This is a genomic window from Paenibacillus sp. cl123, from assembly GCF_900101595.1.
Classification (GTDB): Bacteria; Bacillota; Bacilli; order Paenibacillales; family NBRC-103111; genus Paenibacillus_G.
Window position 1 is genome coordinate 57,672 of record NZ_FMYY01000021.1, and the last position, 57,671, is coordinate 115,342.

Annotated in this window: 39 protein-coding genes (2 of these 39 cut by a window edge); 4 read left to right on the forward strand and 35 right to left on the reverse strand. The window is 53.4% G+C overall.

All coding sequences use genetic code 11. The features are described 5' to 3' along the window. Positions 1–769, forward strand: the final stretch of a protein-coding gene (locus tag BLR08_RS24285; RefSeq protein ID WP_072336361.1) for an S-layer homology domain-containing protein. Its footprint begins 4,148 nt before the window's first position; 769 of the gene's 4,917 nt are visible here — the last part of the coding sequence; the start codon falls outside the window, past its left edge; the stop codon is at positions 767–769. 300 nt (positions 770–1,069) lie between these two features. Here the strand turns inward: BLR08_RS24285 and BLR08_RS24295 are convergent, their stop codons facing one another. After that, entirely contained in the window at positions 1,070–1,276 is a 207-nt protein-coding gene (locus BLR08_RS24295; RefSeq protein WP_072336355.1) for a hypothetical protein, read from the reverse strand. Between the two features lie 564 nt (positions 1,277–1,840). Here BLR08_RS24295 and BLR08_RS24300 point away from each other — a divergent pair. Beyond that, a complete protein-coding gene (locus tag BLR08_RS24300; RefSeq protein ID WP_072336352.1) occupies positions 1,841–2,803 on the forward strand; it encodes a hypothetical protein in 963 nt (320 codons plus the stop codon). Positions 2,804–3,631: 828 nt separating this feature from the next. Here the strand turns inward: BLR08_RS24300 and BLR08_RS24305 are convergent. From BLR08_RS24305 to BLR08_RS24395, 19 genes are all read right to left on the reverse strand, one after another. Further along, positions 3,632–5,248 (reverse strand): response regulator, encoded by a 1,617-nt coding sequence (locus BLR08_RS24305; protein WP_072336348.1) that lies wholly within the window; start codon positions 5,246–5,248, stop codon positions 3,632–3,634. A 1-nt stretch (position 5,249) separates the two neighbouring features. Further along, positions 5,250–7,013: a cache domain-containing sensor histidine kinase gene (locus tag BLR08_RS24310; protein WP_072336345.1), complete on the reverse strand. Its 1,764-nt coding sequence runs from the start codon at positions 7,011–7,013 to the stop codon at positions 5,250–5,252. A gap of 160 nt (positions 7,014–7,173) precedes the next feature. Continuing rightward, the gene (locus BLR08_RS24315) at positions 7,174–8,538 is read right to left on the reverse strand and encodes an FAD-dependent oxidoreductase (RefSeq protein WP_072336342.1); all 1,365 of its coding nucleotides are present in this window, start codon (positions 8,536–8,538) and stop codon (positions 7,174–7,176) included. A 165-nt stretch (positions 8,539–8,703) separates the two neighbouring features. After that, positions 8,704–9,714 (reverse strand): glycoside hydrolase family 130 protein, encoded by a 1,011-nt coding sequence (locus BLR08_RS24320; RefSeq protein ID WP_072336339.1) that lies wholly within the window; start codon positions 9,712–9,714, stop codon positions 8,704–8,706. Between the two features lie 98 nt (positions 9,715–9,812). Then, positions 9,813–10,685 (reverse strand): carbohydrate ABC transporter permease, encoded by an 873-nt coding sequence (locus tag BLR08_RS24325; protein WP_072336336.1) that lies wholly within the window; start codon positions 10,683–10,685, stop codon positions 9,813–9,815. Between the two features lie 14 nt (positions 10,686–10,699). Then, the gene (locus BLR08_RS24330; RefSeq protein WP_072336333.1) at positions 10,700–11,596 is read right to left on the reverse strand and encodes a carbohydrate ABC transporter permease; all 897 of its coding nucleotides are present in this window, start codon (positions 11,594–11,596) and stop codon (positions 10,700–10,702) included. Between the two features lie 118 nt (positions 11,597–11,714). Continuing rightward, positions 11,715–13,091: an ABC transporter substrate-binding protein gene (locus BLR08_RS24335; RefSeq protein WP_072336330.1), complete on the reverse strand. Its 1,377-nt coding sequence runs from the start codon at positions 13,089–13,091 to the stop codon at positions 11,715–11,717. A 351-nt stretch (positions 13,092–13,442) separates the two neighbouring features. Beyond that, positions 13,443–13,919, reverse strand: a complete 477-nt coding sequence (locus BLR08_RS24340; RefSeq protein ID WP_072336327.1) for a hypothetical protein — start codon at positions 13,917–13,919, stop codon at positions 13,443–13,445. A 3-nt stretch (positions 13,920–13,922) separates the two neighbouring features. Then, positions 13,923–18,587: an RHS repeat-associated core domain-containing protein gene (locus BLR08_RS24345; RefSeq protein WP_072336324.1), complete on the reverse strand. Its 4,665-nt coding sequence runs from the start codon at positions 18,585–18,587 to the stop codon at positions 13,923–13,925. A gap of 24 nt (positions 18,588–18,611) precedes the next feature. Further along, a complete protein-coding gene (locus tag BLR08_RS24350; protein WP_072336321.1) occupies positions 18,612–20,522 on the reverse strand; it encodes a glycoside hydrolase family 78 protein in 1,911 nt (636 codons plus the stop codon). A 72-nt stretch (positions 20,523–20,594) separates the two neighbouring features. Further along, positions 20,595–23,009, reverse strand: a complete 2,415-nt coding sequence (locus BLR08_RS24355; RefSeq protein WP_072336318.1) for a fibronectin type III domain-containing protein — start codon at positions 23,007–23,009, stop codon at positions 20,595–20,597. Between the two features lie 500 nt (positions 23,010–23,509). Next, complete coding sequence (locus BLR08_RS24360; RefSeq protein ID WP_072336316.1) at positions 23,510–24,496, reverse strand: helix-turn-helix domain-containing protein; 987 nt, start codon at positions 24,494–24,496, stop codon at positions 23,510–23,512. 116 nt (positions 24,497–24,612) lie between these two features. Further along, positions 24,613–25,971, reverse strand: a complete 1,359-nt coding sequence (locus tag BLR08_RS24365) for a hypothetical protein (protein WP_072336313.1) — start codon at positions 25,969–25,971, stop codon at positions 24,613–24,615. Between the two features lie 176 nt (positions 25,972–26,147). Then, on the reverse strand, positions 26,148–26,807 hold the full coding sequence (locus tag BLR08_RS24370) for an Ig-like domain-containing protein (protein WP_072336310.1): 660 nt from the start codon (positions 26,805–26,807) through the stop codon (positions 26,148–26,150). Continuing rightward, positions 26,795–28,477 carry an Ig-like domain-containing protein gene (locus BLR08_RS24375; protein ID WP_072336307.1) on the reverse strand — a complete coding sequence of 561 codons (1,683 nt, stop codon included), beginning with the start codon at positions 28,475–28,477 and terminating at the stop codon, positions 26,795–26,797. The genes BLR08_RS24370 and BLR08_RS24375 overlap by 13 nt, the downstream gene beginning before the upstream one ends. 273 nt (positions 28,478–28,750) lie before the next feature. Then, positions 28,751–30,907 carry an alpha-L-fucosidase gene (locus BLR08_RS24380; protein ID WP_072336305.1) on the reverse strand — a complete coding sequence of 719 codons (2,157 nt, stop codon included), beginning with the start codon at positions 30,905–30,907 and terminating at the stop codon, positions 28,751–28,753. Positions 30,908–31,052: 145 nt separating this feature from the next. After that, positions 31,053–32,393, reverse strand: coding sequence for an MFS transporter (locus BLR08_RS24385; RefSeq protein ID WP_072336302.1), 1,341 nt, complete (start codon positions 32,391–32,393; stop codon positions 31,053–31,055). Then, positions 32,383–33,042 carry a TetR/AcrR family transcriptional regulator gene (locus BLR08_RS24390; protein ID WP_072336299.1) on the reverse strand — a complete coding sequence of 220 codons (660 nt, stop codon included), beginning with the start codon at positions 33,040–33,042 and terminating at the stop codon, positions 32,383–32,385. The genes BLR08_RS24385 and BLR08_RS24390 overlap by 11 nt, the downstream gene beginning before the upstream one ends. A 197-nt stretch (positions 33,043–33,239) precedes the next feature. After that, entirely contained in the window at positions 33,240–37,292 is a 4,053-nt protein-coding gene (locus tag BLR08_RS24395) for an FIMAH domain-containing protein (RefSeq protein WP_072336296.1), read from the reverse strand. Positions 37,293–38,348: 1,056 nt separating this feature from the next. Here BLR08_RS24395 and BLR08_RS31285 point away from each other — a divergent pair. Beyond that, positions 38,349–38,513: a hypothetical protein gene (locus tag BLR08_RS31285; protein WP_176835597.1), complete on the forward strand. Its 165-nt coding sequence runs from the start codon at positions 38,349–38,351 to the stop codon at positions 38,511–38,513. Between the two features lie 133 nt (positions 38,514–38,646). Here the strand turns inward: BLR08_RS31285 and BLR08_RS24400 are convergent, their stop codons facing one another. The 3 genes from BLR08_RS24400 to dgoD all read right to left on the reverse strand — a co-directional run bounded on the left by BLR08_RS24400 (position 38,647) and on the right by dgoD (position 41,629). Then, the gene (locus BLR08_RS24400) at positions 38,647–39,030 is read right to left on the reverse strand and encodes an NIPSNAP family protein (RefSeq protein ID WP_072336293.1); all 384 of its coding nucleotides are present in this window, start codon (positions 39,028–39,030) and stop codon (positions 38,647–38,649) included. A 51-nt stretch (positions 39,031–39,081) separates the two neighbouring features. Next, positions 39,082–39,855: a DeoR/GlpR family DNA-binding transcription regulator gene (locus BLR08_RS24405; RefSeq protein WP_072336465.1), complete on the reverse strand. Its 774-nt coding sequence runs from the start codon at positions 39,853–39,855 to the stop codon at positions 39,082–39,084. A gap of 625 nt (positions 39,856–40,480) precedes the next feature. After that, the gene (dgoD, locus tag BLR08_RS24410) at positions 40,481–41,629 is read right to left on the reverse strand and encodes a galactonate dehydratase (protein WP_072336290.1); all 1,149 of its coding nucleotides are present in this window, start codon (positions 41,627–41,629) and stop codon (positions 40,481–40,483) included. A 171-nt stretch (positions 41,630–41,800) separates the two neighbouring features. Here dgoD and BLR08_RS24415 point away from each other — a divergent pair, with 171 nt between their 5' ends. Beyond that, entirely contained in the window at positions 41,801–42,478 is a 678-nt protein-coding gene (locus BLR08_RS24415; protein WP_072336287.1) for a FadR/GntR family transcriptional regulator, read from the forward strand. A 215-nt stretch (positions 42,479–42,693) separates the two neighbouring features. On the opposite strand, the gene BLR08_RS24420 is transcribed toward BLR08_RS24415, so the two are convergent. From BLR08_RS24420 to BLR08_RS24475, 12 genes are all read right to left on the reverse strand, one after another. Further along, a complete protein-coding gene (locus BLR08_RS24420) occupies positions 42,694–43,722 on the reverse strand; it encodes a formylglycine-generating enzyme family protein (RefSeq protein ID WP_072336284.1) in 1,029 nt (342 codons plus the stop codon). Between the two features lie 21 nt (positions 43,723–43,743). Further along, on the reverse strand, positions 43,744–44,283 hold the full coding sequence (locus BLR08_RS24425; protein ID WP_072336280.1) for a chromate transporter: 540 nt from the start codon (positions 44,281–44,283) through the stop codon (positions 43,744–43,746). A 16-nt stretch (positions 44,284–44,299) separates the two neighbouring features. Then, positions 44,300–44,935 carry a chromate transporter gene (locus BLR08_RS24430; protein ID WP_072336277.1) on the reverse strand — a complete coding sequence of 212 codons (636 nt, stop codon included), beginning with the start codon at positions 44,933–44,935 and terminating at the stop codon, positions 44,300–44,302. 21 nt (positions 44,936–44,956) lie between these two features. Beyond that, on the reverse strand, positions 44,957–46,417 hold the full coding sequence (locus tag BLR08_RS24435) for a sulfatase family protein (protein WP_072336274.1): 1,461 nt from the start codon (positions 46,415–46,417) through the stop codon (positions 44,957–44,959). Continuing rightward, a complete protein-coding gene (locus tag BLR08_RS24440; protein WP_072336271.1) occupies positions 46,414–48,696 on the reverse strand; it encodes a glycoside hydrolase family 3 protein in 2,283 nt (760 codons plus the stop codon). The genes BLR08_RS24435 and BLR08_RS24440 overlap by 4 nt, the downstream gene beginning before the upstream one ends. A 110-nt stretch (positions 48,697–48,806) precedes the next feature. Then, complete coding sequence (locus BLR08_RS24445; RefSeq protein WP_072336268.1) at positions 48,807–50,297, reverse strand: sulfatase family protein; 1,491 nt, start codon at positions 50,295–50,297, stop codon at positions 48,807–48,809. Between the two features lie 7 nt (positions 50,298–50,304). Continuing rightward, positions 50,305–51,849: a sulfatase family protein gene (locus BLR08_RS24450; RefSeq protein WP_072336265.1), complete on the reverse strand. Its 1,545-nt coding sequence runs from the start codon at positions 51,847–51,849 to the stop codon at positions 50,305–50,307. Positions 51,850–51,892: 43 nt separating this feature from the next. Continuing rightward, positions 51,893–52,762 (reverse strand): carbohydrate ABC transporter permease, encoded by an 870-nt coding sequence (locus BLR08_RS24455; RefSeq protein WP_072336262.1) that lies wholly within the window; start codon positions 52,760–52,762, stop codon positions 51,893–51,895. Between the two features lies 1 nt (position 52,763). After that, on the reverse strand, positions 52,764–53,720 hold the full coding sequence (locus BLR08_RS24460) for an ABC transporter permease (protein WP_072336259.1): 957 nt from the start codon (positions 53,718–53,720) through the stop codon (positions 52,764–52,766). A gap of 23 nt (positions 53,721–53,743) precedes the next feature. Further along, complete coding sequence (locus BLR08_RS24465) at positions 53,744–55,255, reverse strand: extracellular solute-binding protein (RefSeq protein ID WP_072336256.1); 1,512 nt, start codon at positions 55,253–55,255, stop codon at positions 53,744–53,746. Positions 55,256–55,349: 94 nt separating this feature from the next. Continuing rightward, positions 55,350–57,167 (reverse strand): cache domain-containing sensor histidine kinase, encoded by a 1,818-nt coding sequence (locus BLR08_RS24470; RefSeq protein WP_072336253.1) that lies wholly within the window; start codon positions 57,165–57,167, stop codon positions 55,350–55,352. Beyond that, positions 57,164–57,671: the final stretch of a response regulator transcription factor gene (locus BLR08_RS24475; protein WP_072336250.1), read on the reverse strand. 509 nt of this gene lie beyond the right edge of the window; only the last 508 of its 1,017 coding nucleotides appear in the window; its start codon lies off the right edge, out of view — the gene reads right to left on this strand; its stop codon occupies positions 57,164–57,166. The genes BLR08_RS24470 and BLR08_RS24475 overlap by 4 nt, the downstream gene beginning before the upstream one ends.

Consider the following 57,671-nt stretch of genomic DNA (forward strand, 5'->3'; position numbering starts at 1 on the left):
CAAGCTAGGCAGCTATGCGAAGCGGATGCTCAAGCTGCCGGGGCAAGCGACAGATGCCGCCCCAACAGCCGTCGTCAAGGCCGTTGCGGATTCCGGCCGACTCCTCTTCGTACCGGCCCGTTTTGAAAGCGGAGCCCGCGGGGAGGGCTGGAAGGCGGCCATCCTCGATCGGAGCGGAGGTATGTATGCGGCCGTTGTCTCCGATGTCCGGTTCGCGGACTTGGCCGGGCATTGGTCCAGGCAGGATGTGGAGGCGCTGGCATCCAAGGGGATTGTAGAGGGAACCTCCGAAGATTCCTTCTCGCCTGAATCGAAGCTGACCCGGGCCGGATTTGTGACCCTGTTGACGAGGGCTCTCGGGCTGGAGCCTACGGCTGCCGCTGCGGAGTTCACGGACGTCCCTGCCGATGCGTGGTACGCGTCTGCCGTCGGGGCAGCCGTACAGGCGGGACTTGTCGACGGCTTCCGGAACGGCGAGTTTCGTCCGGATGACGCGATCACCCGCGAGCAATTGAGCGTGTTGGCGATGCGCGCTCTGAAGTGGACGGGAGCATCGATGCCGGAGCATTCGTCTACGGCTGTCTTGGAGGGCTTTGCCGACAGCGGCAGTCTGTCCGAGTGGGCCCGGGAATCGGCGGCTCAAGCGCTGGCGACCGGACTGCTGCAAGGCCGGGAAGAGGGAGCATTCGTACCAGCGGGCACCGTTACCCGTGCGGAAGGTACGGTCGTATTGCGGCGGTTGCTGCAGAAGGCCGGGTTTATCAATTAGAGCGCGGGTTCGCCGCTAGACGAAAAGAGGGTAGTCCGGGATGCAGACGCACCGGACTACCCTTTTTTTACATGGCTAAGGAGACATATCGCGCATGGGACCAGGGTGCTGCCGCCTGCATGGCCGGAATGTGCCTGGCCGGACGAGCCGCCCCCGATGCGCAGCGGGTACGCATTGGCCCTGAGCGAGATGACAGGAAGCATCTTCATCTCGTCCGGTATTGCCCCCTTACCGAGCTGGCCCATCAAGTGAACAACCGGCTTCCGGGACGGCCTCTTGCTTATCGCGGACGCGCCCCGTTCAGCCCGCCCCGCCTGTCAATCCCAATCGCTCATACTGCTCTGCCGGCGCATCGTGCTCCCGCATGAGCTGCGCCATATGTTCGATCATCCGCGTCGGCGCCAGATCGATGAGCTGCGTCAGCCTTTGCCGGTAATGGTAAAACGACCGCCCGGCCTTCTTCGGACCGGCATCCGTTTGCCGCGGCAGCTTGGTCGCCTGCTCCATGGATTGTCCCCCTTCTCGTCTTAGCCTTATTGTAATCGCCTTCATAACCGGGCAAAAGAATTGTGTTTTTACAATGATGTGTATTTTTCTTACTTTTCATCTCAGCCTCTGACCAATCGGCAGCCTGAATGCCGCCATTAGAGCATTGATTATTTTTGTCGTTTGTTTACGTTTCGTGTAATTCCGAAAATAACTTCCCTTCCGATGATGATGTTCGACGCCTTGATTAGCACTTTTTAATTTCATTTTCTAAATTTTTATTCACAAACGATTATAAACAACAATATTCATTTACATATTTCCGTTAATTTGTTAATATTTAATTGCGGTTTTCGCCGCATCAACAAAAATCGAAGAGAAAAGGAGGCGACAACTATTATGGGATATGGGTAGCGCCGCACAAACGATTGAAAGCGTTTTACTAATAGTGGAGCTTCACAGCCGGATTTATGAACATAGCAGCCGCTTAGCTGAACGAGGAGGACGAATAATTTAGACAAAACGATCTGGCCGAAGATATCGAGGACATGGATGAAGAAATCCAATTTAAAGGAGGAAATTTTTATGTTATATCGTTTCTCCACCTGGAAACTTCAGCAGCGCTTGATCTTGCTTCTAGTTGCGCTGCTTGGCGCCGCCAGTATAGCGCCGGGCACGGCGGACGCAGCGTATTACAACACCTATTCGACGGTCGCTACGCTCGGTAACGCCAATGGCTGCAACGCCGCTCAAGGCTTTGCCGTCGGGTCCACCTACGTTTATTCCGTCAAAATAAACGGCGATGAAAGCAAGGCCGTCATTTACCGGACCAAAATGAGCGACGGCACGACGACGCTTATGACCAACGGAGATAATGGAACCAATTATGCCACCTACCTCGGCCATGCCAACGACGTGGCGCTCAGTACGATCAACGGAGAATATTATATGTTCGTCGTTACGATGAAAGCCGGCAGCATGAGTCTCGTGAAGCTCAAGTATGTAGGAACGACCTATTACAAAGTCGGCAACTATACGATCAAATACAACGGCGCGGAAAAAGCCATGTCCGGCGTCAAAATTATGAGCAAAGACGCGAACAACATCCACTTTCTCCTCAAAACCGGGCGAACCTATTATAAAGGCTCACTCCCTCTGACCGCCAACAGTGGCACCATCAACGTAATCGACGGTTTTTACCTCAATATTGAAGATGCGCTGGTCAACGGCAGCAAAGTATCCAATATCACCTCGTTTGTCTTCCAAGGCTTCGGTTATCACAACAACACGCTTTACGTCCCGCTAACGTATCAGAATGTCAGCATCGTGCTTGTGTACCGCAATATATCCACAGCCTCGGGCACCATACAGGCCGACAATAATCTGTCATTCCGCGTGACGTCTGCCGCCTACCCCGATCTATTTGAAATCGAAGGCGTCGGAATCGCCAACGGAGATAAGCTGTGGTTCAGCACCAACCGACGAACTCAGCCGGGCGACACCGCTCATGACGGTGTGCATTATTTCAATAATTTCAGCGCCTCCTGACATGTCCATTAGCTTCCTTGCAGATTCAGCGCGTCTTCCAGCAGCGGCTGCCCCAAAAGGCCGTCCCAGAAGCAGGTTTTCACTTGATGGGACAATTCGGCTGGAAGTTGTGCGAAAATACGTATAAAACGATCTTGTGCGGCGGTCGGAGTTCAGGAGTTGTATGGAAAAACGTATAAAACCCTCTCCTGTGGCGGTCGAAGTCGAGGCGTTGTGCGGAAAAACGTATAAAACCCTCTCCTGCGGCGATCGAACTTGAGGCGTTGTGCGAAAAAACGTATAAAACTCTCTCCTGTGGCCGTCGAAGTCGAGGCGTTGTGCGAAAAAACGTATAAGCCCTCCCCAGTGGCCGTCGAAGTCGAGGCGTTGTGCGAAAATACGTATATAACCCTCCCCTGTGGCCGTCGAAGCCGAGGCGTTGTGCGAAAAAACGTATATAACCCTCCCCTGTGGCGGTCGAAGTCGAGGCGTTGTACGGAAAAACGTATAAAACTCTCTCCTGTGACCGTCGAAGCCGAGAGTTGTGCGAAAATACGTATATAACCCTCCCCTGTGGCCGTCGAAGTAAGAGGGTCCCGGGAGTAGCTGTTACTACTTAAGACTTCAAGTAAACAAAAAACTTAGCAATAACACCTAATCGCGTCTTCCTTTCAAACAAGTCCCGTCTCCAAAGCGTTTACCTGCCTGAAAAAGTTCCAAATTTCAAGTAAAGGAAGCTCCGACTCCACTTAGAACAGTGGCGTCGGAGCTTCTTTTTACAAAGGACATCTAGCTCTGATGAGACAGCCTCTTCCCCACTCAAAGCCCCTTGCCCGGCTAATTCTCCGCTCACGCCTCCGGATGGTAGCTTTCCCGAAACTCCGACGGCGTCATCCCTGTCGTGCGCTTGAACGTTTCGCTGAAATATCTGCGCTCCTCATATCCGACCGCCGCGGCCACATCCTGAACGGGCATGCCGCCGATCAGCAGCGATTTCGCCTTCTGCATGCGCTCCGACGTGACGTATTGCGTCAGCGTCATCCCCATCACCTTCTTGAACAAGCTGGAATAATAGCTGACGCTCAAGTGAACGGAGGCTGCGCATTCGCCGACCGTCAAATCCTGCTCCAGCCTGCCGCTCACATACTCCAGCGATTTGTAGATGATCCGCTGCCCCTCGGACAACGTATTTCGCCGCACCAGCTCTCCGCCTTCCCGGCATAAGGCCGCAAGCATATGCTCCAGCCCCGAAGTGGCTGCGCCCGAGCCGCCTACTGCTTCTTTGTACGCTTGGATGAGCGGCTGCAGCTCGCCCAGCGCCACAAGCTCGTACAAGGTGCGGATGATGGAAGCGGCCAGCTCCTCGAAATGGCTGAGCAAATAATCCGGATGCGGACGCGGCTCTTGCTTGTGCAGCTCCGCGGACATCTGCATGAGCAGCTCCGCCGCGCGCTCGCCGTTGCCCGCACGGAGAGCCAGCAGCACCTCTTCCTTGCCTTCCAGCGCGACCGGCGACTGTTTGTCCGAGCGGGGGAGCTCATCATAACCGATCGCACCGTTGCCCTCCGTAAACAAATGATAGGCCAAAGCGCGGTCCGCCTGCCTGTACGAGTCCGGCAGCTCGGCGACCGATTCCGCTCTGCCGCCGACCCCGACAGACACCGTAAACTTGGTGAACGCCTCAATGTTTCGGCAGCAGTTCTCCGCGATCCGCGTTGCCGTAAGCTCGGCCGGCACGTTCAATATGGCGACGAAGCGGTTCTCCTTCGAGCGAAAAAACACGCACCGGGCATGCTGCCGGATCGTCTCCTCGGCAATATTTTGCAGGGAGAAGCGGATCAGCTCGATCTCATGGATGGACAGCTCGGCGACCCGCTCGTGAAATCCGTCGATCTCCAGCAGCATGACGATAAGATCATGGGGGTCGATGTCCATCTTCAGAAACGCCCAGCGCTGGGAAGCTTGCTCCCAAGGCGTGCGATGATGTACAAGCAGCGACATGTATTCCTGCCGGAGCAGAGGCATGCTCTCCCGCAGCTTGATCTCCATCCCTTGAATGTTCAGCAGCTCGGCCTGCTCCTGCTTGATTTGCAGCATGGCCTTGCGCACCGCCTCCACGATGTCCTCTTCGGTAAACGGCTTCACGACGTAATCGAACGCCCCGAGCTGAACCGCCTGCTTCGCATAATCGAAGTCGGTGTAGCTGCTGATAAGAATAACCTTGCAGGCGTGGCTGAGCTCCAGCAGCTTGCGAAGCATCGTCAGCCCGTCCATCCGCGGCATCCGGATATCCGTAATGACGATGTCGGGCTTCACCCTCGCCACCAGCTCAAGCCCGTCCTCTCCATTCGAAGCGGTGCCGGCCACCTCAATGCCCTCGCTGGCCCAATCTATAGCCGTCAAGCCGTCAACGACACTGCGGATATCGTCGATGACGCATACTGTAATCTTGTCTTGCCCGAGCATCCTAGAGCACCTCCTCCAACGGTATCGTAATCGTGGCCGTTACACCCTCTCCCTCGGCCCCTTCCAGGCTCAGTCCGGCCCGGTCGCCGTAATACAGCTCCAGCCGTCTCCTCAGATTGCCGATCGCATACCCGCTTCCCGCGCCGCGCCGCTCTCCCGTCGCTTTAGCGTCTGCCTGAGCCGACGGGGCCTTTGGCATACCCGCCCCGTTATCGATGACCTGAATGCAGCAGCTCTGCCCTTCCGGCGACTTGAAGGCGCGAATCCTGATGACGCCTCCGCCGTCCATCTGATCGAAGCCATGCACAATGCTGTTCTCGACGAGCGGCTGCAGCATAATGCGGGGAACGGCAAGCTCCCGCAGCTCATCGTCAGCCTCGATAGCATACGTAAACAACTGCTCGTAGCAGAATGTTTGCAGCTCCAGATATTGGCGGACATGCTGCAGCTCCTTGTCCAGCGTCGTCATCTCCTGTCCTTTATTAAGTCCAAGCTGAAACAGTCTGGATAAGGCGACGACCATCTTCTGCGAAGGCTCCACCTGATGCAGCTTCAGCTTCCAGTAGATCGTATTGAGCGTATTGTACAGAAAATGCGGGTCCATCTGCGCCGACAGCGCTTTGATTTCCGTCGCCCGCTTATTCGTCTCGGCTTCCTTCACCTCATCGATCAGCTTCACAATCTGCTCCAGCATCCGGTTGAACCGGAAGCCTACCTGCGCCAGCTCGTCATTGCTTTTGCTCTCGAAGCGGGCCGCCAGGTCGTTCAGCTCAACGCGCTTCATGACCTGCTGAAGCCCTCTGAGCGGCAAAAGCAAATAGCGGGTAAACGCGCCCGACACCAGGACCGTGAGCAAAAAACAGCCGGCGGTAATCGCGGCGATGATCCATTTGACATAGATCAGCTCCTTCAGCACATGATCCTTGGACTGAATGGCGACGACGGACCAATCGTTTAGGCCCAGACGCGCATAATTGAACAAATAAGCTTTCCCGTTCAGCTTATCGGGCGTATAGCCTGTCGGGCGCTCGTCCACAATCGAACCGAGCGCCCCGCTGGCAACGGCTTGGCCGATCAGCGCACTCGTCTCGCGCGCGACCGGCTTCCCGTCCCCGGCCAGCAGGAAACGCGCCGCCCCTCCGTCCGCGCCCGTGCTCAGCAGCTGGCGCAGCCCTTCCTCCCGAATATTCACGACGACGTATACATCCTTCACCGGGTCCTCGGAGATCGGCTGCAGGATGAGCGACACGACGCGATTTTTCCCGAGAAACAGCGTATCCTCATGCCCCTCGATCCAGATATTGCGCTTCTCCCGGGCGATTCGTGCGTACAGCGGCGTGTCTTCGAAGGAGACCTGGCGATTGCGGTTCATCGACAACGGGTAAAATTCGCCGATCGGCGTCGCCACATAAATGGAGTGAATGAGCGGCTCGGCGATGCGCGCCTGCGAGAACATATTGTCCAGCTCCGTCAACCGGGTAAAATAACGGCTCGCATCCCCGGCGTTCACATCCTTCAGCATGACGCGGAACGGCTGGCTGATCATAAATGTCATCATGACAAGCATCAGCTTGTTCAGCTTCTCGTCGACGATTTGCGCCGACTGCGAAACCGAATCCTGCGTCAGCTTCATCGCGTGGTTCTCTATTATCGAGGAAGTAATCGAATAGGACAGTCCTCCGGTCAGCAGGACGGACAATATCGTGACGACCAGAAAGGCCAGTCTCAGCTTGCTGCGGAACGAAAGCTTGCTGCGATCGAGCATTGGGAATTCCCTCCGTCCGTAAGGTAAAATGGCAGCTTGCTTTGCATATGGCGGCCATACGTCGATTATGTCACGGCTGCCCGGCCAATACAACGGGAACGGAACAGGGCGCAGCGACTTTTGCCGTCGCCCCGCCCTGTTCCTGTTAGTTGCTCAAGCCCTACCCGCCCGCAGCAGCGGATGCATAGTTGTCGCCCAGCCAGGCTCCCTGCTCCAGAAGCCGCTGCTGCAGCTCCGGCACGGAGACGTCGCGCGAGCTGCCGTTAACGCCCATTGCCATGGCCGCAGCCGTACCTGCCGCCTGACCCATGGCGAAGCAATTGGGCATGACGCGCAGCGAGCCTTGCACCGCCCGGTCCGAAGAAGCGGCCCGGCCCGGCACCCACAAATTGTCCACCCCTTCGGGGAGAAGCACCCGGTAAGGCACGCCGTGAGACTGGCCCGGCGCCAGATGCGTAAACGTCATGCTGCCTTTGCTGTTCGCCAGGTGAATATCGATATAATAAGCATTGCGGGCGATGTCGTCGGGGAAGGTCCGCGCCTCCATGAAATCCTCCGCCGTAAGCACATAATCGCCCCGGATGCGCCGGGTTTCCCGAATTCCTACCTGCTCGCCGCTGGCGATCAGATGAGCCTGCTCGAAACCCGGTACATAGTCACGGAAAAACTTCGTCTGACGCTCGGCCAGCTTCCGGCCTTCGATCGCTCCGCGCGTCAGGTCCTCCGCTTTCGTCCCGTCGATGCCGAAGACATGGCCGAAGTTTACGCCGACCAAATAGTCGTTAACCCAGGCAAGCCCCGAGATCGACTTGCGTCCTTCCGGCAGCGCGCCTTCCGCGATGGCGCGCTCCACCGTCTTGTGCAGCTGGCCCGTATCGCCGGTTTCCTCCAGAAAGCGCAGGAACCGCTGACGGTCGACATTCGCCAGCATGTAGCACATGCTGCCGGGCTGCAGTTCCCCCTGCTCCCCGCCTTTTTGGAAGGATACCCCAGCCAGCGCGGCAATATCCGCATCCCCGGTAGCGTCGATCACATAACGGCAACGGACGAAGGAACGACCCGTTTTGTTCACAATCACGATGCCCTCGATCGTTCTCCCATTCTCCGAGAGCACGACATCGTATACGAACGTATGGTACAGCAGCGACACGCCATGCTCGGCGGCCGCATCGTCGTATACCCGCTTCAGCACCTCCGGATCGATCGGCACCCAGTCCAGCGTATGCTCGTATTCGCGGCGGTAATCGGGGTTACAGGCCGCTTTCATCCGTTCCATCAATTCAAGCCCGATACCACGAATGATCGTCTTGCGCTTGTCCGTGAACGGGCAAAATGCCGGCACCAACGACACCGTACCCATTCCCCCGAGAAAGCCGCGCTGCTCGATAAGCAGCGTTTTCGCTCCGTTTTTCGCCGCGCTGATGGCCGCCGCTATGCCGGATGCCCCGCCGCCGACGACGACCACATCGACCTCCCGGGATACCGGCACCTTTTGCTCCGGCAGCGTGATTTGACCATTGCTCATCGTCTGTCTCCTCCATCCGTTCTGGGCAAGGAACGATCGTTCCCCGCCGCGGTTGCTTGTCTGCTTGCTTGACTGTTGTCTGCTTGCTTGACTGTTTGCTTCTTCATTTGCTTTTCAGCCGGTTTTCTGCCGGGCGTCACTTGCCCGATCCCGGTCTTGGTCTGTTTATTTTCCTTCCAAGCAGAGCTTCACCAAATCATCTACATGAGCGGTTGCCAGGCATTCCACCGTATCCGCCGCTCCGTAATAAATTTTGACCTCGCCCGACTCCTCCAGAATCATCCCGCCGGGAAAAATAACATGATTGCGGAAGCCGCCCGCTACCTCATACTCCGCTTCAGGCGCCAGCAGCGGCGTCCTCGACATTCCGACGATGCGGCTCGGGTCCTCGAGATCCAGCAGCATAATGCCGGCCGTATAGCGCTTCTTCCACGTAGGCTCCCAGCCGTTTTTGCCCCGCGACGGGTCCAGATCTACGGCATGGAAGGCGGTCAGCCAGCCCTTGTCGGTTTTCACAGGCGGAGCGCCCGGGCCTACCTTGTCATTGGCGAACGGCACGTGCTCCACGCCGAGCACCAGCTTGGAATTCCCCCAATATGCGAGGTCGGGAGAATCGCTCATCCACATATCGAAACGGTCGATGCCGCCGCGGCTGTACACCGGGAACGGGCGCTCCAGACGCACGAACTTCCCGCCGACACGCTCCGGAAACAGAACCATATTGCGGTTATCCGGTACAGATAAGCTCAGCACCTCGAAGCTGCTGAAATCCTCCGTTACGGCGATGCCGCCGCGCAGTCCATGCTTCGTGTCCACCGCAAAGCACATATAACACCGGCCGTCGATGACCGTCAATCTCGGGTCGTATACCCGAATGACCTCTTCGTCTCCCCAGCTCCAGCATGGCGTAGGCTGGACTTCCCAGCGCACGCCGTCGTCGCTGTACGCTAGGCCAAGATTCGTTGTGCTATGGGGCTCGATCGTCTCCTGCTCGGCATTTCCGTAGTCGTTGCGGAACACCATCACGTATTTGCCTTGGTACTTCGTTACTCCCGCATTAAACACCATGGCCGGTCCGTAAGGAACATCCTGAGGCGTAAGAAGCGGGTTATTCGGATGCCTGCGGATGATCGAACTCGATTGCAGCGGACCAATCTGTGCAGATAGATTCGTCATGGAAATATCTCCTTTGTCTTTTAACTTTAACTATATTGTACTTGCCTGCTCACACTCGCGGCCCCACCTGCAGCCCCGTCTCGCCTGTGCGCCTGCCGTCAGCCCTTGACCGAACCGGCTGTTACCTGCATGAACGATTTGTTCGCCAGAATATACACAATCAGCATCGGCAAAATCGATAGGCAAGCCCCTGCCATCATCAAGTGTACCTGCATGGCCGCAGATGAACCGTAACGAAGATTCGCCAGCCCCACGGTCAACGTCTGAAGCTTCGGATTCGTCATCGTAAACACGAGCGGCAGGATGTATTCATTCCACGCATGCCGAAAGGCGAACAGCCCCGACACGCCGAGCCCCGGCGCCAGCAGCGGCAGGATAATCGTAAAGAAGCTGCGGGTAAAGCTGGAACCATCCATCATCGCCGCTTCGTCCAGATCCCGCGGAATGGCTTTGAAGAAACCGAGCAAAATAAAGAATGTGCTTGCATGCGCGCTGATCAAAATTAGAATGACGCCCCACAGCGTCGTATTTAAATGAAGCTTCACCATCAGATCGAACTGCGGACGAAGCACAACCGCTCCGACGGAAATAAACATAGTTGACGCCTGAATGCCTACAAAAAGCGCCTTGCCCGGAAATGACCGCCGATCCACCACATACGCGGCCATAGCCGCCACCAGCAGCGTTCCGGCCGTGACCATCACGCTGAGGAACAAGCTGTTCCAGGTATATTGGGCGAAGTTCGTCTGCTTCCATGCTTCCGCGTAGTTGGCGAACCGCCATACTTCGGGCAGCAATCCGCCGCCGCTCATCAGCTCCGCGTTGCTCTTAAGCGAGCCGGAGAGCGTCATCAGCACCGGGAACAAGGTCAGCAAAGCCGTAACCAGCAGAAATGCCCACATGACGACCTGTCCTACCAGCTTCAACAAGCGGAAGGACGACGGATTCGTTTGTAATGCCTGTTCGTTCATAACCCGGACCTCCTCTAGAACACCTGGTTCATTTTCTTGCTGAGATAGTAGTAAAGCCCTGTAATCGCCCCGACAATGACCGCCGTCGCAAATCCGACCGCACTCCCGTACCCGATCTGCTGATCGACCGGAGCGCCTGTGGATACTGGGAACAGCAGCTTGTACAGGTAAAGATACATAACCTCGGTTTTGCCGATCGGCCCGCCTTCGGTCATAACCATAATGCTCTCGTAGCCCTTGAGCGAAGCGATAATCGCCAGCATAATAATCATCTGCATGACCGGTCCGAGCATCGGAATCGTAATATACCAGAACCGCTGGCGCGCGTTGGCTCCGTCGATCGCCGCGCTCTCGTACAGATCGTTCGGTATGCTCTGGAGACCGGCCAAAAACAGCAGCATATAGTTGCCGATCGCTCCCCATGCGGCCACAATAATGACCGTCAGCATCGCATACTTCGGCCCCAGCCATTCGATCGGCTGCGAGATGATGGCGTATTTCATCAGCAGTTGATTGACCATGCCGTTATAGGAATTGAAGATAACGTAGAATACGACCGATATGACCGCCGTACTTATGACCGTAGGCATGAAATAAATCGCCCTTAGCAGCCCGCGGCCGCGCAGCTTGCCGTTCAGGATGACCGCGAGCAGCAGCGAAAGCGGGATCGTCAGAATCAGCTTGCCAGCGGCATAAACGAACGTATTGACGACCGATTCCCAGAACTGCGCATCCCCGGCCAGCCTGCGGAAATTATCAAGACCGACAAACAGCTCCTGGCCGTAGCCAGGATAATCGTAAAACATGTAGCGGAGCACCCACAGCAGCGGGTAAATGCCCAAAGCAGCGGTCAATATGATGCTCGGGAAAAGAAAGAGGGTGTTTTCTCTCAGCCGTCTCCACACAACCATGTCCTATCCTCCTTCACAGCTTGCTTGCTTAAGATGTTTTTTGAGTCGCCGCAAACGGCGAAGGAGCTTTCGCGCGTATCCCTCGAAAGCTCCCTCCCGCTAAGGCTCTCTAGCCGGTTTATTTTCCTTGCAGCTTGCTAGGGTCGAACGCCGGGTCCGGTTTGATCTTCACGTCGCCCTTTTGAACCGCCTTATCCAGCGCCGCGTTGTAGCGGGTATTCAGATCCTGAACGATCTTGTCCAGATCCCCGCCGGTCAGCATATACTTGAAGAAAGCGTCGGCATAGTTTATGCCTTCCGGCGTCACATTCGGCGATACCGGCCAGAGCGAATCCAGCTTGCCTACGAGGAAGCCTTCCATGCCCGGCACCTGCGGCTGCTTAGCCTTCTCGGCGATGCTTGGCACGACCGCAATGCCGAAGCCCTTCTCATGATACGTTGTCAGCACGTCGTCGCCGTACATGAACTGAATGAATTTCCATGCCGCATCCTTATTCGGCGATTTCTCGCTCAAACCGAGCCATGTGCCCGCCGACACAATCTCCGAGGTGCCGCCCCGCTTGCCGTCCAGCGTCGGCGCGAGCGCTCCGCCCCAATTGATTTGGGTCGGGAACTGATCCTTGTACACGCCAGGCTCCGTCGAGAACGACAAGTACATCCCGATCTTCCCGGCCGCAAACTGCGCGCGCATCGGGTCGATGTCCAGCGTTTCCGCACCCGGCAGAATGCTTCCGTCCTCATACATCTGTTTGAAATACTTGATCGCCTCTCCGTACGGAGCAAAATCGAATTTGCCCGTCTTGATATCGTAGCCAAGCCCCTGATGTCCGCTTAAGGACAAAATTTCGCGGAGCGAGCGATCCATCGCGCTCTTCGGATTTTTGAAGTTAAGCGCAAAGCCGTAAACGCCGTCTTTTTTGCCGGCTTCGGTAATCTTCTTGGCCGCGTCCACCATCTCGGCAAGCGACTGCGGAGGGTTGGCGATGCCCGCCTTCGTGAACAAGTCCTTGTTGTACACCAGACGCAGCGTAAGACCCGTGTTCGGCAGCGAATACAGCTTGCCGTCGAAGCGATTGACCCCGTCGATCAGCACAGTGGCAAATTTCGTCTTGATCGCGTCGTCCAGATACGAATCAAGCGGAGCCAAGTATCCTTTTTTATAGAACGTTTCCGTATTCGCGCTCTTCAGACGAAGCACATCCGGCGCCTGATTGCTCGAAAAAGCGATATCAACGCTTTGGTTGTAATTTTCCGACATGACCGTCATTTCAACCTCAATGTTGTCCTTGTTCGAGGAGTTGAACTTGTTGATCAATTCCTTGATATATTCCTGGTCATGGCGATCGTCGGTCCAATATTTCACGACCTTCTTCTGCGCCGGCGGTGCGGCCTGCCCGCTGCCGTTATCTCCCGTCTGCGTTGCGTCTGCGCCGCCGCAGCCGGCTAAGCCAACTGTAAGCGCCACGCCTAACCCGAGCCCTGCCATTTTCTTCATATCCCATGCCCCTTTTCCTTTATATAGGATTGCTGCTTGCCTGTGTTCTTATTATAGACCGGGAGAACGCAAAAGAGAGTGGGGTGAGTCCACTCTCTTGGGTAACAAAACTATGATGGGGTGGTAAGAATAAAATCCACATGTTCAGGAATTTAGACAAAATCTTTGACAGACCTTTTCAGGAATCATCAGTATATCCATTACGCTTCAATTTTAGCTTCATGCGAGTTAGTGAAGCGCTGTTCCGCCGCGGCTCAATCGTAATTCAGCTATTTTCGCCATCTGTTGTATCGAGGCGGGCAAAAAAGAACCACAACGCGGGGGTTAATCGCATTGTGGTTTATAAAATTGCTACTTACGAAATATTCTTTTGATAAAAGATTTGTTACGAGACTTCTCAATATAATCATAAAACTGCTTATCGGGTAAACTTCTTACATCAATATCTCCATACGTTTCTAAGAATCTCTGATATTTATCCTTATAAAAATCTTTCAATCTAGTAATAAATATTTCTTTCGACAAGGGGAGTACCGTACCATCAGGTTGTGTTACTTGCATCGGAACGATTTCCCTATCAATAATTTCAAAAAATTCAAAACAACGCTCTAATCCCTTTTCAAACCAAGACAAGCAACCTTCAACACTCATTTCTACTAGGTAGCCATCTTTTTCTTGGACTCGTAAAATAAAAAACTCTCCAAGGATCAGAATGTCGTTTCTTTCTTGAACACTTATTCCATACTTACCTAGACTTTCAATAAACATATCCTTGAAGATATTTTCATGTTCTGGACGCAATTTAACAAAATAACTCTCCATTCCCATAACTCACTCAATCACCTTTACTGGTATTTTTTTCAGTCCCATTTGTCTCGCAGCTTCCCATCGGTGATGCCCGTTTATGATTTCATACGTTCCGTTTCCTAAATCTTTAACAAGAATCGGCTCCTCTATCTTGCCAGTTTCACTTATAGTTCTTTTGTGCTTGGATAACGCTTGTTGAGAAGGACCAATGTTAGGATTGCTAAACTCATCATAAGAATTAGGCTTGATCTTATCTATTTCTACATTTTTTCCGATATACTTTGCCTTAAGACCCTTAGCCCAATTCCACCCTTTCTGTGCTCCTGACTTAGCTCCGTTGTACGCGGCTGGGATACCCTCAACAATTGCAGCGCCTACAAAACCAGAGCATTGGTCATCATAAGCACATCCAATAAATGCGTCAGTAATACCAGTTGGGTCGCTTTCAATTCTAAAAGAACCTTCCGGATAATATTTGCCTTTGTACTCACCATTTTCATAAATTGGTTGACCAAAGTAATACTTATCATCGTTCCATTTCGAAGTACCAACATCGCGATTTACATCCTCTTGACCTTCGATACCTCCGTTACATCCACCAGGTCCTGACCACTTCCCATCAGCAGAAGTACACCAATGACCTGTAGGGTCAATATTCGTCAATGGATTGTTATGCACGTATGTGTATAGGTTAAGGCTCAAGGGGTTATTGATATCCCCTTCATACGTATCCTCATTAATAAAACGATGTATACTCGGATCGTACCAACGCGCACGTAAATACTGGAGCTTGGAGACAGAGTCCCATAACTCTCCGCTGTAACGGAAGGGATTCGGTACGCTTTCCTTTACATTCAGCGGATTGCCCCATATATCATAAGTATACTCATTTAATCGCGTTTGTCCCGTGCTGTCTCGCAGTTCGGTGACGTCCCCGTGCCCGTTATGAAGATAATAAGATAAGGCTTGGCCGTCGTCCATAGCCACAAGTCCTAAACCACGGATATACCTGGCTTTCCACTCCGCTTGGCCTTGAACAAGGCTTCCTTCAGCAATGACTTGATCGCCATTGTAGTAATACCTGGATGCCTCTCCCTGACTTGCCCGCTCCCATAACAGACCATCTCCGTTATAACGGTAGGTCGTCGTTTGACCATCCCTGGTAACACTCGTTAGTCGATCCCGTTTATCATACGTATACGTCGCATCAGATAATAATAAGCCTTCGCTTTCCTTACTTTTCGAAGTGGAGATTCGATTCAACTCATCATAGGTAAACGTCGCTTGTTCCCTGTTTGTTGCGATCGAAGTCTGGTTACCACCTGTATCATAACCATATGCATAACTACCCAGTACTTGACCCCCAGACTTCTTCTGGATCAAGGTGCTTAGCTGAAGTCCTTCATAGGTAAAATCTGAGATGACGCCATTGGCTTGCGAAATTTGCTTGAGCTTGTTATTTTTCCAATACGAATATTGGGCGTACGGGCTGCCAGTTGTTGTCGGCGCTACAGCTTGCAGGCGATCGCGGGAATCGTACTTGTAATAGACGTTCATATCGAACGGATCCTTGTAGTCCATTAACTTGCCGGTTTCATCGTAGTTATACTGGATCGTTTTGCCGTCCGGATAGGTAACCTTAGCCAGGCGGCCTGTCAGTTGGTCGTACGTATATAGGGTTTGCCCCGTGGCATCGTTCATCGTCAGGCGTCTGCCGCTTTGGTCGTACTGATACGAGATCGTTTCACCTTCGATGGGCTGACCGCTCGAGTTTAGCACTTCTTGCTTCTCAAGCCAATTTCGATTCGTAAAGGTTTGGCGGAACGTATCCCCATTGCGGTTCACGTAGCTTGTTCGGTTCCCATTCCCCTCATACCGGTATGTTTCCCTTTGATCTCCAGGAGTAATTAGCAGGATCGGACGACCCAACTCGTCCATTTTTTTGACACGTTCTTTTCCATCCGGGTAAATCATTTTCATTTGCGGAAAGAGATCTGCCGCAGGACTGTAGTCGTAGCGGGTCGTTTCCTGCTTCGCGTTCGTCACACTCTTCAGCCGATCCAATACATCGTAGGTATATAGCGTTTTGTAGCCCCGCGCATCCGTTGCTTCCAGCACCCGCCCTTCGTTGTCGTAAAGCAGGCTGGACAAGATTTGGGTCTGAAGGGTAGGCAGATTATTCACGATAACTTTTTTTGTTTCTTTGGTCTCGACCGGTCTGCCCAGTTTGTCCGAGGTTACCGTGATGATATAACCTTCCTGATCGGTCGTTTTCTTGGTCAGCAAAATATCATCGTATTCAACCGTACTGGAGGAAAGATCAGGGTATGTGGTTTTGTACAAACGATTCCAAGAATCATACTCGAACGTTGTGGCATTTCCCCGCGCATCTTCGGAGCGGGATAGCCTGCCGTAAGCATCATACCGGTATTTACTGGTGATCAGCCGCTCATTGATCCCCGTCATTTCTTTTAAGCCTGCAGGATTCCATTTTGTGTAGGTTTGCCCCCCTGTTTCATCTACAATAAGCAGGGAGTTGTCCATATCGTTATATTGAATGATGATTGCACTGCCATCCGGCTGGTTCGCTTGGAGCAACCGCCCTAAGCGATCATATTGGTATGTAGTCGCATTTTGGAGACTGTCCTTGCTTTTCGTTATGTTGCCGGTATGGGTATCATACTCGTATTCCTGAACGACTTGTGAGATAGTGCCATCAACCGCTGTCACTTGGGTCGTGGTTTTCGTTGGAAATTTGTTTCGGTACAGATCCGAATATTCGATATCTGTCACGGTGCTCTTTGCATTTCCTTGCTTGGTTTGAATTCGTCTGGGATTGCCGTAAGCATCAATCAGTTCGTATCGCTTCTCAAGCAAAAGCGTCCCTGTCGGGCTGCCGTCAAATACTTGCTCAACCTCAATCTTACGCTGCGCGTTACGCGTGAATACGGTATACCGTGTTTGCGTGTTGGATACAGGCTGTTTGATGCTTGTAAGCAAATGGGTTTGAGGATGATAGCCATACTCGGTTTTGACATTCATCGGGTCTATGGACCACATGACATTGCCGTGAGCATCATATTGTCTTGAGCTTGTATATACGCGAGTCTGACCTTGTGACGAATACGTCACCTGCTCCTGAGTCGGTTTAGTCAGCCGTCTCGCCCTATCATAGGTGTAATCGGTTGACACGGTTTGCTGCACACCGTTCCAGGTCGCTGTTTGCGTCATGTTAGAAGTAAAGAACACCATTGGAATTTCTTCGTTGCCGATGACTCTCTCACTATGGAACTGTGTCTGCAGCAGTCCGTTATTTACGGTAACCGAAAAATGGCTATTATTATCGCAACTCTCGGAATCCCCTACATATGAATACGTATGTTGTTGGATTTTTTGAATGGCTCCATTAGCTGCTTGCATGGAAATATATTTCTCTTTTAGCCGATATTCTTCCTCTTGGTGAGCGGGTCTACATCTTTTAACCGGGGTCTCCTCGTATACATATTCGCTTCTGGCACCAGTGGGATGAGTCACTCCGGTCAGTAAGCCAAAAGGGCGGTAGCGGTTATTCTCATAATAATTTAGCCGGTTGGCCTGTCCTATTTTGTAGTCATAGGTCGTTGTTCTCCCTTCCGCATCCCTAACTTTGCTGAGAAAACGAACGCCATCTTTGATTGTGGCTGCATATCGGACTTTTTGGTCGCCTTTGGTGAGTACTATACCCAGCGCATCGTTGTGAATGGTGATCGATTCGCCGGTATCGCTTGTAATCATGGAGGGAAACGCGCGCCCAAACGCATAACCTTGATCCTGGTAAGTAAAGCTGATCGTGTTGTTATACATATCTGTTATTTTCTCTAATCTTTTATACTCGTTAATCCCGGGTTCAAAGTGATATTTCGTCCCTGCCAGCGTGTGCACAACAAACCTGTTATTCTCTCGCTTGATGACCAAGTCACCGTAAGGATAACCCACCAAGTGGTAGTTGTCATTGCCTGTACTTTCGATTTTGTAGGCGCCGGAGCCCAGTTCTCCTTTTAAATATAAGTAGTACTGCTCATATCGATCCAAAATATAGGGGATGTCCCAGTCCCAACCGACTCCGAGTGGCTGGATACCTTCAATAGCAGACTTATTATGCCCGTAAGTGCGGGTGAGCGGGAACGAAAGCCCGTTTCTGCTTGAAATCACCATGTCGGTCGTTTCCAAGGAAAGCTCGCCAGACACGCTGGAGACCGACTCATATTTGGACGGTATGAAATAAGGAGCTTCTTCCGGCCTGGTATGAACTTCTTGTACGACATTCCGCGGAGCCATCAAAAAATCATGCTGCGTCTCCAGCGGGGCGTATACTTCACCGATGACGGTACTCTCCACTTCTTGAGAGCGATTTACATACTGCGGGCTAAGCTGGTTTAGACTCTCTATGAGATCGGCGCCCGTCTCCTTTTTTCTTTGGAACGCTGCTTTCGCTTCTTCCAGCGAGTAGCCTTGATGGAGAATGGTCTGAAGATCTTCATCGGAAACCTCGTATGCCTGCTTCCAGGAATCGAGGGCCTCTTCTTGCGCAGCCTCTCTTGCCGGAGATAAAGCTGCTGACGCACGTGCGATTTCTTCCCACGGCAGCATAGGCTGCACCAATAACCAAATCAAAATGACGCTGACGACACGAACCATCTTCTTCACCATACGTTCCTCCCGGTAAAGATCCCATTAGGGGATCAAGGTTTTGCTTTCGATATTCCCTCTGACATCGTAATGATATTGGATTCCGGTCTGATGAAAAGAAGGTTGGGTCGGTTCTGGAACCCCCGCCGGCAAAACCACCGTCCGCTGCGAAGGGAGCGACCATTCTTGCCCATCATAGGTAACGACTTTAAATGTCCACGTTCCCCCGGGGAGTGCCGTCAGTTGATGCTCCTTCAACGTTGATTTTATGATGCCCGACTGGTATCCGATTGTTTGCCAACCGTCTTTGGATCCCCAAACCCGATACGCGGCCTGTGGCTGCTGATTGGCATCGGTGTAGTTCCAGGTTAGCTTCGGGGTATTCATCGGCAACGCTTGTCCATCCGTATAGGAAGTGATGCCGGTCACAGGAAGCGGATTAACTGTAAAGGTATGCAAACCTGAGAATGGCGAGATTTCACCTTGACCGTCCTTGGTCCGAACCTTCCATGTATAAGCTTGTCCCCTTTGTAAATAACCAGCTGGCACCGTATAGGATGTGTTCCTGGATAATTGCCATCCCGAATGATGAAGAAGCGTGCCCGTAGTAGTATATACCGTTACTTCAAAAGCGGTTTGTCCATCCCCTGCATCAGGATCTTGAAAAGACCATCGTAAGGTCGGGGTGGTCGATGATGTCGTCAATCCTGTGCGAGCAGCGGTAAGATTTATGGGCATGGATGGCGTGTGCGAAACTGTAATGATCCCACGGTAAATAGCGCTGTCTGCTCCTCCTTTGCCGTCTGAAACTTGGACTTGCAAGTTTCTATACATACCTGCCGGAATATTATCCGTTGTCGTATCCCATGTTAGGGACCAGGTCGGGGTCGTATTCGTGTTAATCACATCCACCGACTTCAGTATCCCATGCAGCGTTGCGGACACGGTAACCATATCGTTATCCGAGTCGTGGACAGTTCCGCTGAGCGTGATCGTGTGACTGGCACTTCCTTTACTAACAACTTGATTCGCTTGCGTAAGGCTGATTTTCGGAAATTGATTTAATATAGCCGCATAATAAGCCTTGCCCGCCCCCCAGTCACTCATGGTAATAGCCTTCGTTTCACTTGACAAGGAGGGAAAGAGGTTGGTGACGTCTTTAATTGTAGAATTATGCTTCATTTTTACGGTGTTATCGTTGTATAACACATAATACTCGGTACGGGTGGGCCAAAAATCATCGTCAATGGCAATAGATTTGGCACCAACAAGGCTTGGAAATTTATTTGTGACATCGGTTACGTCCGTCCCATTTTTCCTTAACACTCTCTGATCGTTGTACAAAACATAATAAGAAGAATATCCGTCCACTGCTATTGACTTGGAATTTTCCAAGGGAGGAAAGTCGTTACTAAGCACACTGAAAGCAGAATCCGTTTCATTGCTTTTCATCACATGATAAACCGTATTATTTTCATAAAGAACATAATATTTATAAAAGTAGGGCGGGGAGGTGAAATTGTGATAATCAGCGGCAATTGACTTGGCGTGAGTTAAGTCAGGAAATAGATAGGATACATTGTCTTCTAGGGTGATCGTGCCATTTAACTTTACCTTTCTCGACACGACAGGTCCCATGGGGGTTGTGCTGGTGGCTTGAAGGTTGCCTCGTGTCAAATTATACACTTGCTCTGTCACGGAGCCGTATACATTATTCTGAACGGTTTCCTTCGACAGTAAAAATTTATTGCGCCCTTCATCAAGAATACGGGACTGATGAGCTAGACCAAAGCGTTGTCCCATAGCAGAACCCGCAAATTTTAAAGAACGGGGCTGAAGGGCGTCTCGATGTAAGGAACTTGCCTCCGCTTGCGGTGTGAAAGCCGTAAGCGGACTTAGTAGTATGCAGATGATTAAGATGAATCGCCATGATTTTGATTGCAATGCTTTTAACATGATCGCATCTCCTTAAATACTTGATCTGTAACTGTTGTTTCGCTTCCGCGGCGTCCTTTGTTTAATTAATACTTACGGAACAAGATCCACCCTCATCAAATTCCCATTCGCATCATAAGTATGCTTCAGCTTTTGCCCCGAGGAGAAGCGAATATAATCAACTCTGCCTCTCGCATCATACTTGTACTCGTAATTCCCAGTGTACCGGTATACAGTCTTGCTCGGCTGAGATTCATTCGCCGCTGCATCCACGGCTCTGACACTCAGACTATAAAGCTGGTTGGCACCCATATTCGAGACCACATAACTTGTAGATGCCGTCGTGCCAAGCAAAGCTGGTCCACTGTAAACGCGGTACTGCGTCACGCCAATGTTATCTGTCGAAGCGGTCCATCCCAGCGTAACTGAGTTAGCTGTTTGACTGACGATCCTCAGATTTCCCGGAGCTGTCGGAGGCTGGCTGTCTCCGCCGACAACTAATGTGTTGCTCGGCCCCGATACACTTCCGAACGAATTGCGGGCTTTGACCGTAAACGTGTAATTGCCAGTGGCAGTCAATCCATTGAAGATGTAGCTGGTGTTATTCGTAACGTCCAAGGGAGAACCATTAAGGAGAATATCGTAGCTGACCGGACCTAAAGAATCTGTTGAGGCGTCCCAAAGCAAGGTTACACTGCTGCTGGTTCTACTGCCCACACGCAAATTAGACGGCACAGCTGGAGTCGAGTTGGCACCGATATAGCTGATCACCGGGTCCCAGGCTGTGCTATCGGCATAAGTGGTTACATTCTTATTCACAATGAAATAAATACCGTCACCCGCAATCACGTTCGTAGTCAGGTCAACGTTATAGCCTACCCCATCATTAAACCCAATTAAATGCCAACCAGAACTCGGCCACAGCTGTGTTTGGTTTTTCATTATCTTAACCCTGACGCCATCTCCAAAGCTCGTATCTCCCTTTCTAACATTGCCCGTGATGCGCACTGTTCCAGGAGCAGACGCTGTCCACTTGCGGGCGGAGTCCTTGACATCCGGATGATGACCAAGTGCAAATACTAAGTTGTAGGTGCTCGTTCCCTTCCAACGATAGTTAGCGGCATCCCAAGTCATAGGAGTGAAAGCGATCCCATCCCATTCTAGGTAACTCCAATTATTCGCCCCCTGGGTAGAACTGAAGCCCGCTGAAGCGCTGCTCGGATCATCCACATTATATGTAATATACACCCAGGCAAAGTCCACATAGCTGTTGTCGTCCCACACGGCTCCTCCGTACACCACACCACTCGGGCCCAGCAGAGAACGCACCGTATCTCCTGAAATATCCACATACGCCCGGCCGCCCGTAACTGCAGTTGTCCGTCCGATCCAGTTGGCCGAGCGGCCATCGCTCCCTGGAGCCGGCGCGTTCAATCCAAAGCCATACAAATTTCCATACTCTGCGCGAGTCAAATACACATCGACATCACGTCCGCCATTTAACGCGTAGCCGCCCATATTTTCAAAACGGACATTCGTAATCTTGGAAATATCAATATTGGGCGTATCGATATAAATTTTATTGGTCCAGGTCGTTGACCGCGGATCAACTCCATGTGTGTTCGTAGTCGTCGTTGGGTCAATCAAAATCGGATAGGTTAGTCCGGTGTCGTTAAGTTCAAATTGCAGGCGAATATCTCCGTTGTTTGACACGAGATTCACCGACAGCCGATCATAACGGTATTCGGAGCTCGAGCTGTCCTGTACCCACATTTGAGGAATTGAGAATTCAAGTTGATCGTTCCCATTCAAAAAATCGACGGACCCGTCCGGATTGAGCCGGGGAGTGACATCCCTGGTATTCATTAAAAAGCTGAACGTTTTAGGGGCTTGGGGCGCTTTAAGCAGCAATTCCATTTTCAAGGAATCCTGTAGCGTAGTATATTTCAGATCCGTGCTGTCCCAAGCATCAACGAAAGTCAAACTATTGTTGATGATGATACCTTCCGTTTGGTTCGTGTGTTCCGGTTCATAAGAAACAGAATGGTTGTTAGACTCAAACTGAAGAGGCTGGTTGCTCCTATTGTTGAATTTTGCCTTGAAATTGTTTTTCCGTACTGAGTGGCTAAATTTAGCTTCCGAGCTGTCCGGTACGATGTGGGTATCTATTTCCTGCCAGAGGGAGCCTTCCTGATAGTGCAAAGAATAAGGAGAGCTGACCACGGTTTCCGTACGATCGCTGTTCAGATAGGTTTTGGTGGTACGGCTTCTTTTTTCGGGCAGTTCCTTGAGAATGACAGGTTTTGCTTGGGGAAGAAACTGCTCAAACGCTCTTGTAAAACGTGTCGGGTCGTACACTTGCTTGGTCACTCCCACCGAGTCGCTTCTGAGTTCCGAATCGGTTACCGGGTTCGTTAATAGCGGGGCAGCACGCTCGGCTTGCAGCGAAGTAGGAAAAGTAAGCAAGATAACAAAAAGCCAAAGTACAATAAAGCGACAGTTGTTCATAGCACTCACCTTTGCAAATAGACTGGTTTACTTACTCCAATTGATCGTAAATATCAATCAAGAGCGCTTACAAATGATGTTAACAAACACATATAAACACAAATTTCCACAAAAAGCATTATCCGATTTTGTAATATTTTGTCGATTCCTTTATGAATTTCCTTTTATAAAGACTTTTTTAGAATTTGTTCCCAGTTCCGGGGACATTACGGACAATCGTGTAGGCGGCTCCCCATTCGATGAGCAACTGACTTTACCCACAAGTTCATCGCCATATGCGAACAAGCGAATAGACTCATGCGCAGGCTTCAGAGGTCTATCACTGATTCTGGTTTGGCGACTTGGCTCCTCCCGCGACCGGACCTCACCGGCTGGTAGTTGCATGATTAACTGAACACGCTTAACCCCCTAAAGCCCCTGGCCGTCAGGCCAGGGGCTTCCGAACATCACGTTATTTTCTTACAAACAAGCTCAACGATCATGTCACTGCCTTCTGAGTATCAGCTTCTCCCCGACTTCCCTTTATAGTCAACGGGACTTATACCGTTATATTTCTTGAATACCTTGGAGAAATAGGTGCGATCGGAGTAACCCAGCATAGCGGCGATCATTTCAACCGACATCTCTTTGTCTTTGATCATCTCAAGCGCGATATTCATCTTGTGACGATCCACATAATCAGTGAAATTGATGCCTGTCATCTTCTTGAAATACCTTGAGAAGTAACTCGGATTGAGGTATAAATGATTCGCTATGGACACCAGAGAAATATTCTCGGAGAGATGTTCCGATATATAGCGATCAATGGCTTTTAGCTTCTGCCTATCGATACCCTCATCTTCATCAGGGATACTCTCGCGCAATATCGCGCTGATGCGCTCCAGAACACACTTCAAGGTTTCTTGCTGACGCATCGTACTTTCTAAGTTGGAGTGAAATATGTTGCATTCCTTGTCATAACCGGAATCGTATTCCAGGAGTCGTACCCATTGAGATAATTGGGCAATGAACGAGGTTGGCGATATCTTGTCGGCCGCGGACTGTTTAGCGTATTTGTCTATCATATGGGACAGGGCAGCCATATCTTTCTCATGAAAAGCGCGGAACAGCTTTTCCTTTAAACCCTCTTGCTGAGCGACTTCATGATACTCACTACGGCCATGTCTTTGTGTCATTATGCCGATCGAATCGGTGTCATAATAAAGCTCTCTATTGTACAACCGCAATTCCTCAAGGGCCCTCCCGATCTGTCCCATGCTTTGGAACTCATAGCTATACACCATATAAATTTCAATCTTTAAGTAATTCCTTACCTTGCTCTGCAGATCGGCAGTGAACAGACGGAAAAACTCATGGACATTCACGGTCAAATCTCGTCGATAATTTATTAGAAGATGCAAATCCAGCTTCTCGCCCGTGAAAACCGTAATCCCGGAAAAACTGCCGGCCAGCTCCTGTGCAATATTATATACCGCGTAATAAATCAATTGCGTATCCTTCAGATTGTAGCTTTGGATGAATGAGGAATAGTCGATATGGATCAGACCCGCCCTGAGGAAAGGCTCCCTCCACTCGATTCCGAGTTTCCTGCCGGACTTCAGCGCTATTTCCGAGTGATCGCCAGATATTTAGATAAATTGGCTGCTACGTAAGCCTTTCCGGGAATGGCGACCATCGGAAAGAAAATCGTTTCCGCTCCTTGATCCGTTATGCGGAAAGGAGTAAATTCCTCCACTTCAATCACGGTAGAATCGCCGTGCTCGGTAATCCGCTTCACTTTCAGACCATATCCCGATCCGTCGGCGAATTTCGTTTGGATTCGCTGACCGATCCATGCGTCAGGAGTTGAGAGCTTGCCTTTCACGGTAATCGTATTGCCTCTTACTACGGGATCAAGCGCCATATTAAGAGAAGCCGTTGATGCTGCAGTGATTTCCAGCAGCTGCGAGTCATAACCGAATAAAGTATGAGTTTGTTCCACTACTTGTCCTGGCCCGTATACATAGCTGAACAGGAGTTTGCCAGTTGCCGCATCGATTCTCGCAAAGGCAATAGAGCCTGCGAAGGTAATTCCATAGAGGCTGCGCTCTGTAGAGTCACCGCTTGTATAGATGATATCCTGGTATTTACCGCTGTTCACGACGGCAAAGCTCGTCATCGGAGCCGCATCATCCGGTTGATGCCACTCTACACGGGAAATCTCGCCCGTTTGATCTTGTCTGAATATTTCATGAACGGCGCCGTATTGCGTAATTTCGGTACTGTCGGAGACAATTTTTCTTCTGACGAGATGAGGCGTCATATACTTGGATTCATCAGCTTTCGTTTCAATCCTTCTTGCTGTTGGAATACTCGATACAAATACGTCGGAGCCGCTAACCCCGCTCAGGAATGTACGGACGGATGCCCCCGTTTGTTGTCCTGTCCAGGTCATGGAGAAGCTGTTGTCGCCGGCGCCAGCCTTCGGATTCCTCAATTGATTCCTATCTGTGGACAAACCTTCCGTACTGTTAATGCTGACCAAATAGTCCTGCAGGCTGGCTTTTCCCGTATCCGTAAGCTGGATTCCTTCCACCTGAACATCCATGTTTTCCAATTCTGCGCCACGTTGATAAATTTCATGCGCCTGACCGCCCTGCATCCACGTCAAATCAAAGGTACAGTTGCGGTTTCCGTCCAGATTGATCATCATAAGCAATCTCCGATTCATGGTCGCGCCTTTGCCTTCCGGTCCCGGATTCGAGCCTTCCACCAGCTGCACCTTTTTACCGTTTGCCGCTCCCGAATCGTAAGCCAATAACGCAGGCTTTGTCCATGCATCTGCCGATCCTGTATTTGCTCCGTCTTCCCTCCATATCCACGGCATATTTCTCCAATACGGCCGCATCGACGGATAGCGCACGGTAGAGCCGCTGCCATCGCCGTAGCTGGTCCTATTTACATACCCGGTATGCGGCAGCATCTCGACTCCGGCCCCTCACAGATCAAGGGCTAAAAAGTTCGTATGGGTATGGCCGCCTGAAAAACCAAGATCCGTAGGCTGGAACAACAGTCCGGCATGCGTAGCTTCGTTTTTATCTCCTTGAAAAAGACCGTAATACCCCAATCCAGGCAGCTCGATGTTTTTTAATCCCTTATCTACAAGCGGGAGCGGCTGCGGATCGCCGGTTTTGCCGTAAGCATCATTAACCGGTATTTCTTTGCCATCCGGGTAAATAAGTTTATCCGAGCTGAAGCCCAGGGACACTTGCAGCAGCGGCCATACACAGCATCCTGTGGAAATTGATAATTGCCTCCCCAAAAATTCGTATAGTTGGTGTTTACGACAATGCGAGGGTAATCCAGCGCCTGATGATAAAGAATAAGAGCTGCCTTTCTTGCATATTTCCGGTCATGGGTCAGCTTGTAGAGCTGGGCAAACATTCTCGCGTGCCGTTCAAACTTGGTATGCTGATCCGGGAATGCAATAGCGGCTGATGCCTCTTGAACCTCCCGGATAAAATCACTTTCATCCATGTCCAAATAGGCTTGAAGCTCGGCAGTCATAATTTGATCGAAGCTGTAGTTAAGCTCGGACCTGTAGGACACAGCCAAAACGGCCGCCAGATTTTCAGCGCTTATGGCTTGCGAGTTCCAGGTGTAAGCCGGTTCTTGAACCGTAACCGTAAATGACTTGCTTATTCCGCTGCTTGATTCAATTGCCGTAATGGTTGCCACCCCCGGATTGAGCGCCAGCAGTCCGTTGCCGGATAATTTGGCAATCTCAGGGTTCGACGAGGACCAGGTTACCTGCTCCACATAGGCTTTTTCAGGAACTGTCTTGTAGTCAAAATAGCCGCTTTTCCTTTAACCACTTCTCTATCAGGGAGCTCAAAATCCTGAAGAGGCAGGACAATATCGCTAACCTTCATATAGGCTATAAAAGTTCGGCTCGCTGTCTTGCTTGCGTTTGTGTTTTGGATAATCTTGTTTTGAGACACACCGACAAAATTGCCCAGATCCAGATTGTTGACCTTTACCTCTCCGTTGATCCATACACTGTAGCGATGATTGGGCGTGTCCATATCGACCACGATGTCATACCATTGATCGGCTGCATAGCTGCCCAGCACGTTTCCCTTGTAATCCTTGATACGTCCAGCCTGGTCAAAGGTCAGCAGGGTAGGCCACGCCGGGGTTCCTGCAGGGGGATTCATACTTTTCATCTCGAAGAGTGACCTGCTGGAATCCGTATTGTTGAATTTCACCCGTGTCTGGATGGCGAACCGATCCGTTTTATTGATCGCAGACTTGAAGGTATTCAAGCTGCTGTTGACCGCCTCCAAGTAGAGCACGTTGCTTCCGTTGTCGCTTATAAGCCCGGCACTGCTTGAGCCGGCATTTGCCGTAATCTTCCCTAAAAAGTTGGAATCGACCGTCACGACATTATTATTCACCTGCAAATTAGAGTTGCTGTAATCAGCGTTCAAATACGAAGGATTGATCAGTATAGGCGCCGTCATGGCTTTTACGGTAATATCAATCGATGCCGTGATGGACGGGTTCTGCGCTGACGAGACCGTAATGCGCGCCGTCCCCGGCCTCCTGCCTGTGATTACGCCCTGGCTGTCAACTTCCACGATATCCGTATGGCTGGATAACCAGTTATAGCTGTGATCCGCCGAATTGGACGGCGTTTTAACCAATGTCAACGGAGCGGTTTGATTAACGAAGAAATCTCCATTCAACGGCTGAATGGAAAGCCCCGATAATGGGACTGAATCGCTTACGGTACCCGCTTTCAGGTAGGCTATCGTTATTCGGCTGGGCGTTTTGCCCGCATTCGTGTTTTGTATCATTTTATTTTGGGTCACGCCGGTAAAATTGCCAAGATCGACATGATCCACGGCCAGCTCCCCGTTAATCCAGGCACTGTAACGATGGTTGGGAGAGTCCACATCGACCACGATGTCATACCATTGATCAGCTGCGTAGGTGCCTGCAGGATTGCCCTTTGCATCTTTAATTTTGCCTAGTTCATCGAACGTAAGCAGCGTTGGCCAAGCCGCGGTTCCCGACGGCGGCGTCATACTCTTCACCTCGAAGAGACTTCTCTTGGAATTCGTGTTGTTGAACTTTACCCGGGTTTGGATACCGAACCGGTCTGCTTTATTGATTCCGCTTTTGAAGGAATTAATGGCCGCCGTGCTCGCTTCCATAAAAAACGCATGGGAATCATCGCTATCGGCGACTCTACCCGCAGAATTGCTGCCCGGAGTCATGGAAGCCGTCCCCAGAAACTTTGAATCTAATGTATAAACATTATTGGAGACAGTGGGAGCGGTTACATTAAAATCAATGCTGGTGAAATTTCCAGAAATCATCACCGGTTCCCTTTGCTCTGCTGCTGATGCGGTCAACATGGGAAAAGACGAGGATACAAGCAGTAACGACAACCAAATAAGCATGACTTGCTTTCCGATATTCATAAAATACCCTCCTTATGATCGGTCGATGACTTATACATGCGAAAGTCTCCCAATCCAGTTTTATACTTAGTATACAAGCAGAAGGTTATGAACCGTCTGCCATTTCTTTACTTGGGCGTGCACTATTTCAACTCTTTTATATAATCAAACAAAGAAAAAACGAGTGATGGCAAAGGCGGCATCCACGGCAAATGGCTGCAGCCTCTTCCACACTCGTTGTCAGTCCGTTGCAAAACCTGTTGTTTTCTCCGAAGGTCTACCCATTCGACGCCTTCAATCTCCTACATCGGTCATATCGATCTCCTCGGCTCGCTCTCCCTGCCCTGCATAAGCAGCCAGCGGGACCAATGTAACCGAGTACAGCCGCATCAGCTCGTCCCCGTCTATCCGGAGGGGCAGGAGCATCAGATCATGCTCGCCGGCGGACAGCGAGACTTCATGCTCCGCCACCAGCCGGTCGGCCGTGGCCGAAGGGGCAATATGGCCTTCGATTCGCCGGCCGCCAGCGGCGATCGCATAGCTGCCCTGACAGGCTGCGCCCGGCGGAGCGCTGTAGGCCAGCGCCAGCTTGAACGTTACGTCCTGGTGAAGCCGGACTCTCCACTTGACGAACTGATTCACGCTGGTCCAATCGCGGATGTAATCGTTGCCCCTCTTGCCGTCGCCATAGCCTATGCCTTGGCTCACTTCGGCATCGAAGGCTTTCAGCACCGTCGGCTGCGCCCCGCTGAGCAGGCGCCCGGCATGAACGGCAGGCTCGCCGTCCACTTCGACGGCCACCACGCGATTGACGCTGAGGTTAGGGCTCGCATGCCTGCTTCGTCCCGGAACCCGGATCAGCCAATCGCAGCCGTTTAACCGTCTCGTCTCCAGAGGCTCGCGTCCGGCATCCTCCAGCAGCCATGCCTGCCGGATATGACTCTTCAAGCCTGCCAGCACCAGTTGGCCGTCCTCCGGCCAGTCGAACACATGCAGGTACAGCCTGTTCCCTTTTCTCGTCGACTCGCCCCAGCTCTGCACAGGAAGCGGCGTTCGCACGGTGCCGTAGATGCTCTCGCCGTTGACGGCGAGCCAGCCTCCAATCCGCTCGAGGATAGGAAGGTCACGATCGTCGATTTTGCCGTTGCCCATCGGCCCCAGATTCATCAGCACATTGCCCCCGCGCGCCGCCGACTTGGCCAGCAGCTGTATAAAGACGCCGGCCGGCTTGTGGCTGTGATCGTCGGCCGAATAGCCGTACGATTCATTGGTCGTCGGGATCGTCTCCCAATCTCCCTCGCATGGAAATATGTCCAAGGCGCGGTCCGCCGTATTCACATAATCGGCGAAGCTGTCGAACCCGGGCCCCCGGGCCAGCCGGCCGTTCACGACCACCCGGCTGTCCGCCTCGCGGATTGCCTGGAGAATTCGCAGATTCTCCGACAAGGGCAGCTTATGCGGGGTATCGAACCACAGGATATCCGGCTCGTAACGGCGGATCAGCTCGATAATTTGCGGAATCGCCTTCCCGCTCACATAATAGTCGGCTACCCGGGGCAGCAGCTCCGGATGCTCGCTGAACCACAGCTTGCCCGGACCTTCGTACAGCTTCAGATCGCCCCCGGGATTCGTATACTCCCAGTCATTGCCCGGCGCATCCGGATGCTCCCAGTCGAAGGCGTGGGAATAATAAAATCCGTAAGCAAGTCCATGCCGCCTGCAGGCGTCCTTAAGCTCCATCAGCGGATCTCGCTGAAACGGAGTCAGACGGATATCGAACGAAGGATAAGCGTCCGAAGGATAGATCGCGAAGCCGTCGTGATGCTTGGCTGTAATGACGACATACTTCATCCCGGCGGATTTGATCTGCTGCACCCACGCTTCGGCATCAAGCTGTTCCGGGTTAAACTTGTCGATAAACTCCCGCTTGTACTCGTCCAGGCCGATCTGCTTGGCGCGCATCAGATGCTCGGCGTAGCCCTTCGACGGCTCCCCCTTCCATCTCCCGCCGGTCAAGGAATAGACGCCCCAGTGAATGAAGCAGCCGAACCTCGCCTCGCGCCACCAGGCGATCCGGCTCTCCTTCGCGGCCAGCGATTCGGGCCACCAGCCCTCGACCGCCTGCCGGACAGCCCCCCGGTCGCGAGCCTCCGGCTCGGGGATAAGCGCCGCTATGACCCGGATCGAGCCGAACGGCAGCGAAGCCGGGGGGCGCTTGAGACAGGGCGGCTCCACTGAGTTCCCTCCGGCGATCACCTTCGAATCTCCCCTGAACCCGTCCCCGGCGTAGACGATAGCTTGATAGCCCGGAGCAACCTGTACGGCGCTTACGGCGCATTCATTCAATCCGAGCTCCGACAAACGGGCGGATAAGTATTCCCCTGTTTGAAGTCCGATGGGCGCTTCAGACTGGCGGATTATAACAACCGGCGTTTCTTGATGCATGGTCATGCGGAAACCTCCAACTAGCTAATTTCCTCTATTATCCCGTCAAACCGTCTGCTTGTATTTAGAAAAAATTCCGCCCGCTTATAAGGGTTTCCGGCAAGCTCCGACCAGTTGTGATTGCTCTCCTAATTCTATAAGCACTCCGCAATCACCCGCAAGACTCCGCCCCTACGCCCGCTGTACTCCCTTCCCGGCCATCCGGCGTCCGCTTCTCCAAGGCGGCGATCGATCTCATCTTCATGACCCACAGCCCCAGTCCGATTACTGAAAGTCCCGATACGATGAACAATAACCCGATGCCCCGGCCCGGTCCGACGCCGATCCAAGCTCCGACTGTTGACGTTAGACTGCCGCCCTCCGCCAGCAGCGGATTAAATACATGGTCCGCCAAAGGCCCCGCGGATGCGTAAGCGACAACATAGCCGAGCTGCGAGACAACGCCGATGATTCCCCACGCCCTGCCTTGCGCTTCGTTCGGAATATGGGTGCGGATCAGCACGTCGGCGCCTGTGTTAACGAACGGCATGGCGGCGAAAAACAGAAAGCCGGCCGACGCGATGACCGCAACGTGAGCGGAAATCCCGATCAGCGCAAAGAACAATCCGGCCAGGAGCAGACCGACAGACAGCATCCGAACATAACGCCGGTCCTTGCTGAACACGCCGATAAACAGGCTGCCCAGCAGCAAACCCGTCGCACTGACCGACTGCACGATCCCAAGCGTCCGGGCGTCGGCAAGCGGCAGCACCATCGGCGTATACAACGTTTCCAGAAATCCCATGTAAAAGGTGACCGTCGTCAGCAGCAGCGTCAAATAAAAGACGCCCCGGTTCGCAACGATCAGCTGCCAGCCTTCCCGCAGCTCCTGCGCCATCCGCAGCGGCTGCCGGCTCCCGCCGGTCGGCCTGGAAGCGGAAGCGAAGCTCCTGCGCACGAATGTAATCGTCATAAAAGTGACGATAATCGTCAGCATATCGATAGCCAGCAGCGCCTCAATCCGCACAACCTGAAGCAGCAAGCCCGCCACAACGGGCGAGATCAGAAATTTGGCCGCTCCGGCCAGCTGAACCATCCCGCTCGCCCGGGCAAAATCCTCCTCGGACAGCAGATCGCTGATGCTCGCCCGATAAGCCGGTTCGGTCAGCGAAGCGAAAGCTGAGCTGAGCGCAGCGGCCGTGCAAATCTGCCACAGCGCAGCTTCTCCGGTCAGCATGACCGCCAGCAGACAAGCGATGCCGAGCGCAGAGCCGCCGTCGCCCAGCAGCATCATCAGCCTTCGATCATAACGGTCCGCCATAACGCCGCCGACGGGCGCGAGCAAAATAATCGGCAAAAAAGCGCTCAGCGTCACCAAAGAAACAGCCGTCGCGGACTGTGTTTGCTGGAACACATAAACGCCGAGGCCAAAGGCAGTCAGGCCGCTGCCGATGCTGGAAACCAGCTCGCCCAGCCACAGGATCAGAAAACTCCCGAACGGCTTACGGTTCATGGCGTTCATTTTCCGGCGTATCCGTTTGGCTGAGCAAACCCGCTATATAAGCCAAGCTGCCCGGTTTCGCTCCCAGCAGCGTTTCCATCGCATAGATGAATCCGTTAATTTTGGCCGTCAGTTCGTCCGGACGCCATGGAAATATTCCCTCGTCAAACATCGTCACGGCCGCGACCAACAGCAGCTCGATCGACTCCCTCGGATAGGGAGTTGTGAATTCGCCCTCACGGATGCCTTGCTCGATTACCTCCTGCAGGACGGGAGTAAGCCGCAGCACGGTCTCCGACAAGCTTTTCTGATGCAGCTGCGCATTGCGGATATGATGCAGCTCCTCCACCAGGTACGGCTCGCCGTCCGAGCCATGCTTCTGCGCCAGCATAATATGCAGCAGCTTCTCATGTACGGTCAGGCGGTCATCCGCAGCAATCGCCGTGGCGGCCTTAACTCCTTTCTCTACATAGCGGTCTACGATCGCATCGAGCACTTCTTCTTTGGATTTGAAATAATAATAAAAGGTGCCTTTGGCAATGCCGACTTCCTGCAATATATCTTGAATCGTCGCTCTCTCGTACCCTTTCGCCTGAAACAGCCGCTCCGCCGCGTCCAAAATCTCATTTCGCCGTTCTTCGGGTTCCTTAAGGATTCTCATGCCTATCGCTCCCATCCATAGACTGACCGTCGGTCTACAACGAATATAGCTGATGTCAGAGCACTCTGTCAAGAGTTGGAAATGAAATGATGCATGTTGATCGCAAATAAAAATCACCTCCAAGAACGCGGCCGGACCGCATCCTCAGAGGTGATTTTTTAGAAACCGCTACCCGCATCAACGATTGCTGCTATTTTTTATTTACCTGACCATATCCCGTGCAATGCCGTTACTTTCTGTTCGAGTACTTGCCGGGCTTCAGCTGTAATCCGGTCCTGCATAGGCGGATTCGCCAGATGCTTCAAGAAATCCTGCAGATGTTTTGCCGCCTGTTGACTCGCCCCCCTCTCGTAATGGTGCGCGGCCTGCCGCAGCCTTTGGCTCAGCTGTGACGCAAGCGGACCTGTTACCTCACCCGAAGTGATGTAGCGGTCGAGATGTCCTTGAACAACCGATAAATTCACCTGCGTCTTCACGATAAGCGGCAGACTCGGCTCTGAAGTCGCACCTCGCTCATCCTTGGCAACCACATAAAACTCATACTGCGTATCCGGGGTTAATCCGTCTACTTGATACGTGACCTCGGTTACGACCCGGTACGCCGAATCGGTCACCGTTGTAAGCAGTGCGCCATTCCTATAAAGATCATAAGCCAGTGCTTGTACATCGTTACTGCGATTCCAGGCCAGCCGGGCCGATGTATCCGTCACTTGATCAGCCCGAAGCTGTGACGGACGATCGATGACATTGCGAGTCGTGAAGCTCCAGACGTCCGATATCGCTCTTCCCCCATAAGCATCCTCTACCAGAGCATACCAGGAGTAGCGTTTTTCCTCATCCAGTCCCTGCCATACGACTTGCGCTGTCTGACCGCTCGGAACCTGCGACACTTTGCCGATTTCCTTGCCCGTATACACCTGCATCCTCACATAATCCGTCGATACCCGCTTTTGACGAGGAGTCAGTTCCAGGGCTAATGTCGTCTCATCTTTTCCCGGAAACTCGGTTGGGTCATAGTAGTTATAATCGTTTTTGTATGGAGAGTAGGTATTGACGAAAATCGTGTTGCTCTCCGTGTCAAAATGCAGCAGCTTCATATACCCCATGCCGCCTTCTTCGTGGCCCTGGTAGTCATTAAGCATCTGATACACCCGGCGGTCCGGTTCGCTGTCGCCATCGTCATCGATCTCATCTGTCCGTAGTGCACTGCCGGTATAGTGACCGCTAAACACCGCCACGACATTTTTATTTTTCACGATCACTTCCTCAAACACTTTGTTCCCTGTGGCCGATCTATTGCCATTCGGCTGCAAATAATCATGCAGGTTGACAATAGCCATCCGGTCCGGGTGCTCGGATAGCACCTGATTCATCCAGGCCATATCCTCCTCGTTCACGCCCCAGCCCATGTAGAGGAAAATAAAATCGTTGCCATTGGACGAAATCAGATCGTAATGGCCCCGGTTGTTCTTGTAGCTTTCCCCATAATAAGGCTTGTCCTCGAAACGTTCCGCTCCGAAGTATTGCTCATACGTGGTGTAATCGATCTCCACAGTGCCCACATCATGATTGCCTGCAAGCACGCCGTATGGAATATCGGCATCCTCCAGCAGCTGCATGTAATCATCCGCCACATTCCATTGATAGGCGGCCTTCGGCTCGTTAACCAGATCACCCGTATGAATGACATACTTAACGTTCATCGCACCCGCTTGATCGCGAATCCATTTCACCATCGATTCGTAGATATGCGGGTGCAGCTCGGAATAAAATTGAGTGTCCGACATCCAGACGACTGTATAATCATAGTCTCCGCGAGAAGGAATCTGGTCTTGAATCATCATATGGATGACCTGATCCCGAACGTAGTCTCCGGCGCGGACGGTACCCTTCAACTCGAAATCCTGCTCGGAGCTCGGGACGAAGGAGTCCACCGGGTTCCATTTGCCTTGGCCATGATTCCAGGCGTACATCGTAACCTTCCTGCCCGGGAGCGAGTTCCCCTCCCATAACACCTCGACCAGATCTCCCTCTGCGACCGCCTCGTCGAGCTTCAGCTCCATCCGGATATACGGGAACTTCTCTGTCGAATCTACCGTGACATAGAGGTCATCGGAAGCCTTCACAGCCGTTCGCTCCTCTTCCGTTAAGGACGTTTCCCCCGAAGGCCTGGCTGTACTTGGCGGCTCCCACGCCGTGGCATGCTTGAACAGCTGCAGCTGCTGTGCTGCGGCATCATACTCGTACCCTTGGCGGAACGTGACGTTCAGCGTATCGTGTGTCGGATCACTAACGGAAACCTTCAAGGTCGGATTCGTATCCACCTCTCGCTGACCATGTTCCGGTGCAATGAGCACGGGCTGATTCGGGTTTTCCTCCGGCGTCAGGAAGGTTATCGTTTCTTCACTCCGGTTGCCTGCATGGTCCTCAGTATTAATCTGCAAGGTATGAGCTCCTGGCGCCAGTGCCGCAGAAGACGTGGAATAAGGAGTCGTGACGTTCTGTCCATCCAGCTGGACATCCATCCTCTTAACCCCGGAAACGGCGTCGTCGGCAGCGGCCTCGATGGTGAAGCTGCCCTTGTATAGCTTCCCTTGCTCCAGATTTGTCGAGATGGCCGGCCCGGTATTGTCTACGTTCACCCCAACAAGGACATCATCCTGGGACGGAGCCGTCACCTTGAGCGTATGCGGCCCATCCGGCAGCGTATTCGTCTGCCAGCGATAGCTAAGCGCATTCAGCTTATCGGGGGCTATCTCAAAGGTGAAGTAGACGACCGGAAGAAAGCGGCCATTGTCTCCTACATCGATTAATAAGGCAGGGTCCGTATACTCCTTGGATCGGAGCACCGTGCCGTCAGCCAGCACCAACCGAACATTTCTGACATCATAGTCATCCAGATCCTTCTCGGGGGCATCTTCAAAGTAAGGCCTTACCGAAGAGCCGGCCCGCAGTGCAATGACGTTCTCCCCTTGCTCCAGTCTCTCCGGGTCGATAGGCGCGATAACGGTATCAAAATTATTCACGGCCTTGTCAGCCATAAACAAAATGTCCTTGCCCATTGTAATAGCGTTTTTGCCGTTCATGCCCTGCGCTTCGAATACAAAAAACGCTTGCTGCTCCATCGCGCGTTCGGTGCCGCTCACCGCGTTTCCGTCAATCGAAAGCGTAAGCTGGGAAGGGTCCGTTTGATTCGCCGCAGCTTTTACCAGCACGTCCCCTTTAACCATACTGCCCTCGGTCAGATTCACTCTCGGGCTCACAGGATTAACCAAATTGATGCGGCTAATCGGGGTCTGAGCTTCATTATATCCATCGGTAGCGGTGAAGTAATACTCGACGCCCGAGTTCCCCAGAAGCTCCAGCAGACCGAGCTTATACTGATAAATGTCTGCAACCTGTCCTTTTTTCAACGAAGCTGTCTTGAACTCGGCTTGCCCTTCCATACGGTAATGAAGCGTCAGGCTTTTGACCAGGCTTGCATCTGTCGCTTCGGCCGTTATCACCAAATCCTCCGTCGGATCAGCTGCGGCAAGTCCCGTCTTATCCCTCAGAACGGGCGGCTCTGTATCCTGGATGGCAATCGGCACGGCAGGAACCTGATCGGGCTCTATTTTCCCCGGTGTGCCGGGGAGCAGGCCCCCGCTTATCAGGTCCATTTTCTTCGATCCGTCTTGCGGGTACTTATAGAAGATTCCTTTGTCCGGTTTTGTGATTTGTTCGCCTTCATTGTAGAAAGCCGAAACCAGCTCATGACCCGTGTTCGTCATGACGACAACCTCACGCATCCGGGTGTTCGCCATACCGCCTGAATAAATTCTCACAATCTCTTTGTTTTCGATAAGATTGACGTTAAAGTTGGCGTTGAAATCGGCAACGGTCGCTTCCCCGTTATACGTGTTAATAATCCAGAGGACGAGCGTTTTACCGGGTTCAATCACCACATCGTCAGGTACATGCGCCCATACGGTTTCACTTTCCAAGTAACGGTACAGAATTCGGTAATCCTTAAAGTTCATCGGCCGATCCGTGTTATTGTATACCTCGATAAATTCATAGCCATCTGCGTTGTTCACGTTAGTTGTATCAGGTACAAGCTCTGTAATCAGGACGGGCGGTACCGCGTGGGCATTTTCTTGAGCCCGAGCCTCTGTGCCAAATGGCAGGGTGATACCGCTTACAGTTACCGTTAAGGAGAGCAAAAGAGGCCAAATCGGTAACCGGTGCTTACCTTTTCTTTGCGCTTTCATAACATCCTCCTTGGGAAGGGATAGAATGAATGTCCTTTTGCATGGAATGGACTGTTCTTTACTGCTGCGTTATCCTCGGTACCTCCTTCGGCCTAATCCTTGCGTCCGACTCGTTCACCTCCTCTAGCTTGTTCCTCGATCTTATTCCATGACGCGTTATTGCGGCAATTGACCGATTTTTAGTTCGCCTGGCGGGGAAGGTTTATATGAAATACGGATAAGCATATAAGAAAGTGTATATTTCCTTGCGGGGAGTGATGATGTACTATTAAATGCTTGCTTACCGGTCGCCCCGAGTCCATAGGAATGTGAGATGGGATGAAACTCCTGAGATAGTGCGAGAGTCGGTTCAAGATTATCTCCACAGCGAATTGGAATGCAAAGTAAGAGATAAGGATAGCTATCGGTTGGTGAGCTTAACAAAAAAAAGCCCTAATACGGTGGCACGCACACTTTCTGCACTAAAAGCTTTCTACAAGTCGATGATTCGCCTAAAGTGCTATCCCTACACGAACCCCCTAATAGTGCGTGAATGGTTTTTCGAAAGGACAAGCCTCGTTTACCAGTCGTAGCGGGTACAGAAGAGCCAATTCATCTTCACAGAAGGCTAACGGATTCGTATTTTAAAGTGGTCAACGAAGAATGGATACCTATCATAATTGAAGATTGGGACCTACCTTATAAAGTCTATAACGCAGGAAAACGTGTCAACTGGCACTTACGAGATGAGGTGATTACCCGTTTGCTCTTCGAAACAGGCGCCAGGGCATCAGAGGTAATCGAATTGACGTTTGGACGACTATTGAATGCGAACAAATCAAACGGAAGCTAGTGCAACCAATAAAGGTAGCCATAAGAGAAGGACTAAGTACATTCGCTTCAGCCAAGATACTCTGAAGTTGCTTATTCGGTACGTCAATTCCGATCATATGAAAGTTAAATCGTTCTTTCTGGTAGTTCAACGGGCAAATCATATATGGATTTTTGGGGTCGCTAGTGATTGAGTTCTTCCTGTCAAGGACCGGCGATCATAGGGCGAGGAAAGGAGTATGTTGGATGGGGACTAGATATGATGCTGGGCAATTACGAGACGGTATCGATGAAATGGAAGCAACCATTGAGCGTCTTTGGGCAGAGATACAGAGACTTAAAGAGCAAAGGAACGCACTCGTGCAGGGAAATCTGGTACTTTACCAAAAACTCACTCAGACTGATTTTTGACGTGTTCCCACGCGGAATAATGAGACAGAATCACACAAAGATGCAGCGGCACACTTAGACTAGAAATATAGTCTTAAGTTGCCGCTGTAATATTATCTTTTGTATCCGTTACGGGGTCGAAAGAAAATAATTTTTAGTTCTTAAGCCAAAATTGCACTTCATGATTAGTGAATTCATTCTTTATTAGAGTAGAAAAAATCTGCTCGTTTTTAACTTCTAAAATACACTGCTTATAAACATATTCTCTGCCACCATTTTCTTCATACCACTTATTTATTCGACTCCTGTGTTCACTGTCCCCTCTAACAATTGTTTCTATTTCCTTGTACTTTTCATAACTGTCGTACTCCCAAATAGCGAATATTTCAGTGGTCGATTCATTACTGGGTATCATCCATCTTCCAACTAATCGAGTCCCATGTTTGATTTGATTAGGCAAATTAGTTTCATTAAAATGTGCATTAAAAATATCAACAAACTCATTTTTTACAATGTAAAACTTCCTTCTATAAAACAAATCGTCACACCCTTTCTAAAGTTTTAAAAATAACCACTATGTGTTTTTCAGTCATTTTTCCTCTAGCTGGGCCACGATCACCTTAACGCCAAGTGCTTGAATTCGTTCGATTGCCTCTGGATCTGCATCCTCATCTGTAATTAACAGATCTAAATCTTCAATCCGGCCAGCTTTCGCAAACCCTTCGTTGCCAAGGGAATGATGCGTGGCAATTCCGATGCGGCGGCGGGATGCAGCAGATACGGCACGACCGAATACCCCTACTTCAGGAGAAGCCACAAAAATCCCTTCCTCCGAGATGCCGCCCCCAGTGACGAAACTGACATCAAACTTAAACAGGCGGATAAATTCTGTCGCTAGTACGTCGGTAATATTTCCTGACGGCTTTACCCGACCACCAATTAGGTAGGTTTCAATCCACTGTCGTTCCCTTAAAGCATCGGCTACCCGCATGCTGTTTGTAACGATTGTAAGCGGCATTTGTTCAGGCAGATGCTTCAATAGCACATAAGATAAAGATCCGCTCCCAATAAATACAGTATCGCTTTCCCGAATATACGAAACAGCTATTTTAGCAATCGCATTTCCTTGCGGAGTTCCTTCACTGTACCGTATTTCTGCTGGAGGTGGGGCTTGTCGAACCTTCGTGGATAGAATCGCACCACCGTGGGTTTTCTTGAGCAATCCCTGATCCTCCATAATGGAGAGGTCACGCCTTATTGAATCGATGGAAACCTGGAATTTTTCCGCTAAGTCTTTGACCATTACGCGTTTTTCTTCATTCAATAAACCTAGAATTTTTTCCCGACGCTCTTCAGCAAACATCCCCGCGTCTTCTTTTTTCATGCATTATTCCTCCTGAATATTCACACTTACTCCTATAATAACTCAATTATATTCAATAATTTGCTGTTTTGTAAAGTTTTTTTCGAATTACTTGTCATTTTTACGCTGTTTTATGCACCTTTGTTTCGAGTTGCAGTTTTGCTACGCTATAATCATGTTAAATAAAAAAGACCGTCTATGCGGTCCTTGGCATTTTGGAACTATTGATTGCTGCTGGAAGTTTATTTAACTATCCTGCTTGTAACGATCAATCCTCGATTAATGCTTTTTTCTCAGTCCGAAAAATAAGGATCTACATATTAGTTATGCATAATATGTAAATCCCTCTATTTTAATAATATTTTTCAATCAAGGTCTTGATAATTTTCAGTCTACTGGTTTATTTTCTTTTAAAAACAAATCCCCCCAAACGGCTGTGTTCGGGGGATTAATTATTTATTGGAGATGGGCTTAAAAATTGTGACACATCTAATAATATAGCCAGGGGTTATTCCAGTAGTACTGTCATTTAATAAAACTAACCGGAGTGACGGCTTTTGGGGTTCCTATTGAATTCCACCACGAATTGCTTGTCTCTCCAAATCTTCCTTATCCGCAAAACGGCTTACCACTCTGCAACCGTGCCGTCGCGATGTCTCCAGACCGGATTTCTCCAGCGGTGTCCGGTTTCTGCCATCTTTCGGACCACCTCTTCATTGATGGAAATGCCGAGGCCCGGACCTTGCGGAATCCGCACATGACCGTCCTCGTAGCCGAATACGGAAGGATCGTCCAGATAGTCGAGCAGATCATTGCCCTGGTTGTAATGAATCCCCAGGCTTTGCTCCTGAATAACCGCGTTGTAGGCGGTCGCATCCACCTGCAGGCAGGCGGCGAGGGCGATCGGTCCGAGCGGGCAATGCGGCGCTACGGCTACATCGTAAGCTTCGGCCATGGCAAATATTTTCTTGCACTCCGTAATCCCTCCGGCATGGGACAAGTCCGGCTGGATAATATCCACATAGCCGCTTTCCAGAAGCTTCTTGAAATCCCATCTGGAAAACATCCGCTCTCCGGTAGCGATCGGCGTGCTGGTGTGGTTTGCAATCTCGCGCAACGCTTCATTGTTTTCAGGGAGAACCGGCTCCTCGATAAACATCAGACGATAAGGCTCCAGCGCTTTGGCGAGCGCCTTGGCCATCGGTTTATGGACACGTCCGTGGAAGTCCACTCCGATGCCAAAGTAAGGCCCTGCTGCCTCCCGGATGGCGGCGATTCTTTCCGTCACCTGATCGATCTTCTCATAGGAATCAATAAACTGCAGCTCTTCGGTAGCATTCATCTTCACCGCCTCGAAGCCGGCATTCTTCTTCTCCAGAGCGGCCCGTCCTACGTCATCAGGCCGATCCCCACCGACCCAGGAATAGACGCGGATGGAATCCCGGCAAGCCCCGCCGAGCAGCTGATAGATGGGGGCGTTGTAGTATTTGCCCTTGATATCCCACAGCGCTTGGTCGATCCCCGAGATGGCGCTCATCAGAATCGGCCCGCCCCGGTAGAAGCCGCCGCGATACATGACCTGCCAGTGATCCTCGATGCGAAGCGGGTCCTTGCCCACCAGGGCGTCCATCATCTCGTGAACCGCGGTCTGGACGGTCAGCGCTTTCCCTTCTACAATCGGCTCTCCCCAGCCGACAATCCCTTCGTCCGTTTCAATCTTGAGAAATAACCAGCGGGGAGGCACGATAAAGGTTTCGAATCCTGTAATTTTCATCCGGTAAGCTCCTCTCGTTCATACGACAAAAAATAGATATGATCTTTTAAATAAATCATATTATCTTTCACTCCGTTCGTCAACAGCTTCCCATCCGTTTATTTTTATCCCCGGCGTATGGTAGAATGGGCTGTATCTGAATGGCTGACCGGAAAGGAACGGAACCGCGACATGATGAAAAAAACCGCCTTCCAGCTGACTGTCGATACGATTAAAAGCAAAATAAGCGAAGGACATTGGGCTCCCGGCGAACGCCTGCCTACGCTGCAGCAACTAACTAAGGAGCTGAGCGTCAGCATAACAACGGTCAGGGAAGCGCTGCGCAGTCTGGAGAACGAAGGAATCGTGAGCATCGAACACGGAAGAGGCATGTACGTGCGCAACGATCCGCTGCTGCTGGAAGATCCTACGGCTGCCCTGAAGGAGCTCGATGACGTTTCGCTGCTCTCCCTGCTGGAAGCCCGCCTGCTGATCGAGCCGGAGCTGGCGGCGCTTTGCGCAAGGAAAGCGACCGAATCTCAGGTCAAGCGGCTCCGCCAGCTGGCCGACCGGATGATCCGACAGATGGGCGAGGGAGGGCCGTTTCTGCAGACGGATCTGGAATTTCATCAGCTGATCGCTGAAGGAGCCCGCCACCCCGTCCTGGAGCGGATGCTGGACAGCATTACTCCGCTGCTGGCCGGAGGCCGCAAGCAAACGAACACGCTGCCGCATATGCGAACCAAAGCCTCAAACTACCACAGCCTGATCGCCATCGCCATCGAGGAGCGCCAGGAGGAACGGGCGCGCCGGCTCATGTTCGATCATATCTCGGATATGATTGTGCCACTGCAAAGCCCCAGGGTCTAAGCAACCGTACGCCATCCGGGGTAGAGAGGACGCGGATACGCTTCCCCGGCTTGACACAGCAAGCCGCCCCGAAGTTTCCCTGTACAAGAAAAAATCGTGCGGCCGGCGCACGATTTTTCCCCTAACCTCTTATTTGTTGTAGATCCGGTACAGCAGCACAGCCGCTTAGGCTCTCATTGTTTGCTCCAGCGGATTCAGCTTGCCAGCCAAGCGGTTCAAGAAAGCGGCCCGGCCGGGACCGCATCCGCATCCATCGCGCAGCGAAACCCTACGTTGCTCGACGAGCTGTCAGGCGTATTGGCCGTCCGGGCCGCCACCCGGTACCGGTTGCAGTAAGACCTGTGGCAGAGGAACGAGCCTCCCCTCATCGCCTTGGCTGTCCCGCGGGACGGCCCCCGGGGGTCCCGGCTGTCCGCTCGCAGATGATGATCCCGGCTGAACCAGTCCGCGCACCACTCCCAGACGTTTCCCGATGTCTGATACAGCCCGTAACCGTTAGGCGCGAAGCTCTGGACTGGCGCCGTGCCGACATAACCGTCGGCAGCGTTGTTTTTATCGGGAAACTTGCCCTGCCATATGTTGCACATATGCTTGCCTTCCGGCTTGAGCACGTCTCCCCAAGGATACTTCTTCTGCACGAGTCCGCCCCGGGCCGCATATTCCCATTCCGCTTCCGTCGGCAGCCGCTTTCCCGCCCACCTGCAGTAAGCCGCCGCATCGTTCCAGGAGACATGTACGACAGGATGATCCAGCCGGTCAGCCACTGTAGAATCGGGTCCTTCGGGCCTATGCCAGCATGCGCCCTCCACCTGCCACCACCAGGGCGTTTTCTGCACAACCTGCCGCACCCGGCCGGCTGTCTCTTCCGGGAGCAGAAGATGGAAAACGAACGACCAGCCGAACTTCTCGGCATCGGTCCGATAGCCGGTAGCTTCGGCGAACCGTTTGTATTCCGCGTTCGTCACCGCGCAGGACGCGATGCGGAACGGGCTCAGCGTAACCTCGCGAACCGGTCCCTCTCCGTCGTCCGGAAAGCCTTCCCGGTCGTCGGTGCCCATCAGGAAAGCTCCTCCGGCAAGCCCGATCATCCCGCTGCCGCTGCCGCCTCCGCCGCCGCTCTCCGGTTTCAACGGCAGCGCTTGCGCCAAGTCACGCCTATTCCATTCGTCCGGGGGATCAGGCCGGAGGTCATCTCCCGCTGCAGCGCGGGAAGCGGAGCAGCAGGACGGTAAGTTCGCTTTCATAGGACAAGCCCCTTTCTTGGATTAGCTGTAGACGGCCGCGCCGGTCAGACCGGAGATGACGATTACCTGGAACGGATGCATGCGGAAGCGCAGCAGCGCCGCCAGAGCTCCGAGGAAAAACAACAGCGAGCCGAGCGTCCGCATATCCAGCGAATCGATCATATGATTGCTGACGGCAAACCGGATCGCTCCATAGAAGATCAGGCCGGTAATAATCGGGCGAAGACCGTAGAGTGCGTATTGCACCCATCTGTTCTTATCGATCTTGCTGAACCCGTATCCCACGGCAATCACGATAAGCAGACTGGGGAGCACCATCCCTGCGGCGGCAAAGCCGGCTCCCCCGATCCCCGCGGTCTGATAGCCGACGAATATGGCGCTGTTCGTCCCCATCGGTCCCGGCGACATGCCGGCTACCGCGATCACATCCGTAAACTCCTGAATACTCATCCAGCCCTTCCCCGTCACCTGGCGCTCGATGACGGGAATCATCGCATAACCGCCGCCAAACGACACGAAGCCGATCATCAGGAAGGTTGCAAACAGTTCGAAATAAATCATGCGCTCACTTTCCCTTCTAAATCCCGTCACCCACGTAATAATCGGTATATTTGTAGGAGAACGCGTCCGGCTCCGCATGTTCGATCGGCACCATCATCCCCAGCCTGAGCTTGACGGCCGCCAGCGCCATACCGGCCAAAGCGCCGGCAATGATCAGCACCACGGGGTTGATGTGCACAAGCAGCATAAGCGGAATCGTCCCTATGACGATGAGCAGCGTCGCCTTGTCGAGCACTGCCGTCCTGCCGATTTTGATTCCCGCGACTACGATCAATGCGACCGTAGCCGCCCGGATGCCCACGAAGGCCGCCTCGATCTTCGGATGATCCCGGACCTGCAGAAAAGCAGCGCACAACCCGATCACGATCGCAAACGTAGGAAGCAGGATGCCGGTCAGCGCCGCTACCGCTCCGGGAATTCCGGCGACGCGAAAGCCGACAAATGAAGCCGAATTAATTGCGATCGCACCGGGTATCGATTCGGAGAGAGCGAAAATATCGGCGATATCTTTCCCCTCGACCCAGCCTCTCTTCTGGACGACCTCCCTCTCGATCAGCGGAATCATCGCGTAACCGCCCCCGAAGGTGACCGGGCCGATTTTGAAGAATGACCAGAAGATTTGTCCCAGCAGCTTCCAGGCCGGTAAAGCCATAGTCCTTCTCCTCCTTCCCGGCTACTCGATGACCGGAAGCGCCTGCGCCTCAACCGGCACCTTCCATCGTTCCGGCTCCGCCACATCGACGGCGCCTCCCCATCTCGCGAGCAGCCGGTGATGCTCTCTTTTCGCTTCGAATCTGGCGATGATGCCGGCCGCATCCCAGCTGTCGGCCAGGCTTTCCCGGAAGGGTCCCGCGATATCGGGCCTCTCCCGGACCAGATTGCGCAGCTCCTGCGGGTCTGCCTCCAGATCGAACAGCTGATCCTGCGCCTCCTCGGAGGCATAAGCGATATATTTCCATCTTCCGGTTCTCAGCATGCGGCCCGCTACCGCGCCGCCCTGAGAGGCGAACAGCATCTCGCTGACGACCGTACGCCCCGCCTCTCCGGCGGCCCCTGCCAGCTGCGGCGCGAGACTGCGCCCGTCCGGCCGGGGCGGCGTTTGCGCTCCCGCAAGCTCGCATAGCGTCGGGCCCAGATCCAGAATACTGACGGGCTCAGTCACGGTATGTCCCGCCGAAATTCCGCTGCCGGCAAACAATACCGGAATTTTCGCCGATCCCTCGTAGAAGGTCTGCTTGCCGATCAGCCCGTGCTCGCCCGCCTGTTCGCCGTGATCGGACATATAGACGAAGACGCCCTGGCGGCTGCGCCGCTCCAAGTACCGGTCCCAGGCTGCCCGCACCGCGCCGACCTGCCCGTCGATCGTCTCGATCATGCCCAGATACGCGGAGCGCAGCTTCCGCAGACGGTCAAGCGTCAAGCCGTCCGGACGCATGCGGCCCAGCAGCGGATGCTCTTCCTCCTCGGCGGCGAACGAAGCGGGAATATCGATGCGCTCCTTGTAGTACGCGTACAAATCCGGAGGAGCGACAAACGTATGATGCGGGCCGTAGGTGCCGACCACGATGCACTGCGGCTTGTCGTGATCCTGGCTTAAGTAATCCAGCGCCGCCCGGATCACGGCTTTGTCGTATTCGAGCACAGGGGATGTGCCTCCGCCCATAATTTTCAGGCTTTCATTGGCCATCGTCCCCACATAAGGGCCCAGATCGCTGCGTGCCCGGCCGTAGCGCCCCCAGAACAACGGAGTCAGATCGCCCATAATCCGGCGCGTAAATCCGTGACGCTGATCCTCTCCGAGAAAATGCATCCGGCCGCACAGCACCGTCTCGTACCCTTCGGCCGCAATGCCGTGAAGAAACGTAGCCTGGTCCCCGCCTATCGTTCCTTCGTTGGTGTATACACCGGTTTTCTCCGGCAGCTGTCCGGTCAGCATCGCCATCCGGGAAGGCACGCACAGCGGCGAAGCCGTGTACGCGCAGGACATCACCGTCCCCTCCTGCGCCAGCCGGTCCAGATGCGGCGTCCGCACGAGCGGATGTCCGGCAAACCCCGCATACCCGGCATGATGCTGATCGCTCAGAAAAACAAGCATATCCGGTTTATTTATCCGTTTGCTTATCGATTCGTTCATGACGAAGCCCTCCCGTACGCGCCGTTTTTCCTTCCGTATCTAGCCACTCTGTCGTCACGGATGACCCCGCTCCAATTAAGACCAAACGCAAAATCATACACATGGCCGGCGGCATCCGCATAGGCTTCCATATCATGGGGCACGTCCTCCAGCTGCTCCTCCACCGTCTCCATGTGGGCGGGCAGCTGGAAGGGCAGCAGACCGCTAGGCTCCGCGCCTCCTGTCAGCAGCTCCAGAAGCGCGCGATCCTCCGCGCCAAAGTGGGCTGCAATCGCGCTAGCCGCCCCTTCGAACTCCGCCACGACCGCCGGATTGTACATCAGGATGCACACGATAACGGGCTTCCCGTTCATTCGCTTCTTCGCGTCCAGCACCATATCGAGATCGCCTGCATTGGCGACTGTCACCGTCTTGCCCTTGTAGCTGCGGTTCAGCACATCCCGCGGATCGCCGGCCAAGCTCGTCTCCCGGCCATGCTCCGCGGTATAGGGCCTGTACTGCAGACTGATCGGCACATACCCCGTGCCTCCCGCCTCCGCATCAGCCTTGCTGTAGCCCATCGTCGAACGGGGGCTTTCGATGAAAACGAGGGCGCAATCCGCCTCTTCAGGCGTCTCCACCGGCTCGACATATTCCCTGACGATGTCGAGCTGCACGGGGCAGCCCTCGCTGGCAGCGACCGGCGCCCCGATCCAGCTCTTGCCGGCAGGCAGGCTTCTGTCCGGTATATATACCTTGGTCCTTTTTCGCAGAGGGAGCGTCTGGCCTTCGTTTTTGAGCAGCACGACCGAATTCAGCTGCGCATCGAAGCCCGCTTTCCGGAACCCGGCGCAGCCTGCGACAGCCGCCGAGCGCTCCGGCTGTACATAAGGATTTTCAAACAGCCCGAGCCTGAACATGTTCTTCAGCAGCCGGACGGCGGATTGCTCGAACCGCTTCCGCATCCAAGCCTCTCCATGCTCCCTGACGCCGAGCCGGTAAGCCTCCAGCACCGGAGCGGCCTGGTCATTGCCGCCGAACTGATCCACTCCGGCCATCAGCAGCTTGTAATGCCGCTCGGCCACGGAGTAACCCTCCTCCACTCCCCAGCATCTCCCGCCGGGAAACAGGCTGGCTATATCCGCAGGCTCGTCGTTCGTAATGCTCCAATCCGTGCAGACGACGCCGTCATAGCCATACTTGCCGCGAAGCAAGTCCTGAATCAAATACGAGCTGTACGAATTGCCTACATTCTCGCCGTTAACCGGGTCCTGGCCATAGGAGATCGTGTAATACGGCATCACCGCCGCCGCCTGCCTGGTTTTGCCTTGCAGCTTGAACGCTCCTTCGGTGAATGGGAGCAGATGCTCGTCAAAGTTGCCGCCCGGATAGACGGCATACTTGCCGTAGCCGAAATGGGCGTCCCGTCCGCCTTCGCCGGACCCTCCGCCGGGCCAATGCTTCACCATCGCATTGACGCTGTCGGTGCCCCAGCCGTCCGCCAGCTCGGCTTCTCCCTCCGACGTCTGGAAGCCGTCGATGTATGCCCTGGCCATATCGGCCGACAGCTGCGGGTCCTCGCCGAAGGTCATCCCGAAGCGGAACCACCGGGGATCGGTGGCGATATCCACCTGCGGGGACAGCGCCGTCGTCAGGCCGAGCGCCCGGTACTCCTTGGCGGCGATTTCACCGAAGCGGCGCGCATATTCGGGGTCGAACGTCGCCGCCAGCCCCATCGTCTCCGGCCAGACCGACACCTGGCCCCCCTTGACCTTGAACTCGGCGGAGGCGTCCATTCCGTGGCGCGGGTCCGAACTGTTATTGGCCGGAATGCCCAGACGCCGGCTCTCGGCCAGCGCCTGCACCCGGTTGCTCCAGCCCGCTGCCGCTTCCGGACTTTCGATGCTCGTGACCAGCACATGGCGGATATGATCGCGGATCAGAAACTCCCGCTGCTGGTCGGTCAGTTCATCTGCCGCAGCTCCGCTTTCCTCGTATGTTCTGCCGCCATATGTAGACGGCTTCCAGCCGAGATTGCCGGGAATTGCCTGATGGCTGCTGTACAGCATCAACCCCGCGATCTCCTCCACAGACATCCGGGAAGCCAGATCGCGCGCCCGCTCCTCGGGGCTCAGCCGCCAATCCTCATACGGATCGAGCGTTCCGTCCTTACTCAAGTCCTTAAAGTACAATCCGTCCACCTTCATGACACGCACGCCCGACGACGCCGAATAACCCAAGGTCGGCCCGCCGGGATTGGCGACATAACGGATCTCGTCTTCATGCCGTCCGCTGCTCATCCCATTCCCTCCGTTCTTCCTGTTGTACAGCCTGTTCTCTCTCGCTTTCCTATCATGTACAGCCCGCTTCCCCTCCGGGCGGTTCGCGCCAAACCCGCGTCCGAGTCAGCTTATCCCGATTGCCTCGCTATAAACATGCCGCGGTCACTATCCCTCGGCACCGTGTCCGCCGTCTCCAGATACCAGTCCAGCAGCCTTGCTTCAAGCTGTCTGCGCACCTCCGCATAGCCGGGGTCATCATAGACGTTGCCCAGCTCCTGCGGATCGCGCTTCAAATCGTACAGCTCGCTTGCATCGCCGCTCCGGCGGATCAGCTTGTAGTCCTGCGTGCGCAGCATCGTCGTCCGGCAGACGCTGTGCGGCTGCTCCTGCTGCTGTCTGGCTTTCGGCCAATAGCAGTTGTCCGGGTTGTTCGCGAACCAGGCGTCCCGCACCGGATCTCCCTCGAAGCAGTGCGGCTCCCGCGGGTTATACCCGCCGTCCGCAAACACCGCCCGGTCCGGGTCTCCGGCCGCGCCGCCCAGCTGCGGAACGAGCGAACGGGCAAAATGATCGTGCTCCGCCTCCACGCCGGCCAGCTCCAGCATCGTCGCCATCACGTCAAACAGCTCCACCTGTTCATGAACCACATGCCCCTGCTTATTTCCCGGAGACCGTATAATCAGAGGCACCCGGGTCAGCACATCCTCCATGCCGTTCGGCCATTTCTCCACCAAACCGTAATCCCCGGCGTAGTCCCCGTGATCGGAGGACACGATAACCGTCGTGTTGTCCACCAGTCCGCTTGCTTCCAGCGCCCGCATCAGTTCACCGAACGCCCAGTCGGTGTAGCTGATCATTCCGAGATAGACGGCCTGAATCCGCTCCAGCGTTTCGTCGGTTATCTGATCCAGCCGGCGATAGCTGCGGATAAACTCATGAAACGCAGGCTTGCCTTTCAAGCCGGATGCTCGGAGCGGCGGCAGCGCCCCCGGATCGTACATGCTGTAGAACGGCTCGGGCACGACATACGGCGCATGGGGCAGAAGCGTCGGCAAGTACAGCATGAACGGCTGCTCCTTCGCCTCCTCCGACTGGAGGAAAGACACCGCTCTCCCGATGGAATGCGCCGTTTCCGTGGACCGCTCGTCTCCTTGCCCGGGCTCCATCAGGAAGCTGTAGAAGCGCGGATCGTCCGGCTCATACGGATTCCGTTTCTGAAAGTCTCCCATGAACTGGCGTCTGATCTCGTCCGGCTCCCGGCAAGCGTCGTCCTCCAGAATTTCTTCCAGATACGCATCGTTGTACAAATGATTTTTGCCGTACCACCGTATCCGGTACCCGGCGCGCTTCAGGTAGCGGAACAAGCTGGGCTCATGCGGGCGCAGCAGATGCCACAGCGTGCGGTGGCCCGAGACATGCGGGTATAAGCCCGTCATCAAACTGCACCGGGACGGACTGCATACCGTATTCTGCACATGGCATTGATCGAACCGGACGCCCTCGGAGGCGAGCCGGTCCAGATGCGGCGTCCGGACGACAGGATGACCGTAGCAGCCTACGCTCTCCGCCCGCAGCTCATCGGGAAAGAAGAAAATAAAGTTCATTCTGGAATCGCTCATCCGCGCGCTACCCCCTCATCTTGGCGTGCAATCGCGCCTGCAACCATCCCAAGGCGGAGTCCGGCTCCTGGGGAAATTCTCCGGGATGCCTGCGCACCAGCTCGGCCACGTGATGACCCCGCCCCGTCTCCTCCAGCCGCTTGATATAGTTCGGCAGGTAGCCTCTGGCATGGAACGGTCCGCCTTCCTTCATCACCGTCCAAAGCGGATCGGTATCGTCGCCGGACCGGCTCATCATCTCGTCATGCCAATCGTTTAGGTAATAAACCGCCTGCATGCATAAATCTCTGCGCTCTGCGGCCAGATTATGCTGCTCCTTCGGATCGTCCTTCAGATTGAACAGCATCTCCCGGTCGAACAGATGGAAGCCGTCATGGTAGGTGCGGATATATAACCAGTCTCCGAAGCGAACGCCACGCTGGGCTACATGCGCGCATTGCGAGATGACGAGGTAGTCGCGGCCGCAATCCGCGCCTTCTCTCAGTACGGGCGCGTAGCTCGCCCCGGTCCATTCCGGGAACGGCTGGCCGCCCAGCATATCCGCGAGCGTCGGCAGCAGGTCCACATGATAGTGCAAGCCTTCGTCCACAATCCCCTGCTTCATGCCCGGCCAGCGAATAATCATCGGCAGACGGCATGTGCCCTGATCGGCGGTTGCATGCTCGCCGTAGATACCCAGCTGCCCCATATTCTCACCATGATCCGCCGAGATGATGACGATCAGATCGTCCATCACGCCCTGCTCCGTCAACGCCGCGAACAGCCGGCCCAGATGCTCATCCATATACCGGATGCCGCAGTCGTACCCGTCGATCATGCTGCGCAGGTCGTCCATCGTCTGAATCTCGCCGATCTGGCGCGGAAGACTCGGGCTGGTCCGGTTCGTGTATGCCTTCTTCTGGAAATCGATTACCAGCTCTTGTGCGGAGTGGGAGCCGACCATCTGCTTATGCTGCTCAAGCACCTCCTCCGTCAGCCATTCCGGCAGCGGCTCATGCTCGAACGGATTGCCGAACTCCATCGGCGCGCGGTAGGGCGTGTGGGGGTCCCAATAGTTGATATATAGGAACCAGTCATCCTTCTTCGCATGGCGGTCGATCCAATCCAGCGCAACCGGGGTCACATGCTCGGCCGATTCATTGCCGTATTTCCCGGTATTGATAATCTCGTTGAAGCCCGCATAAAACGCGAAGGTCGAATGCCGCTGAGCGAACGGGCTGATCAGCGCCGTATTCAAGCTGCCGGCCAGCTGCAGGTACGACGGCAGAGCTCCTCCCCGCGTCAGCTTGCCCATCAGCTCCCGACCCTGTCCTTCCAGCTTCATATCGCCGGCGGTTCCGCCATGGCCGACCAGGCCGTTCACGATCCCGTGCTTGCCGCTCATCAGCGCCGTCCGGGACGGAGCGCAGGGAGCATCGGAGGTATAATAGTTGGTGAAGCGGACGCCCTCGGCCGCGATCCGGTCGATATTCGGCGTCGTGTTCCGGTGATAGCCGTAGCAGCTCATATGGTCGGGACTTAAGGAATCCAGATCGAGAAATAATATTCTCATGATAAGCTCATCTCCATTTCCAGATAAAATCGGCCTTGTGCAATCAGCCCTTCACCGAACCAAGCATCATGCCTTTATTGAAATGCTTCTGCAAGAACGGATACACGATCAGCAGCGGAAGCGCGGTGACGATCACAGCCGCCATCTTGACGGCGGGCGTATATTGGAAGGTGCCGGCATCCGCCTCCATGCCCGAATCGGTTTCGATCAGCATCTGCCTCAGAAACACCTGAAGCGGCCAGTCGGACGAATCGTTGATAAACAAAATCGCGAAGAAATACGTATTCCAGTTAAATACCGCATAAAACAAAGTGAACGTGGCGATCGAAGGCATGGACAGCGGGATCACGATTCTCCAGAACAGCCGCAGCTCCGAGCAGCCGTCTATCCGCGCCGATTCCTCCAGCTCAGCCGGTATGCTCTGGAAGAAGCTTCGCATCACGATCAGATTGAACGGGGCGATCGCCGTATTCAGATAAAGCGCCCAGTAGCTGTTCAGCAGGCCCAGCTCTTTGATGACCAGATAAGTCGGGATCATGCCCCCGGCGAAAATCATCGTGAACAGCACCATGAAATTCATCGTGCGCCGGCCCCTCAGCCAGCTCTTGGACAAGCCGTACGCCATAAGCGATGTCAGCACGATATTGATCGCCGTCCCCACCACCGTAATCTGAACCGCATTCTGAAAGGCCCGGATAAAGTTCCGGTTGCTCATCAGATAACCGTAAGCCTCAATCGTCCATTCCCGGGGAAAGAAGAAAAATCCTCGGGACATGATCTCCTGCTGAGTGGCGAACGAGCTCGAGATGACATAGATGAACGGGACAAGCACACAGAGCAGCGTCAGCATGAGCACCCCGAACAGAAGGGCGGTGAAGAGAGGATCTTTGCCCCGCGAATCATACGTATTCATGCTAATAAACCCCCTCTTCTCCGGCTTTCTTGGACCAGCGGTTCGCGATGACGATCAGAACAAGCCCGATCGCCGACTTGAACAACCCGACGGCGGTCGTATAGCTGAACTCTCCCTGCAGCACGCCCGTCCTGTACACATACGTATCGAACACATCGGATACCGACAGATTAAGCGAATTTTGCATCAAATAAATGTGCTCGAAGCCGATATCCATCACATGTCCCAGCCTGAGAATGAACAGGATCAGGATCGTGGACTTCAAGGCGGGCAGCGTAATGTGCCACACCTGCTTCCACCGGTTCGCCCCGTCCACGACGGCAGCCTCGTACAGGGTAGGATCTACGGCCGCCAGCGCCGCGAGGAAAATAATCGCGTTCCAGCCCGCTTCCTTCCATATATTTTGCACGACATACACCCACCGGAAGTAAGCCGGGTCCGTCATCAGCTCGATGCGCGGAAGTCCCATATCGGCCAGCGCTTTATTGATGGCTCCTTCTTGGGTGGCGAACAGGATGACCGTAATCCCCACGACCACGACCCAAGACAGAAAGTGAGGCATATAGATTGCCGTCTGCACCAGCTTCTTGAACCATTGCAGCCGGACTTCATTCAAGACGACGGCGATCAGCACCGGTGCCGGAAAAAACAGAAACAGATTCAGCGCGCTTAGAATCAGCGTATTACCTAATAGAGACCAGAAGTCCGGCTCCCCGAACAGCCGCTGGAAGTGCGCGAAGCCGACCCACTCGCTGCCGGCAAATCCGGCAAACGGGCTGTAATCCTGGAAGGCGATCACGATGCCCCCCATCGGCAAGTAGCGGAAGATCAGAAAAAACAGCAGGCCCGGCAAAATCATCACATATAACGGAAGTCCCCGCTTCCATTCCTTCCAGGCGGTCTTTCTAGACGATGCGGCATTGGAGCGGTATAGCTTGACCGTCGATTGCTCTTGCATGCGTGCCCCTCCTATCCGTTTCCTTATTCCTTGTAGGCCTTATTGATCTCATCGATGATTTTGCTGCCGCCGCCGGCCAGCCAATCCGCCGACGCCTTCTCGATCGCCGAGACCGGATCACGGCCCATAATAATTTTGGTGACCGCCTCCACAAACTTTGCGTTCAGGTTGGCTCCGCTGCGGTTCATCGTCTCCGACTCAAGCCCCGCTGCCGCATTGGCCCACCTATGCTTCTCGTTGCGGGCGAACATCTCCCGGATAAATTGATGCTGGGCCGGGTCCTCCCATTTATACATCTGAATGCCGGGATCAAACGGCCGGAAAATCCAGTTGTTGATCAGATTTTGCCGGTCCTTGTCGGCGGCCGGAAGCTTCTCGTACTTATCCGCAGACACTTTCTTATAATGGGTGCCTTCGATGCCGTGCTTGATGAAGTCCGAGCCTTCCGGAGACAGGAAATAATCCAGCATCATCAGGATGCGGCGCTGCTTCTTCGGATCGATTTTGGCGTTGATGACGTTTTTGTCCAGCATATCCAGGCTTTGCGTGCCCGTCAGGCCAGTCGGCCCCTTCGGAGGATCAATGGGCGCATGCACGGCGGTCGGCACCAGCTTGGTCAAATTATCGGTCGTGGATTTGTACTGATTCGGATTGATATTGGCAAATCCGATCTTGCTGGCTTCAAATTTGTCCAGCGGCCCGCGCACCTTGTTAACCGCAAAGTCCTTGTCCAGCACACCTTCGCTGTAAGCTTTGCTCAGGAAGGTCAGCAGTTTTTTCCATTCCTCCACCTGGGTCTGGTAAGGGACCAGCTGCCCGTTCACTTCCGACCACTGGTTGCCCAGCCCGAACGCAGCCATCGCAAATTCCAGGTCCCGGAAGACAGAGTCCGTGTCGATATAGAACGAGAAGCCGCTCGTATCCTGTTTGCCGTTGCCGTCGGGGTCCCGGGTGGCAAAAGCTTTGGCGACCTCGTAAAATTCGTCCATCGTTTTCGGCGGCTGCAAATTAAGCGCTTTCAGCCAATCCTCGCGAACAGACAAGGAATCCCGGGTTTGCGTGATATAATACGGAAAGCCAAGCATCTTCCCCTTCGGGTTCAGTATGCGGGCCGCTTCCGGAGGAATGGCCGCCAGATTCGGATATTGGCTCAGGACAGGCTGCGTGTCCAGGAACAGCCCTTGTTTTTTCCATTTGTTGAATTCCGAAGACAATACAAGGAACACATCCGGGAAATCGTTCGAGGCAGCCAGCACGTTTAATTTCTCTTTGTAGTTGGCGGCAGGCACCCACTGGATTTTCAGATCCACGTTAAACTTGCGGTTCAGCTCCTGAATCATCGGATGATCGTCCGGCCACCCGCCTCCCTGGTAAGCCCGGGCCATCCAGTTGATCGTCAGCTTCTCATCCAGCTCGGCAGCGGCGGCCGGCTCGGCTGACTTCCCCGGTCCGCCGGCATCCGGCTGCTTGGAGCAGCCCATAATGCCGCCCACGGAAAGCAGCAGCGCGCACAGTACTGACAGCTTCTTGTTCATAAGTTTCACCTGTCCCTTTTCAGCAGTTGATTTGGCTTCTCCCTTATCATAGGGGATTCATGTCAGTAAGGCTTTACACAGATCTCTGATTTCTTCACCGCCGTCCGCTTCTGCCATCCAAGCTCAGCGGAATCCGGATCGACACAACTGTCCCGCGTCCCTCGAATGAAGAAAGCCGCAAGCCATACGTTTCCCCGTAATTGAGAACCAGCCGCGCATGCACATTCGTAATTCCCATTGATTCCGTCGAGGGGGAGGAATGCCCGCTGTCATTTTCCGTCATCCGGTCCAATCGCTCGTTCAGCTCCTTCAGCTTCGCTTCGGCGATTCCTTGCCCGTTATCCGCAATCTCGATCACCAGATCGTCCCGGTCGTTATATGCGCTCACAATAATCGCGGCGTCCCCTCCCTTGGGCTCAACCGCATATTTCACTGCATTCTCCACAATGGGCTGTATCGTGAGCTTCATGATCGAGCAGCTGCGAAATTTCGGATGGACGGTTATGCGACTTTGAAATTTCTTAGGGAAGCGAATATGGGTAATCTCCAAATATTTTTCCAGTATGGCCAGCTCTTCTCTCAAAGCAACCTCGTTATCGGAAATTCTGGCTGTGTAACGGTACACATCCGCCAGGTTGCCGGCCATGCTGACCACGAGCTCATCGTTGTTGATATAGCCGATGCTTTTAATCACATCCAGCGAATTGTACAACAGGTGAGGATTGATCTGATTTTGCAAGGCCTGAATATAGGCCTCTTTCTGGCGCAAGCGGGATTGCATCTCCTGCAGCTTCAGGTTCGAGATCATACGAATCTGCTCATCCAGCTGCTCCACCATCTTATTGAAGCTGTAGTTGAGCTTCTGAAATTCATTGCGGCCCTGATGGAATTCGGCACGGGTTTCATAATCGCCCTGAAATACCCGGTTCATCTGCTGTTTCAGGTGCAGCACAGGCGTGATGAACAGATTTGAAACCCGGGGCACGGCCAAGACGATCACAATGGCGATCAGCAGAAAGGCCAGCAGAGTCATATTTCGCGCCGCATACAAGCCGCTCGCCATCTCGTCGAACGGCACGACCGCCACCACCTTCCACCCGGATACCTGGGAGCTGCTGGTGGAGACGAGCATTTTTTTGCCCCCGTATTTCTGAATGCTTACGCCGCCCGCCTCCGGAATGTCCATAACGCCCATCGGGGTATCGGCCAGCTTGCGCCCCCGCCAGTCCTTGAGTTGGTGATACACAATCGTATCGTCCTGCGAGAGCATCATGAACTGGCCGGTTTCCCCCAATCTGGAACGCTCGAAGGTCGCCTCCAGCTCCTGCAGCGATAGGTCGATAATAATGGAGCCGATGGGGGCCAGACTTCTATTGCTGTATACCGGATTCAGCATGGAAATGACCGGGATGCCGCTCATTTGCGGATAAGCGATCGTATGGGTAGGAATCAGAGCCCTTTCTTCGGAGAATGGCATGGAGAACCACGGCTCTGCCGCCAGGGCGACCTCCTCGGACAAATAACTGCGCATAGCCAGCACTCTTCTGTCCGTAGACAACAAGAAAATTCCGGCCACCTCCGTAAAATTCAGCGCGACATGACGCCTGAGCTGCGCTTCGATCTCCTCTTTCTCAAAAATGGTCACCTCCCGACTCCCATCAAACCAGCTTTGAATCGGCTCCGCGTTCATCAAGGTCCGGGTCGTCTTGGACAGCTGCTCGAAATAAAACTCGATGTGATGATTCAATCTTTTGCTTGCCTCGTCCGTTACCGTATGAAAGTCCTGCTTGACCGCATTGCTGTAAGCGATATGGGAGATCATGCCCATCAGCATCAGCGAGATCAGACTGATCCCCATAAACAGGACGACCATGCTGAATTTGATCGGAAAGCGCATCCACAGATGTCTCATATTCCCATCCCTTTTCTGAATTCATTGGGCGAAAGTCCGGTCAAGTTTTTGAACACGCGATTAAAGTAAGGCATGGAAGAAAAGCCTACCATATCGGCTACCTGATAAATTTTCAGGTCGGGCTCCAGCAGCAGCTGCTTGGCCTTGTCGATCCGCAGCCGGTTCATATAGTTAATGAAGGAATCTCCCGAGTATTGCTTGAACAAGGCGCTGAAATGAGAAACGCTGAGGCCGGCATAATCGGCGATCTCCGACAGGCTGATCTCCCGCATGTACGACTTCTCGGCATATTCGCATGCCTGACGGATGACAAGCCGGAACGAGCGTTTGCTCTGCGGATCTTGTCCGAGCCGGCACCACTGCTCCGCCAATTGCTGTACCTGCCTGCGGGCCGACTCCTCCGTATTATCGTCGCCCGCGGGGCGCTCAGCCTCCGGGTACGAATACGTCAGAGCATCCTGCAGCTTCCCGGCCAAGATGCGCAGCAGTCCCAGTCTGGAGCTC

What these genes read in the sequence shown, in the direction of transcription:
- BLR08_RS24340 (WP_072336327.1), bottom strand. Translation starts at nt 13,919, where the DNA reads ATGGGAATGGAGAGTTATTTTGTTAAATTGCGTCCAGAACATGAAAAT.
- BLR08_RS24395 (WP_072336296.1), bottom strand. Translation starts at nt 37,292, where the DNA reads ATGAAAGCGCAAAGAAAAGGTAAGCACCGGTTACCGATTTGGCCTCTT.
- BLR08_RS24435 (WP_072336274.1), bottom strand. Translation starts at nt 46,417, where the DNA reads ATGAACGAATCGATAAGCAAACGGATAAATAAACCGGATATGCTTGTT.
- BLR08_RS24295 (WP_072336355.1), bottom strand. Translation starts at nt 1,276, where the DNA reads ATGGAGCAGGCGACCAAGCTGCCGCGGCAAACGGATGCCGGTCCGAAG.
- BLR08_RS24440 (WP_072336271.1), bottom strand. Translation starts at nt 48,696, where the DNA reads ATGAGCAGCGGACGGCATGAAGACGAGATCCGTTATGTCGCCAATCCC.
- BLR08_RS24335 (WP_072336330.1), bottom strand. Translation starts at nt 13,091, where the DNA reads ATGAAGAAAATGGCAGGGCTCGGGTTAGGCGTGGCGCTTACAGTTGGC.
- BLR08_RS24300 (WP_072336352.1), top strand. Translation starts at nt 1,841, where the DNA reads ATGTTATATCGTTTCTCCACCTGGAAACTTCAGCAGCGCTTGATCTTG.
- BLR08_RS24350 (WP_072336321.1), bottom strand. Translation starts at nt 20,522, where the DNA reads ATGTTAAAAGCATTGCAATCAAAATCATGGCGATTCATCTTAATCATC.
- BLR08_RS24355 (WP_072336318.1), bottom strand. Translation starts at nt 23,009, where the DNA reads ATGAACAACTGTCGCTTTATTGTACTTTGGCTTTTTGTTATCTTGCTT.
- BLR08_RS24310 (WP_072336345.1), bottom strand. Translation starts at nt 7,013, where the DNA reads ATGCTCGATCGCAGCAAGCTTTCGTTCCGCAGCAAGCTGAGACTGGCC.
- BLR08_RS24445 (WP_072336268.1), bottom strand. Translation starts at nt 50,297, where the DNA reads ATGAGCGATTCCAGAATGAACTTTATTTTCTTCTTTCCCGATGAGCTG.
- BLR08_RS24425 (WP_072336280.1), bottom strand. Translation starts at nt 44,283, where the DNA reads ATGATTTATTTCGAACTGTTTGCAACCTTCCTGATGATCGGCTTCGTG.
- BLR08_RS24460 (WP_072336259.1), bottom strand. Translation starts at nt 53,720, where the DNA reads ATGCAAGAGCAATCGACGGTCAAGCTATACCGCTCCAATGCCGCATCG.
- BLR08_RS24365 (WP_072336313.1), bottom strand. Translation starts at nt 25,971, where the DNA reads ATGCTGCCGCATACCGGGTATGTAAATAGGACCAGCTACGGCGATGGC.
- dgoD (WP_072336290.1), bottom strand. Translation starts at nt 41,629, where the DNA reads ATGAAAATTACAGGATTCGAAACCTTTATCGTGCCTCCCCGCTGGTTA.
- BLR08_RS24305 (WP_072336348.1), bottom strand. Translation starts at nt 5,248, where the DNA reads ATGCTCGGGCAAGACAAGATTACAGTATGCGTCATCGACGATATCCGC.
- BLR08_RS24380 (WP_072336305.1), bottom strand. Translation starts at nt 30,907, where the DNA reads ATGACCATGCATCAAGAAACGCCGGTTGTTATAATCCGCCAGTCTGAA.
- BLR08_RS24405 (WP_072336465.1), bottom strand. Translation starts at nt 39,855, where the DNA reads ATGTTTGCTGAAGAGCGTCGGGAAAAAATTCTAGGTTTATTGAATGAA.
- BLR08_RS24320 (WP_072336339.1), bottom strand. Translation starts at nt 9,714, where the DNA reads ATGACGAATCTATCTGCACAGATTGGTCCGCTGCAATCGAGTTCGATC.
- BLR08_RS24315 (WP_072336342.1), bottom strand. Translation starts at nt 8,538, where the DNA reads ATGAGCAATGGTCAAATCACGCTGCCGGAGCAAAAGGTGCCGGTATCC.
- BLR08_RS24465 (WP_072336256.1), bottom strand. Translation starts at nt 55,255, where the DNA reads ATGAACAAGAAGCTGTCAGTACTGTGCGCGCTGCTGCTTTCCGTGGGC.
- BLR08_RS31285 (WP_176835597.1), top strand. Translation starts at nt 38,349, where the DNA reads ATGGGGACTAGATATGATGCTGGGCAATTACGAGACGGTATCGATGAA.
- BLR08_RS24450 (WP_072336265.1), bottom strand. Translation starts at nt 51,849, where the DNA reads ATGAGAATATTATTTCTCGATCTGGATTCCTTAAGTCCCGACCATATG.
- BLR08_RS24385 (WP_072336302.1), bottom strand. Translation starts at nt 32,393, where the DNA reads ATGAACCGTAAGCCGTTCGGGAGTTTTCTGATCCTGTGGCTGGGCGAG.
- BLR08_RS24415 (WP_072336287.1), top strand. Translation starts at nt 41,801, where the DNA reads ATGATGAAAAAAACCGCCTTCCAGCTGACTGTCGATACGATTAAAAGC.
- BLR08_RS24375 (WP_072336307.1), bottom strand. Translation starts at nt 28,477, where the DNA reads ATGAATATCGGAAAGCAAGTCATGCTTATTTGGTTGTCGTTACTGCTT.
- BLR08_RS24390 (WP_072336299.1), bottom strand. Translation starts at nt 33,042, where the DNA reads ATGAGAATCCTTAAGGAACCCGAAGAACGGCGAAATGAGATTTTGGAC.
- BLR08_RS24455 (WP_072336262.1), bottom strand. Translation starts at nt 52,762, where the DNA reads ATGAATACGTATGATTCGCGGGGCAAAGATCCTCTCTTCACCGCCCTT.
- BLR08_RS24430 (WP_072336277.1), bottom strand. Translation starts at nt 44,935, where the DNA reads ATGGCTTTACCGGCCTGGAAGCTGCTGGGACAAATCTTCTGGTCATTC.
- BLR08_RS24420 (WP_072336284.1), bottom strand. Translation starts at nt 43,722, where the DNA reads ATGAAAGCGAACTTACCGTCCTGCTGCTCCGCTTCCCGCGCTGCAGCG.
- BLR08_RS24325 (WP_072336336.1), bottom strand. Translation starts at nt 10,685, where the DNA reads ATGAACGAACAGGCATTACAAACGAATCCGTCGTCCTTCCGCTTGTTG.
- BLR08_RS24330 (WP_072336333.1), bottom strand. Translation starts at nt 11,596, where the DNA reads ATGGTTGTGTGGAGACGGCTGAGAGAAAACACCCTCTTTCTTTTCCCG.
- BLR08_RS24345 (WP_072336324.1), bottom strand. Translation starts at nt 18,587, where the DNA reads ATGGTGAAGAAGATGGTTCGTGTCGTCAGCGTCATTTTGATTTGGTTA.
- BLR08_RS24470 (WP_072336253.1), bottom strand. Translation starts at nt 57,167, where the DNA reads ATGAGACATCTGTGGATGCGCTTTCCGATCAAATTCAGCATGGTCGTC.